Below are 57,671 nucleotides of genomic sequence, written 5' to 3'. Positions count from 1 at the left end.
GGCCGCTCCGGGAGCAATTCCCACAGGCGCGGGAGAGCCGTGCCCGTTTCGTGGCTGAAGCCAGGCGCATGTCCGCGCCGCAATTGGGGTAGGTCAGGGGCCGCGACTCAACCAGCCGAGGCCCGGTCCCATCAGCGCAGCATGAGCCGGAGACAGCGCGCCGGAGCCGCTGCCCTGGCGCAGATGGCCCTCGATGACCCGCAGCAGGCGATGCAGCACGGCGCTGACCGCCCGCGGCTCGCGCTCCAGGTACCAGACCACTTGGCCGCGGGCGATTAGGCCTAGGTCTCTGTTCGACCGCGCTCGGACTTGGTGCCCAACTGGGTGGCTTTCATCGGCGAGGCTGAGGATGACAGCGTCAACGAGCTCATGCGTGGCCGCTCCAGCACCGGTCGCCCCCTCGGTTCTGGCGACTTCGTGGCATCCCTGGAGCGGCAACCCAACCGGTCCCTGAAGGGGAAGAAGCCTAGGGCAAAGCCCCCACCACGAGACAAGCGCACCCTCGACCTGCTCGGCAACGCAAAGCACAATTAAGTAAGCTGTTACGGGAACTGGGTCAATTTAGTACACTGTCCCCGTACCTGCTGACTCCGCGACGGGCCGCAAACTCAAGCACCAGCAGGTCCTTGCAGGCCGCACTCACCCCTCTTTCCTCCTGCCCAAGTAAGTCACACCGAAGGATGTGCCGGCGCCGTGAACCTGTGCGATGGGGGCGGTGGAGCGCTTTCCCCGGATCGGCTCAGCGGGTATCCGCCCACGGGAGCGCCATCGTCAGCTACGCGCTTTGGCGTATTTGCCCAGAACTTCTTCGTCTGTAGCCTCTGCCGTCCTACAAATTTTCCCTGACGATGAGGTAAGGTGATGGCACGAATGCCGAAGTCGCTCTCCGAGATGCTGCCGCAGGCCGCAGTCTTGTCCCGCTTACAAGGTGCGGCGGTCGCTGTCTGTGCCTTGGCAGCCTTCCCAATCCAGGCCGCTTTCCAAGTCAGCAACTTGGCGAATAGCAATGCCGGGAGCTGGGCCTTCACCTCGGCCACGCCGGACTCCTACTTGGCAAACAGCTTCACGACCGATGGCAGCGACTATGTGCTCACAGGCGCAACACTTGGCCTCGGCAACTCTGGCACGTCGCAGACCACCTTCCAGGCGTCGATCTGGAGCGACGCGGGCAGCAGTCCGGACACCCTATTGCTGACATTCGACAACACCCCTACGCTGGACGGCGGCGAGACCTTTCAGGACGTGGCCTTTTTCAGTGACGATGGGTTTACTTTGGCCGCAAACTCCACCTACTACCTGGCATTACACGCCATTGCGGGCAGTCTGCTCTCCTGGGGTTACACCACCGACAGCAGCGTGCAGGCCCCGGGCGGATGGGGGATTGGCTTCTCGCAGTCCGATACGACCATGCGAAGCACCAATGGCGGGTCCAGCTGGAGCAGCATTCCAGCGTCTTCCCTGAGCGCTCACCGGTTCGGCATTTCGACTGCGGTGCCGGTGCCGAACGTGATGCTACCGGGCCTTTTCGGCCTCGGCCTCACGCTTCTGATGCGTCGCCGCAGGCGTTGCTGATCCATACTGCAGGGGCTCCCTGCTCACTGATTCGATTGCCGATGACGATTGGGTGGGGGCCAAACGCATGGCCCGCGATGCAACGATTCACTGATTCGCATACCGCGCCCAGGTGTTGTTGTAGAGCGCGACCGCCGCGACGCGGTTCTCCCGATGCAGCTTGGCCAGCAGGTTCTGCACGTGCTTGCGCACCGTGCCCTCGGATAGGCCGAGGATGCCGCCGATGGCGGCGTTGGTCTTGCCGAGGGACATCCAGCGCAGCACCTCGATCTCGCGCTCGGTGAGGGTCGCGAGCAGCCGCTGCTCGTCGGTGGGGTCTGGCTCCTCGTAGAAATGCACGGTGCAGTGCTCGGCGTTCCAGCGCATCACCGCCAGGTAGATGCCACCGTTCTGCGATGGCCAGAAGCGGTGCGGGTCGGCCGTGGGGTCGTCCAGCGCCTCGCAGCACAGCTGCTGCATCTTGGTCTTGAAGCGCAGGTTGTAGCCGCCGCCGCGGAGTAGGATGCCGTGGCGGCGCAGCATGGGCGCAAGCATGTCCGAGGCCGCTGACAGGCCGTTGCGGCAGTGGCACAGCAGGGCATTGTCGGGTTCGAGCATGCCGGACATGTTGAGTATGAATCAGGAAGCAGAAGAATTTAGCCCATGCTATGGCCGCTCCGGGCCGGCCGGGCTCAATCCCACAACGACAATTGCCGCGGGTCCGCCGCCGGCGGGCGAAAGGCGTCGGCGCAGAGCTGCCAGCCGCTGTCCTGTCGCGCCAGACCGTGCCGGCGCAGCGCCAGGCGAAAGCGTTGCTGCAGCAGCGCCGCCACCGGTCCCGTGCCCGTCATGCGCTCGCCGAAGGCGGGGGCGTTGAGCGCGCCGCCACGGCATTGGCGGATCAGCGACAGCACCTTCTCCGCACGGTCCGGATAGTGCGCGTGGAGCCAGTCGCGGAACAGGTCCTTCAGCTCCAGCGGCAGGCGAATGAGCAGGGCGCCCGCGCGCACGGCGCCGGCCTGTGCCGCCGCGGCGACGATGCGCTCCATGTCGTGGTCCGTGAGCCCCGGGATCAGCGGCGAGACCAGCACGCCCGTGGGGATGCCGGCGGCGGCGAGCGCCGCCACCGCCTGCAGCCGCCGTTGCGGTGACGCGGCGCGCGGCTCCAGGCGGCGCGCCAGCGCCGGGTCCAGGGTGGTGACGGACATCTGCACCGCCACCAGGTCCAGCGCCGCCAGTGCCCGCAGCAGCGGCAGGTCCCGCAGCACCAGCGCCGACTTGGTGGTGATGGCCACCGGGTGGCGGGCCTCCAGCAGCACGTCCAGGATGGCGCGGGTGCTGCCGAGGCGGCGCTCGATGGGCTGATACGGGTCGGTGTTGGCGCCGAGCACCAGGGTCGCCGGCCGGTAGCCGGGCGCCGCCAGCGCCCGGCGCAGCTGCGCCGCGGCGTCCGGCTTGTGGAACAGGCGGCGCTCGAAGTCGAGCCCCGGCGACAGGCCGAGCCAGGCATGCGTGGGTCTGGCGTAGCAGTAGATGCAGCCGTGCTCGCAGCCGCGGTAGGGGTTGACGCTGCGGTCGAAGGGGATGTCCGGCGAGTCGTTGCGGCTGATGATGCTGCGGCTGGTGTCGATGCCGAGCTCGGTGCGCGGGTCGCTCTCCGGGGCCTCCTGCCACCAGCCGTCGTCCACGCCCTCGCGGGTGTGCTCGCTGTATCGGCTGTCGGGATTCGCGCCGGTGCCGCGCCCGCGCGGCGGTTGCGGTGCTGGATCGCCGGGCGGTCGGGCAGGGCGGTCTGACATGGGCATGCGGCGTGCTGCGGCTCTGGTATAGTCCCCGGCGCCTGCGCGCCGGACCGCGGGTGCTCGCGGGCCTCGGCCCGCTTCCTTGACTCACCCAAACGAGTTGGAGGTGCAGACGATGGCTGCCAAGCAGATTCTGATGCTGGTGGGGGACTACGTCGAAGACTACGAGGTGATGGTGCCGTTCCAGATCCTGACCATGGTCGGGCATCGGGTACACGCCGTCTGCCCGGACAAGGCGGCCGGCGAGCAGGTGCGCACCGCCGTGCACGACTTCGAGGGCGACCAGACTTACAGCGAGAAGCCCGGTCACAACTTCACACTCAACGCGAGCTTCGCCGAGGTGGACCCGGCGCAGTACGACGCGCTGGTGATCCCCGGCGGCCGCGCGCCGGAGTACCTGCGCCTGAACGCGCGGGTCATCGAGATGGTGCGCCACTTCTCGGCGGCCGCCAAGCCCATCGCGTCCATCTGTCACGGGCAGCAGATCCTGGTGGCGGCCGGCGTGCTGGAGGGTGCCACCTGCACGGCGTACCCGGCGCTGCAGCCGGATATCGAGATGGCCGGCGGCAGCTGGCACGAGGTGGCCACAACCTTCGACAACGCCCACACCCACGGCACCCTGGTGACGGCGCCCGCCTGGCCGGCACACCCGCAATGGATGCGCCAGTTCCTGGAGGTGCTGGGCAGCCGTATCGAGCCCTGACGGCGCCGCGCAGTCAACGCCGGTGGGGTCGGGCATGGAGCACCGCGTCTTCGTCTACGGCACGCTTTTGGGTGGTGAGGTGAACCACCACCTGCTGCGAGATGCGCGCTTTCTCGGCCCGCACCGCACCGAGCCCAGGTTCACGCTGCTGGTGCTCGGTGCCTATCCGGGACTGGTGGCCGGCGGCGACACGGCGGTGCTGGGCGAGGTCTACGGCGTGGATGCAGCAGGCCTGCGCCGGCTGGATCGGCTGGAGGACTATCCGCGGCTGTATGATCGGCGCGTGATCCCCACCGCGCACGGCAGCGCCTGGGTCTACCTGTATCGCGGTCCGCGCCGGGACCGTGCGCACCTTGCCCACGGCGACTGGCGCCGACACAGCGGTGGCGGCGGTCCCAGGGCGGCCGCCGCACGCCGCCGCCGCGACCCGAAGAACCCGAGCCACCGCCGGCGCATGGCGGGCGGCGGTGACGGCTGACCCGCGCCGCCGCAGTCGCTGTGACCCATCCCTGCGCCCGCTGCGTGCTGGCGCACCACAGCCAGGTCGCCGGCAGCGCGGCTCCACTCCACAGGAGGCATTCGCAGAGACTATGTCAGAAGAAGGCCGCTTTACCATCCACCTGGAGCAGCAGGAGGGCTACCAGATCAACGTGCGCTTCGATTGGAAGCGCGCCGCGGACCTGCTCACGGACGAGCCGCCGCCGCTCGGCGAGACCGGCGGCCCCAATGCCTCTCGGCTGCTTGCGGCGGCGGCCGCCAACTGCCTGTCCGCGAGTCTGCTCTACTGCCTCAGCAGGGAGGAGCCGCCGGACCGAAGCCTGCGCGCGGAGGCCACCTGCACCCTGATCCGCAACGAGCGTAAGCGCCTGCGCATCGGTGGGCTGGAGGTCAAGCTCATCATCGACGACGCGCTCGCCGGCAATCAGCGCTTCGAGCGCTGCAAGACCCTGTTCGAGGACTTCTGCGTCGTCTCCGCCAGCATCCGCGAGGGCATCCCGATTGCGGTGTCCGTCGTGGACGAGTCCGGCCGGCTGCTGCATGCCTCGGACTGACCGGACCTCGCCGCCAGCGCGGTGATCGGTGCGGTGACGGGTGCGCTGATGGGTGCGCCGCTGGTGCTCGTAGACGGCGTGGGGCCCCTGCTGGAGCGGGCCCGCTCCGTACTCGCCGCCGACGGGGTGCGGGTGCGCCGACACCGGCCGGGCGCCGGCATCCCCCGCGGCGCCGCGGCACTTCTGGTGGATGCCCGCGATCTGGCGCAGCGCCTTGCGGCGCTGTCGGTGCAGACCCGGGGGCGCGGCCGGCCGCTGCGGGTGGTGGTGCTGGCGGAGGCTGGGGGGGCTTCTGCGCAAACCGAGGATGCCGGAGCGCCCGGCGCGGTGAGCGCCCTGCCGGGGGACGCGCTGCGGGTGGAGTGGATCGACCCGCACCGCACGGCGGCCCGTGTCCTGCTGGCACGTTGGCCTCTGCATCGCAGCATGGATCCGCCGGCGGGGCAGGTGCCGCACCTGCTGATTGCGGGCTTCGGGCCCGTCGCGCAGGCTCTGTTTGTGCACGCGCTGCGGGTGGGGCAGTACGGCGGCGCGCCGCCGGTGGTGACGGTGGCCGCCGCTGCCGCAGACGCCTGGCGGGACTGGATCGACGCGCGCCACCCCCAGGCGGCGCGCTGTGGGCAGTTGCGCTGCACGTCGCTGCCGTCCGCGGATCTGGCGGAGGCCCCATCCGTGACCATGATCGCGGTGTGCGACATGGCGGCAGACAGCGCGCTGGCGCTGGCGCGGGAGCTGCTGGCACAGGCGGCGGAACAGGGCGCGTCGCCGCCGGCCCTGCTCGCCGTCGAGGCCGATTGGCGCCGGGGCAGACTCCCGGATTGGGACGGCCAGCTGGTGCCGGTGCAGCCTTTACAGCTCGCCTTCTCCCGCCAAGTGCTGCTGGAGGGCCGCGACGATGCCCTGGCCGAGGTCATCCACGAGCACTATCGTGACACCTCCGCGGCCCAGGGCCGCGACCCCGCCGCGGCACCGTCGGGGGTGGCCTGGACGCAGCTGGCCACCTCCTACCGCGACGCCAACCGCCATCAGGCCGACCACCTCTGGGCGAAGCTCGCCGTCACCGACTGTCAGGCGGTGCCGGAGGAGCTGGTGGAGTCCTTCGCCTTCGCACCCATGGAGGTCGAGCAGCTGGCCGTCATCGAGCATCGGCGCTGGGCGGTGGAGCGCTGGCTGGACGGCTGGACCTACGGCGCCGAGCGCGACAACGCCCGTAAGCGGCATCCGCAACTGATTTCCTACGCGGAGCTCTCGGACGCAATGCAGGACCTGGACCGCTTCGCGGTGCGTCTGGTGCCGGCGCTGCTGGCGCGATCGGGGCTCGGCGTCGTGCGGCGGCTCATCGTCGGGGTGCAGGGCGGCGATCTGCGCCGCCCGGAGGCGGCGTCACAGCGGGCCGTGCGGCGCGTGCTGCGGCAGCTGCGCGCGCGCTGGCCGGACCGCGGGCTGACGCTGGCGCTGGATCCCACCGACGCGCGGGCACGGCTGGTGGCAGCCGAGGCCGTCGCGCGCCATGGCGCCCAGCTCTTCCTGCTGCTGACGGCGCCATTGCCGGCGCTGCTGGCGGCCCAACCTGCCGCGGCGCGCCCGGAAATGCTGCGCCTGCTGGCGCAGGCGCAGCGGCGGATTCAGCTCGCGGGCGAAACCGGACTCGGCAACTGGCTTGCCCGCCGCGCGGAGATCCTGTTCGCGCTCGATGAGCGTCTGCTGGCGGGGCCGCAGGCAGATCGCCCGCCGGCGAAGCGTGTGGTTCTGGACGCCGGCGGCGATGCCCGCTGGAACTTCGCCTACTGATGGCGGATATCGCATCCCCGTGCCGGGGAAAGCCCGCGCGCCGGCGGCGGGAAACTGCGGGGGCATGGTCGATCTGTTATCCTCCCACGCCATGTCAAACAGCTTCTCAGGAGTCGAGCCATGGCCGTCGTAGAATTGACGCAAGAGACTTTCGAATCCACCGTCGCCGACAACGGCTTTGTGGTGGTCGATTTCTGGGCGCCTTGGTGCGGCCCCTGCCGCACCTTCGCACCGGTGTTCGAAAAGGTGTCGGAGGACCACGACGACATCGTCTTCGCCAAGGTCAACACCGAAGACGAGCAGCAGATCGCGGCCCACTTCCAGATCCGGTCCATCCCCACCCTGATGATCTTCCGCGACCAGATCATCATCTTCTCGCAGCCGGGGGCACTGCCGGAGGGCTCGTTCCGGGAGCTGCTCACCAAGGCCGGCGAGCTGGATATGGACAAGGTCCGCGCGGATATCGCCGCGCAGCAGGAGGCGACCTGAGGCGGCCGAAGGGCGGGCGCGTGCGGCCCGGCCGCACCGGTCCGCACCGCCGGTACGCCGCGCAGCCCCGCATTCCACGACGCTGAGCCTTAGGGGCCAGCGGGCGCCGGGATGACCCGGGTCGGCTTGCGAGGGCGGAGCGGAGCCGCCCGACCCGGCTCGCCGGGCTCAAGGCCCAAGGGTCTCTCTCCGAGGCCGCCTTACTCCCAGACGAGCCATCCAGACAGAACACCCGGAAGAGGCACCCGGACGAGCCCGCCGGGATCAACGCCGCGCAACCAAGCTCGTGCATCCATTGCCGGGACGTTCGGCGACCACAGCGTAAAGACCCCTCAGCATGCAAGCCCCCAGCCCCTTCATCGCCAAGCTGGACCTGACCGGTGAGCTGCCCACGGTCGGTGCGCTGATGGCCCTTTGTGAAGAGAACTACCGCGCCCTGATGCAGCTCAGCCCCGATTTGGCCAGCCTCTCGGGCGTCGTCACCTCGGCGCGACCGGGGCCGGGTCGCATCCAGCTCCAGCTGGAGATCCTGGAGCAGGCCCGCTACACCACCACCTTTCGCCTCACACATGTGTTCCCGGCGGCGGGCGGCTGTGCGGAGTGGCTGCCGGAGCCGGATGCGACCCTGAAGGCGTACCACGACGCCGGGCAGGTGGAGGTGCTGGACCTGCGGCAAACGGCGCTTCCCATCTTCAGCCACTATCAGTCGCCGGCCCTGCGCGCCAAGTGGAAGGCCAACCTGTTCCTGTCCAAGTGGCTCGGCTGGTGTCTGCGCGACGGCCATCGCATTGGACCGCAGGCCGGTCGTTCCGGCAGCCCGAGCAGCGCCACCAGCACGTCACCGTCCGTCGTCTGATAAACAGTGCCCGCTCCGGCGCCCGTCCGGGGTCTGCCGGGTCGAGGGCAAGCCTGCCACGCCCATGGCCCTAGCCGGCTGAAGCGCTGCCGCAGGCCGACCGTATCCCCGATCCTGACCACCCACGGCGTGCTGTAACGGCGCGTGAGCGCGGCGCGCGCCCTGTGTGTGACCCCCCGTCACAACAATGCCGATTGTCGGGGAACCATCTGACGCTCGACCTGCCCAAACCGGCAATATCCAGGTTTTGTCCAAGCCGCTCGGCCGAATCTTCGGAAAATCCGGATGCCGCGGCTTGACAATGCCTATCGGAAAACCAAGTTCCGAGCTAGGATATTCCGCAGCAGCATGCGGCGCATTCGTGTATCGCCACGGCGTCGCTGGATGGTTTCCAGGCCCAGTGCCCCAACGCATTCAAGGCATCGCACCATGAGACTCTCAACCAAAGGCAGGTACGCGGTCACCGCCATGTTGGATCTGGCCCTCCATTCGGGCAAAGGGCCGGTGACCCTCTCGGATATCTCGGTCAATCAGGGCATCTCCCTGTCGTACCTGGAGCAGCTCTTCGCGTCGCTGCGCGGCAAGCAGCTGGTCCGCGGCATCCGTGGCCCGGGCGGCGGCTACTACCTCGGCAAGCCGGCCGACGAAATCTCCATCGCCGACATCATCTGCGCCGTCGACGAGTGGGTGGAGTTCACCCGCTGCGGCGGGCGGGAGAACTGTCGCGACGGCCAGCGGTGCCTCACGCACTCGCTGTGGGACCAGCTGAGTGACGAGATCTTCACCTTCCTCAGCGACATCAGTCTTGCGGATCTGGTCGAGCGGGGCCAGCGCGAGACGGCGGTGGACACCAAGGGATTGGTGGGCAACAAGCAGCGGGCGGCCTGACGGAAGCGGCGCCGGCTGGCGTCGCGGCCCTGGACGCTCACGTTCCGGGTCGCGACGGCTCAGCCGCTCACGGCTGATACTGGCAGGACGTCCGCAGATCGACTCGGAACGGTCGGCGTGCGCGGCCGCTGGCTTTCCAAGCCTGCGGCGTCGGCGGCAGGAAGACCGCTCCGCCTGCCGGTGCCCCTTCAAGCGCTCGGAGTCTGGTCGGATGTGGCATAGAGCGGCAAGGTCACCACGGCCTGCGCGCCATCATCCAACGCGTGCAGTGCCACCTCGCCGCCGTGCAGCGCCGTCAGGCGCTGTACGATGGCGAGGCCCAATCCGGTGCCGCCGGCTTTGGTACTGATGAAGGGCTCGAAGATGCGCCCAATGAGTTCGGGTGGTGGCGGCGTCCCCGCATTGCGCACGCACACCGCAACCCGATTGCCGTCGCGGGCTTCTACGGTGAGTGAGATCCGCGACTCCATCGGGGCTGCCTCACAGGCGTTCATCAGCAGGTTGACCAAAACCTGCTGCAGGCGGTCGCGGTCGCCGAGGACCTGCGCGTCGGGCGCCGTCACGGCCACATCGAGCTCGCGGTCCGCACAAGCGTGCTGTGCCCGCACCAGATCGGCGCTCGCGGCGGCGATGGTGCCTAAATCCACGGGCTCCGAGGCGAGCTTGAGCGGCTTGGCGTAAAGCAGCATGTCCGCAATCAGGCGGTCCATGCGCGCCGCCTCTGCCTTGGCCAGCGTGACCCGCCGGCGGCTGCTTTGCGGCAGATCGAGCCCCGCCACGTGGTCCAGGGCCAGGGACAGGGTCGCGAGCGGCGTGCGCAGCTCATGGGCAATGCCGGAGGCGAATTCACCGATGCCGGCGAGCCTGCGCCGCTCCGCAAAGCGCACGGTGCGGCCGAAGCTCACGCTCAGCAGCTGGGCGATATTGCCCAAAAACTGAAGATGGGCCGGGTCGTAACGGCCGGGCACCCGGGTGGCGAATGCGACCACGGCCGGCACCGGCGTCTCCGCGGCAACGGGCAGAAAAATCACGTCGGCGAGCCCCCGGCGCACAATTTCGCGCAGGAGCTCATAGCCCGGATGGGCGCTCGCGGTGGCGGCGGCATCGCGGATGTGCAGCGGGCCGCCCGCGGCGAGTGCCTGCTCCAGCAGTGTGCCCGGAAGCCGGAACAACGGCTTGCTGCCGGCCTCCGGCGTGCCGTCCAGGGCGCTCGCCTCCAACCGCACGGTGGCATTGTCCGGCGTCACCAGCACCACGCCGATCCAGTCGAAGCGCAGCAGCGTGCGGAAATCGCGGGCCAGGAAGCCCACCAGGTCGTCCAGGTCCTTGCCGCGCTGGAGCCGGTCCAGCAGCTGGAACAGGAGGTCGAGTCGGCTGGACAGGGCGTTGAAGCCCTCGGCAAGGTCGCGCAGCTCGGCGGCACCGCGCACCGGCACGGTGAGACCGAAGTCCCCGCCGGCGGTACGTCGCACGCCATCCAGGGTGCGCGCGAGGGGCTTCAGCGTCCAGCGCTGCAACAGGAGCAGGAGCAGCAGGGCGACCGTCACCGCACCGCCCAGCGTCAGCAGCACCAGCCGGCGCAGGCGGATGTGCTCCGCCGCGGCCCACTGCCGCAGCTGGCCGGCAAGCGCCGCTGCGGCGTCCTCGACGGCGGCCACCTGGGCCGCGTTGTACTCCGCCGCCCATTCCAGGCGCGGCTCCTCCGGGTCGTCGCCGAGGGCCTCGATGAGTCCGCTGCGGTGCGCCTTCCAGGCGGCTTCCAGCGCCGTTACCGCCGCGCCCAGCGTGGGCTCACGCGCCGGCTGCATCCAGCCTGCGGGGCGATCCAGGACGGCGCTGAAGTCACCGCTCATGAAGCCTGCCACCACGGCGTCGAACAGCGCCACCTGGCGCATCAGCTCACCGTGGAAGAGCTCCACGTCGCGATAGTAGGTGGGATAGTCCCGCGGCGCATTGGCATCGTAGACCATCGCATCCGTGTGCATGCGGCTCGCCGTCAGCTCCAGTCTGGCGGCGATGTCGACCACAGCGTCGGCATCCACCTGGCGCTGAAAGGCGGTGAGTGTCGCGAGCCCGGCCCCTGCAAAGAGTGCCAGCAGCACCACGAAAGCGGCGCCGACCTGAAAGCGCAGGCTGGTGAGCAGTCGCTGCAAGATGACCCCCGTCAACGCGCCCGTGACTGTCCTGGGTGCGGGCGATTTTGGTGCTATCCTTCGGTTTCCTCGGCATTACCCGGGGCCGCGCAGCAGCGGCGTGCGCGCCCGGGCACCGTCGCCACGCACCTGCAAAGAGGCCCCTGCGCGCGCCCATGCCCGCCGACACCGACGCGCTCATCACCATCGACGATCTCGTGCGCTGGGGCACGAGCCGATTCACTGCGGCCGGCCTCTGCTTTGGTCATGGTACCGATAATGCCCGTGATGAATCCCATTGGCTGGTGGCCCACGCCCTGCATCTCCCCTTCGAGCTTGCGGCGGAGTACGGCGGCTGCCGCGTGACGCCCACGGAGCGCGAGGCAGTGCTGGCATTGCTGGCCCGGCGCGTCGACGAGCGCCGGCCGGCGGCGTATCTGACCGGCGGCACGCGCTTCGCGGGCCTCGATTTCGACGTGGACGATGCGGTGATGATTCCGCGCTCGCCGCTCGCCGAGCTCATTGAGCAGGGCTTCGCACCCTGGGCGGAGCCGAGCGGCATCCGCCGTGTGCTGGATCTGTGCACCGGCAGTGGCTGTCTCGGCATTGCCGCCGCGACCTATCTGCCGGCGGCGGCAGTCGACCTGGCCGATGTGTCGCCGGCGGCCCTGGCCGTGGCGCGGCGCAACATCGCCCGTCACGGTCTTGCGGACCGGGTGCGGGCGCTGGAGTCGGACCTGTTCGCCGGCATCAGTGGAGACGATGACGACGGCTACGACGTCATCGTCTCGAATCCGCCTTACGTGGGTGCCGCGGAGATGGAGACGCTGCCCCCCGAGTACCGCCATGAGCCCGCGCTCGCGCTCGCCGCCGGCGAGACAGGGCTGGACCTGGTGCTGCGCATCCTGCGTGATGCCCCGGACTATCTCGCCGACGACGGCGTGCTGGTGGCAGAGGTGGGCAACAGCGCAGAGGCATTGGCGGCGGCACTGCCGGCGGTGCCCTTCACCTGGATCGATTTCGAGCGCGGCGGTGAGGGCGTCTTCACGCTGGACCGCGCCACACTCGCTGCCCATCACGATGCCTTTGCGCAAGCGGTGGCTGCGGGATGAGCCTGCATCGGGTGCGGTGCGCGGACGCCTGGGCGCCGCCGCGCCGGCAGCAGCGGGGCGTGAACGGCTGCGGTCACCGGCCTCGCGCGCAGGCGTCTGGTGCTGCGCGCCGCCGACGCGATACCCTCTCAGCCCCGTACTTGTCACGCCCTTTTGAAACACACCACCGAGCCTCGCCGCCGCGGCCGCGACCTGGAGGATGACCATGCTTGATCACACCCGACCCACAGCCGCTGAACAGCACGCCGAGGCGGGCGGCGGGCGCCCCGCCACGTCCGCCGGCGACGATCAGCGCACGGTCTTCGATCTCGATTTGATCAAGCGCTACGACCAGAGCGGCCCCCGCTACACTTCCTATCCCACGGCGGTGGAGTTCGACCCGGCCTTCGACGCCGGGCGCTATGCCGAGGTGTGCCGCGAGACCAACGCCAGCGCCCGCCCGCTGTCGCTCTACTTCCACATCCCGTTCTGCGACACCGTCTGCTTCTACTGCGCCTGTAACAAGATCGCCACCAAGGACCGGACTCTGGTGCAGCCCTATCTGGACCGGGTGTACCAGGAGATGGCCATGCAGTCGGCACTGTTCGACGACGACCGCGTGGTGGAGCAGCTGCACTGGGGCGGTGGCACGCCGACCTTCATCAGCCACGATCAGATGCGCGAGCTGATGGACCAGACCCGCCGGCACTTCAAGCTCTCCGACGACGAGCACGGCGAGTTCTCCATCGAGATCGACCCGCGCGAGGCCACGCGTGACACCGTCAAGCTCCTGCGCGAGATCGGCTTCAACCGCATGAGCCTCGGCGTGCAGGACTTCGACCCCAGGGTGCAGCAGGCGGTCAACCGCATCCAGTCGGAGGCCGAGACCATGGCCGTGCTGGAGGCGGCCCGTGCCGAGGGCTTCCGCTCCATCAGCATCGATCTCATCTACGGCCTGCCGCATCAGACCGCCGAGAGCTTCATGGGCACCGTGGAGCGCATCATCGCCGTGGGCCCGGACCGGCTCTCGGTGTTCAACTACGCGCATCTGCCCACGCGCTTCATGCCGCAGCGGCGCATCAACGATGACGACCTGCCGCGGCCTGAGGTCAAGCTCGAGATCCTCCAGGCCACCACCGAGCGCCTCACCGAGGCCGGCTGGCTCTACATCGGCATGGACCACTTCGCCCGTCCCGACGACGAGCTCGCCCGTGCCCAGCGTGACGGCACCCTATACCGCAACTTCCAGGGCTACTCCACCCACGCGGACTGCGACCTCATCGGCCTGGGTGTCACTTCCATCGGCAAGGTGGGCAAGACCTACGGGCAGAACCGCCGCGAGCTGGATGCCTACTACGAAGACATCGACGCCGGCCGTCTGCCGGTGTTCCGCGGCATCGAGCTGAACCGCGACGACGAGATCCGCCGCGATGTCATCACCCGGCTCATCTGCCATTTCCGGCTCGACTTCGCCGACGTGGAGCGCACCTGGGGCATCGACTTCCACGACTACTTCGGCCGCAGCCTGGCCAAGCTCGACGGCATGCAGCAGGACGGTCTGCTGAAGGTGGACCAGCACGGCATCGGCGTGCTGCCCAAGGGGCGGCTCCTGATCCGCAACATCTGCATGGCCTTCGATGCCTACCTGGAGGCCAAACAGGGCCCGGTGGGCTTCTCCAAGGTGATCTGACGGAGGCGCCGGTGAGCGAGGCGGGCAAGAGCGTCGACGCGCAGCGTTCGGGCGGCGAGGGGGATGGCGCCCGTGATCTGGTGACCCGCTTCCGCGACAGCGCCCGGCTGCGTCCGGAGCGGCCCGCCGTCTTCGCAGACGCGCCCATCTGGACCTACTCCGCCCTCGACATCGCCACCGACGGCGTCGCCGCGTCGCTGCTCGAGCGCGGCATCGCACCCGGTGACCGTGTTGCCCTGTATTGCCCGAACGGGGCGGACTTCGTGGTCGCCTACCTCGGCTGCCTCAAGGCGGGTGCGGTGCTGGTGCCCGTCAACCTGCTGCTGAATCCCCGCGAGATCGCCTTCATGCTGCAGGACGCGGGCGCGCGCGCGCTGTTCTTCCATGCGAGCCTCGCCGAACCCGCGGCGGCGGCGCTGGCGGACGCGCGGGACCTGGGGCTACTGCGCATCGGCATCGGCTTCGAGGACGATGCGCCGCTGCTGGACTGCCACCTGCACCAGCTGGTGCAGCCGAAGGCAGCCCCGTCAGCGCTCCCCGCGGCGGACGATGCAGCGGTGATCCTGTACACCTCCGGCACCACCGGCCGGCCCAAAGGCGCCGTGCTGAGCCATGGCAATCTGGTCGCGAATGCCGTGGCCGTGGCCGACACGCTCGGCATCAAGCCCGGCGTGGATCGGGTGCTCGTGGTGCTGCCCATGTTCCACGCGTTTGCCGGCACCGTGGGCATCGTGATGCCGCTGCTGGCGGGCGCCGCCATCGTCCCCGTGCCGCGCTTCGACCCGCAGGCGATCACCCAGGCCATCGAGATGCACCACGCCACGATTTTCCTGGGTGTGCCGAGCCTGTATGCGGTGCTGATGCGGCTCGGCGACGAGCAGGTGACGGCCTGGAAGTCCGTGCGGCTCGCCATCTCCGGTGGCGCGGCCATGCCGCAGGCGCTGATGGCGTCGTTCGAGCAGCGCTTCGAGATCCCCATCCTGGAAGGGGACGGGCCCACCGAATGCGGCCCGGTGACCGCCGTCAATCCGCCGGCGGGGCCGCGCAAGCCGGGGTCCATCGGCCCGCCGATTCCGGGCGTGGACATGCGCATCTGCGACGGCGAGGGCAACACCCTGCCGGATGGCGAGTATGGCGAGGTCTGCGTGCGCAGCCCTGCGGTGATGCGCGGCTACTGGCAGCTGCCGGAGGACACCGCGCGGGCCTTCTTCGGCGACTGGTTCCGCACGGGCGATCTCGGCTGGCGGGATGCGGATGGGTATTTCTACCTCGTGGATCGGATCAAGGACCTGATCATCAGCAACGGCAGCAACGTTTATCCGCGGATCATCGAGGAGGTGCTGGCGCGGCATCCGAGCGTCAGCGAGGTGGCGGTCGTCGGTGAGCCACACCGCAGCCACGGCGAGATCCCGGTGGCCTACGTCACGGCGGCGGCGGAGCAGCAGCCGGACGCGGCGGCACTCAAGGCCTGGTGTCGGGAGCACCTCGGCAGCCACGAGATCCCGCGCCGCATCGAGATTCTGGAGGCGCTGCCGAAGAATGCCGCCGGCAAGATCCTGAAGCGGGAGCTGCGCCGCAGCGGCGAAGCGGAGCGGGGCGTGTCCTGACGCTTGGCCGCCGACCTTACCTTCAATACCGCTCAGCGTGGGGCTGACAAGCTTTCGCTGCTGCACCTGCACCGAAGTGACGCCAACGGGTCTTGCGCACTGCGAAGCCCGCCTCCGTATCGGTATCGGCGTTGCGGTCGGCATCGATCCCGATCCCGATAGCGATACCGATCCCAATTGTTCGCCGTATGCCGGCGCCGCTGTCCGAAGTTTCGTTGGCCTGTCCGGCCCAGCTGCCTCAGCGCGGCGTCTGTGATTTGCGGATGCGCTCCGCCTCCTCCTCCGAGAGGGTACGCGCATCGGCTTCGATCAGGGCGGGGATGTCGTCGACGATGGGATAGGCGAGCCGGGCTGAGACGGAGATCAGCTCCTGCGCCTCGCGGTCGTAGACGAGGGGCCCCTTGGTCACGGGGCAGACGAGGATGTCCAAGAGCTTCTTGTTCAGCATCGGGTCTCTCCGGGGTGTGGGCCGAGGCGGAGGGCAACTGCGGTGGTCGATCTCAGGCGAGGCATTGTACGGCGCTCGCGCATCCGCTGTCCCGGCACCGGCGCGACGCCGCACCGACGTGCCGCACCGGAACAGATACCCAGAGGCAGGGCGTTCAATCACCCTATGTCAAAATCAGTGACGAGCGGACGCGTGTTTCGGCAACTTGTACCGTGCCACGGCGCAAAGGGTCAGAAATGTGCAATGCGGTTTGCTTTGCAAACTGCAAAAACCCCTGACTCATCCGAGGGTGGAGCGCTCTAAGCCCCTGTTTTGTGGTCTCGGCAGGTCCTTGGTCTGCATTCTGCATTGCTTAAGTCCAGCAGGCGCTGCTGCGGCAGCCTGCGGCAGGCGCGTATCGCCCGGCATCCGCCCCAGCATCCGCAAAGGGGTGGCTCGGTCGGCACGCGGGAGCATGGACCGCCCCACCAGGGCACCAGCGAGGCTGCAGCAACGAGAGAGAGGCCAAGCCGCCAATCGACGCACATAGGGGACTCGCTGGCACGCCCGAGGGTCGATCACGGAGCCAAGGTACGCGACCCACCTGCTGAAACGGACGGTTTTCGCCGCCGTCCGCCCAACACAAGAACGCCGAATCAGCACCCGGACCGGGCAGCGCCCCATCGCGCTGGATTTGACCGCCCAATAACGAACAGCACTGCCGGCCCACGCGCCGGCTTTTTTTTGCCCGCCTGTCGCGTCTCGGGCTCGGCACAACGTACGCGCCGAACGCCACGCCGGCAACAGGGGTTGGCGTCTCAGGGCGCGCGCGACGGGCACAATAGGGCCGCGCGCTCGGCTCAGCCGAGGTGCGGGCGTGCAAGGTAGGCGTCGGTCTGCATCTCCAGGAGCCGGCTCAGGGTGCGCTCGAAGGCGAAGGCCATGTCACGGCCCCGATACAGCCCCGGGGGCGCTGCATCCGCGCTGCAGACGAGCTTGCAGCAGCGGTCGTACAGGGCATCCACCAGGGTCACCAGCCGGTGTGCGCGGTCGCTCTGCTCGTCGTCCAGGGGCCGGAGGTTGGCGAGCAGCACGGTATGGCAACTGCGGGCAAGCTCGACGTAATCGTTCTTGGAGCGCGGGATGTTGCAGATGACATCGAAGTCGAGCCAGACGACGCCACCGTGCCAGGCAACGGTGGGGATCGGCCTGTCGTTGATCAGGATGGGGTCGGTGCGGGCCTCGGCCCCGGCGGTGAGGCCGCGGAAATGGCGGCCGAGGGCGCTGTCCGCGGCGGGGCCGGTGGGCGTGACATAGACGCCGGCCTGCTCCAGCTGCCGCCGGCGGTAGTCCGTGGGCCCGTCCAATGCCAGCACACGGCAGTGGCGGTGCAACAAGTCTATGGCAGGCAGGAAGCGCTCGCGCTGCAGCCCGGCGCGGTAGAGCGCTTCCGGTGGCATGTTGGACGTGGTCACCAGGGTGACGCCGTGCTGAAACAGCGTGTGCAGCAGCCCCGCCATCAGCATGGCGTCGGTGATGTCCTCCACCTGCATCTCGTCCAGGCACAACACCTGGGCCTCGGCGGCGAGTGCAGCGCCGATGTGGGCGAGGGGATCGCGGCGGCCGGTCATCCCGCGCAGCGCTGTGTGCAGTTCCTGCATGAAGCGGTGGAAATGGACGCGCCGCTTGCGGGCAATCGGGAGCGCATCGTGGAAGAGGTCCATCAGCAGCGTCTTGCCGCGGCCGACGCCGCCCCAGATGTACAGGCCCGGAACGGGCGCCGCCTGGGTCGAGCCGCCGAGGAGGCGGCGGGTCCATCCGCGCAGGCGTCCGGGCCGCGCCGCAGCGTTGGGGATAGAGGCGCCCAGCGCCGCGTGCAGCGCATCCAGCGCGCCGATGGCCTGCTGTTGGGCGGGGTCCGCGTCGAGGCGGCCCGCATCGACCGCGGCGCGGTAGGCGGCGGACGGCGTCATGCCGGCAGCGATGGGCTTGCCGGGCTCAGTCCTGTGCCGGGCGCTGATCGGGCGCCGCTGCCGGCGTGGGGTCCGGCACCTGCGGCAGGTCCGAGCAGTCGGGGCTCAGGCCCTGTGCCACGCGCTCTGCCCGCGCCACGTCCAGGAACAGGCCGATGTCGCGCTCCCGCCGCTCGGGGGTGAGGGTGCGCCCCTTGGCTGCTTCCCAGGCCTCGGCGATGCGCGGATACAGGGCCTCGGCGTCCGCGTCCTCGCCCATATCGCGCAGGATGGCGGCCTTGAGCGCCCAGCCGCGGTGGATGTTCTGCGCGTTACCGCGGGCGATGGCGTTGTCCGCCAGCTGCAGCGCCTGCGCATGGCGACACTTGCTGAGCGCAAGCAGCGCCAGACGGTTGTCCGGCCCCATGGGGTCCTCGCCGCAGCCCGTGAGCAGCAGGGCCGCCAGCAGGCCGGGCAGCAGGGCGGGCAGCACGACGGGCGAAAGCAGGTAGGACATCCCAACACCGGCGAGGGTTGGCGAGCTTGCGCGACGGCGCGGCAGAAGGGCAGCGGGCATGAAGTGCATGTGGGATTCGCTCTGCGTCAGGGGTGCGGTTGGGCCGCGGCGTCGGCCGGTGATGCGCCGGCCCCGCCGGCAGGTGCGAGCCGCGCCTCGGCCAGACGCCGCGCGGCTGCGAAGTCGGTCTTGCCGCTGCCGAGTTTGGGGACAGCCTTCACCGCGAGCACGGCGGCGGGCAGCAGCAGCGGCTCCATGCCCGCCTCCAGCAGGGTGGTGCGGACCTGGTCGGGGTCCAGGTCCGCGGCGAGCAGCAGGACGACCCGCTCGCCCTTTTTTGGGTCCGGCAGGGCCACGGCGCAGAGCTCCAGCTCCGCTCGGCCGAGCGCCCGGCGGACGCGGGCTTCGACGGCGCCCAGGCTCACCATCTCGCCGCCCAGCTTGGCGAAGCGCGAATAACGATCGACGATGGTCAGGAAGCCGTCGGCATCCAGGTGGCCCTTGTCACCGGTTTTGTACCAGCGCTGGCCGTCCAGCTCAACGACGGCAGCGGTGGTGCGCTCGGGATCATCGAGGTAGCCCTTCATGACCTGCACGCCGCCGATGAGGATCAGCCCGTCCGCGCCGGTGGGCAGGGTCTTGAGCGTGTCCGGGTCCACGATGCGGAAGCTGGTGCCGGGCAGGGGCATGCCCACGGTGCCGGGCTTGCTGCCGGTCTGCACCTTCCAGTTGCCGATCTCGATGGCGTCCGGGACGTTGACGCTCGCCACGGGCGTGGTCTCGGTGGCCCCGTAGCCTTCATAGATGCGCTTGCCGAACTTCACCGCGAAGGCATCCCGCACATCCGGACTCAGGCGCTCGGCGCCCGCCACCACGATGCGCAGGCTGTCCAGCATCAGCGGGTGCACCCGCCGGTGGCGGACGTAGAGGCGCAAGAAGGTGGAGGTGCTGCAGAGCACCGTGGCCTTGTAGCGGGCGATGGCCTTGGCGTTGCCCAGCGCGTCCGTCGGGTCCGGATGGCAGACCATGGGGATGCCCTCCAGCAGCGGCAGGGCCGTGGTGGCGGTGAGGCCGAAGGCGTGGAACAGGGGCAGGTTCGAGAGCATCAGGTCGTCCGTTTCCGTGTTCAGCACGTCGGCGATCTGCCGGACGTTGCCCAGGATGTTCCGATGCGTGAGCTCGACGCCCTTGGGCGCGCCCTCGCTGCCCGATGAGAACAGGATGGCCGCCGTGTCCTCCGGGTGGACGCGATGGCAGTACAGTGGGCGCAGCAGCCAGGCGGGCAGGGCGATGGCGGCGGCTAGCGCCGTTAGTCCCTGGACTTTGCCGACGCCGGCGCGGATGTCCTCCATGCAGTGGAGCCGCGCGCCGGCGAGCAGCGTCTCCGCCTGGATGCCGCGCTGCGCGAGCTTGCGCAGGAAGCGCTCCGCCGTGACGATGTTGCGGATGCCCGCTTTGTCGAGTGCAGCGGCGATGGCCTCCGGGCTCGCCGTGTAGTTCAGGTTCACCACCGTTTTGCCGGCGAGCCAGCCCGCGAGGTTGGCGATGACCCCGGCGCCCGAGGCCGGCAGCAGGATGCCCAGATTCCGCTCCGGACAGCGCCTGCGTATGGCCGCCGCGAAGATGAGCACGGCCGCGATGAGCCGGCGGTTGGTGAGTGCCGAGCCGCCCGCCGCGTCGAAGACCACCGGTACGCCGAGGCGGCGCTTGGCGGCGGCGAGCCAGGCCGCGGGCAGGGTCGGCAGCGTCTGCACGTGCTGGCTCCAGGAGCTGACCGAGAGCTCGAAGACGGCCTGCTTGACCCGCTGCGCATCGCTGTCCATGGGCAGGGGCGTGCCGAAGGCGACGATGACATCCCGCGCGCGGCCGTCGCGTCGGCTGGCCTTGAGCTTGTCGCTGGCGTTGGAAAAGCGGCTGCCCCAGAGCCCGCGCAGGTAGAAGGGCAGGATCACGCCGCGGGCGCCCTGTGCGGCGCGCTCGAAGCCGCGCTTGAACTCCGCGAGCTGGGCGTTCTTGCTGAGCGTACCCTCCGGAAAGACGCAGACCAGCTCGCCCGCGTTGATAAGCTCGGTGACCCGGCGCAGGGCATGGCCGCTGCTTGCGCCGGAGATCGGCACCACCCCGAAGAAGTCCAGGAACCACTTGAGCCACCAGCGCTCGTAGATCACCCGCTCCATCACGAACCGCACCGGCCTGGGGCTTGCCATCTGCAGCATGGCCCAGTCGATCCAGCTGATGTGGTTGCCGAGCATGAGCACGCCGCCCTGGGGCGGCATGTTGTGGAGGCCGATCACCTGAAGGCGATAGCGCACTGCCATGAGCCGGCCGATGAAGAAGCGCACCAACGACTGCGGCAGCTGCCAGACGGTGTAGACCGCGCCGCCGAGCCCCACCCCCGCGAGCGCCACCATGATGGCCCGGCTGCCGGTGTCCGCCAGGGCCGAGATCACGGTGACGATGAGCCCGCCCAGCATGATCCAGTTCAGGATGAAGTTCTTCGCCGCCAGCACGCGGCCCAGCTCGCGCTCGCCGGCGTTGAACTGGATCAGGGCGTTGAGCGGCACGATGAACATGCCGGCGAGCAGCCCGAGTGCCAGGAAGTTGACGCCGTGCAGCCAGGTGACGCCGATGGCCGGCAGCACGAAGAGCGTGGCCGCGATGCCGAGTGCACTGAAGGGGATCAGCCCGGTTTCCACGTGGTCCCGGGCGATGCGCCCGGCGATGGCGGCGCCGATGATGATGCCGATGCCGGCGAAGGCCATGACGCCCTGGATGACTACGGTGTTGGTCTCGCCGAGGCTGTCTTCCACGAAGGCCGGGAAGGCCGCCAGCAGCACCTGCGAGATGCCCCAGAAGACGCCGAGCCCGATGATGGAGAGCCAGATGACCTTGTTGTCCCAGGCGGCGTGCAGGTTGTGCAGCAGATAGCGCCCGCGCAGGTACTGCGCCCAGTCGAAATGCATGGCGGGCTCGCCGGCGCGCTTGTCCGGCAGGCGGTAGGCCAGCGCCACCTCCACCAGCGAGCCGAGCACCAGGAACCAGCCCACCGGCGCGATGCGGCGCATGATCTCGTCCGGCGGCAGGCCGGTGCCGCCGATCTCGCCGCTGGGTGTGGCGAGCATCAGCTCGAACAGCACCGAGAAGCTCAGGATGCCGGCCAGGATGGCGATGCTGGAGCTCGCCTGCACCCAGGCGTTGGCAGGGGTCAGCGCCTCGATGCCGCAGAGCTCCTTGATGTAGCCGAACTTGGACGGCGAGTAGATGGCGCTCTGCAGTGCCAGCACGAAGGTCATGACGAACGCCGGCCAGAACAGCCCGAGGTAGTAGCAGGCGGTGATGCCGAGCGTGATGCCCACCGCCACCCAGGCGGCGGTGCGCATGACGCGGTTCTTCGGCCAGCGGTCGGCGAGCCAGCCCGAGGGTGTGAACAGCAAAATGAATGGCAGCAGGATCAGGGCGTTGACCAAAGCCGTGAGCCAGATCTGCTCGGGGCCGTCGTAGGCCTTGAACAAGGTATTCTGGATGATGATCTTGTGGCCGAGATCGACGAAGCTGTTCAGGAACACCACCACGACGAACGGCGCGAAGCCCGGCATGCGGGTGAGTTTGGTCATCGATGGGCCTCCGCTGGGACAGGCGCCGGGTCTCGGCTGGGGCAGCGCGCATTCTAGCCGCGGATGCGCAGCATCGTGACCGATTGCGCGCTGGCGGCGGCACTCCGGCACCGCCGCTGACCTCTGCCGTTGCACTTGACCCAGCGGCGTCCGGTACGATCCGCAAGCGGTGATCGGCGGCGGCGGGCATGGCCCCGCCCGGGAGAGACAGCCTTGAGCGAAGCACTGGTCTGGCGTGATGCCTGGGCCCTCGGCGTCGAGCTGCTGGATGCGCAGCACCGCGACATGGTGCGTCTGATCAACCAGGTGCTGGACCCGGCGGCGGAAAGCGCTGTCGGTGCCCGTCTGGATGCCCTCATCGCACACCTGCGACGCCATTTCGACACCGAGCAGGTGTTCCTGCGCGCCATCGACTATCCGCTCACCGACCAGCATTGCCGCGAGCACGCCCTGCAGCTCGCCGAGCTGGTGGACCTGCGCCGGGCGGTGGCCGGCGATACTGGGGCGCTGAGTGCTGAGGACCGGGCCGGCATCCGGCAATGGTTCTTCAACCACGTCGTGGCGGAGGACCGGCGCTTCGGCGCCTACTACCGGCGCGTGGTGTGCGGCGCCACGGAGTGAGCCCACTTGCGGGACCGGGTTAACCTATGCGGCACAGGCCCCACCCACCACAGGAGATCCGATCCATGTTCAAAGCCCTATGGGGCGACGTCCAAACGGGGCGCCTGAAACGTATCCCGTTCCTCGGCTGGTACCTGGTGGTCCTGGCGCTCGCCTTGGTGCTGAGCTTCGGCCTCGGCGCCTTCATCGGTGCGGCCGAGCGCATGGCGGGCGGCGAGCCCATCGAGACGCAGGTGGCGCTGGAGCAGAGCCTCGGTCCGGTGGGCCTCATCACCGTCGCCGCCGTCTTCGCGCTGCTGCTGTTGGGGCAGATGAACATCATGGCCAAGCGGGTGCGGGACATGGGCCTGCCCATGGCCTGGCTCATCGTGCTGGCCTGGCTGCTGGTCTCGGGCCTGGTGTCGTCCGTGGGCGGCCCGGTGCTGGGCGGGCTCCTGAGCCTGCTCGTGCTGCTGGCGCTGCTTCTGGTGCCCACCGGCGCGCTCGGCAAGGGTGGCGCCGGGGCGGCCCAGCCGTGACCTCGTGCTTGCGGTTTACGCGCCAGCAGGCTCGGGCGCACTGCTGGCGTCAGCGAGGCCGGGCTCAGCGTAGGTTTGGCGTTCACTTGATCGGTGCGAACGCGTCGGCTTGCAGCACGCGCTGCGTTCCGGTGGGCGCCGCCGTCAAGGGTCCCGGGAAAGAACGATCGACAGGCGCGCCGCAACGGCACGGGCGACGTCGTTCTCCAAACAGGTGGGTACGCGCTCCGGCACGTAGCCGAGCCGGCGATAGGCGCCCAGGATCGCCTCTCCGAGGGCCTGGGCCGCGCCCGCGTCTTCGAACCGCAATCCGTCCGCCTGGAGCGCCAGCCCCTCCAGATAGAACACCCGCCGATAGCGCCGTCGGGCGCCGGCAACCAGATGACCGGTTTCCAGCGCCAGCTGCTCGAAGTAGGCGATGCTGTCCGGCAGGGCACGGTCCAGAAACAGGGGCTCCTGCGGGTCCAGTGCCTGCTCGATGCGATGCTGGCGTGCGGCGATGCCGTGCTGGATGCGCGCCTGAAGCGCGGCGTCGGCGGCGATTTCCGCGGGCGTGACGCCGAGCTCCGCGATGTGCGCCCGCGCCGTCTCCGGCACCACGCGATGCCCGCGGGCGGCGAGGGCCTCGATGAGGGTGGTCTTGCCGGCGGACGGCGGACCGGTGATGACGCACCAGGCAGTGTTGACGGGGGGCTCGCGGTGCTGCGCTGCCATCGCCATCCAGAGCGTCTGCTGCGGGCGCCAGCCGCCGCGGCCGGCGCTCAGTCGCTGTCCTTGCGCGCGCCGATGCCGCGTGTGCGGGCGAAGTCCAGCATGCGCTGGATGGGCACCACGGCGCGCCGGCGGATGTCTTCGGGGATCTGGATCTCCTGGTCGTGGGTGCGCAGCACCTGCTCCAGGTTCTGCAGCGCATTCATGGCCATCCAGGGGCAGTGCGCGCAGCTTTCGCAGGTGGCGCCCTCGCCGGCGGTTGGCGCGGCGATGAGGGTCTTGTCCGGCGCCAGCTGGTGCATCTTCCAGAAGATGCCCTCGTCGGTGGCGACGATGAACTCCTTGTTCGGCATGCCCGTGACGGCCTTGATGAGCTGCGTCGTCGAGCCGACCACGTCGGCCTGGTCCACGACCTCGTCCGGTGACTCCGGATGCACCAGCACCGCGGCGTCCGGGTGCAGGCGGCGCACCCGGTCCAGCGCGAAGGCCTTGAACTCCTCGTGCACCACGCAGGCACCGTCCCAGAGCAGTACATCGGCACCCGTCATGCGCTGGACATAGTGCCCGAGGTGCTTGTCCGGCGCCCAGAGAATCTTCTCGCCCTGCGCGTGCAGGTGCTCCACCACCGGCAGTGCGATGCTGGAGGTGACCACCCAGTCCGAGCGGGCCTTCACTTCGGCACTGGTGTTGGCGTAGACCACCACCGTGCGGTCCGGATGGGCGTCGCAGAAGGCGGCGAAGGCGTCCGGTGGGCAGCCCTCGTCCAGGGAGCAGGTGGCCTTCAGCGTCGGCATCAGCACCCGTTTCTCGGGGTTCAGGATCTTCGCCGTCTCGCCCATGAAGCGCACGCCGCAGACCACCAGGGTGTCGGCGTCCGACTCGCTGCCGAAGCGTGCCATCTCCAGTGAATCCGCCACATGGCCGCCGGTCTCCTCGGCCAGGGCCTGGAGGTCGCCGTCGACGTAATAGTGCGCCACCAGCACGGCGTTCTGCTCGGCGAGCAGGGCCTTGATACGGTCCTTGAGCGCGGCCTTGTCGGCGGCGCCGAGCGGCGGCCACTGCGGCGGCTTCGGCACCTGCATGCGGTCCCGGACCAGGGTCTTGAGGTCCGGGTTGTCGGTGGCGGTGGTCGTCATGGTCGGTCTCCTGTGGCGGTGATGCCGCGCGGGGTGCGCGCCGTGCATCACCTGGGCGGTCACCTGGGCGTCACCTGAGATAGGTCACACGCTCGCGGTCCGTGAGCCGGTAGAGGCGGGCGGGGCGGTGACTGCCCCGCCTGCGCACCTCGCCGGTGGCCTCGATCTGCGCGAGCGCCAGTGCCCACTTGCGGAAGTTGCGCTTGTCGAGCTCGGCGTCAAGCAGCGTCTCGTAGACCTGCTGCAGCTCGCCGAGGGTGAAGGTCTCCGGCAACAGCTGGAAGGCGATGGTGGAGTAGTCCAGCTTTGCCAGCAGCCGGCGGTGGGCGGTGGCGATGATGTCGGCGTGGTCGAAGGCGAGCGCCGGCAGCGCATCCAGCCGGAACCAGGCCGCGTCGGCGGCGTCGTCGCCTGCCTGCACCGCCAGGCGCTCCGCCGGGGCCAGTGCGAAATAGGCGACGCTCACCACCCGCTCGCGGGGGTCCCGGCCCACGGTGCCGAAGGTGTAGAGCTGCTCCAGGTAGACATCCTGCACGCCGGTTTCCTCGGCGAGCTCGCGGGCGGCACAGGCATCCAGGTCCTCGTCGATGTCGAGAAAGCCGCCCGGCAGCGCCCAGGTGCCGGCGAAGGGCGGGTTGCCGCGACGGATCAGCAGCAGCTGAAGGGCATCCTCGCGGAGGGTGAACACGGCGATGTCCGTGGTCACCGCGGGGTGCGGGTGGCTGTAGCAATGCGGCTTGGGTGCGGACATGGCCTTGGGGCGACGCGCCGGCGCTGCGATGGACACCTGTATTGAAACATAGTGTACCGGGTACACCAGCGCAAGGGCGCCGCCGGCTCATGCCCTGGGCGAGTGCCGGGGAGCCGCAGCGAGTGCGGCGCCTATAATGGCCGCCGTTGCCAACCAACGGCGCCGTCGCGGGCGCCCGGAGCTGCCGCCATGCCTGCAAGCCACCTCGCCGGAGGGCTGTTCATTCTGGGCTTCGACGGCCTTGCCGTGGACGCGGCCCTGGCGGAGACCGTCCGGCGCTGGCGGCCCGCGGGCTTCATCCTGTTCCGGCGCAACATCGCCGCACCGGAGCAGGTGGCGCGACTGTGCCGGGACCTGCGCCGCCTGTATCCCGCGGACGACCCGCCGCTCATCAGCGTGGACCAGGAGGGCGGTCGCGTGGCGCGCCTGCGCGCGCCCTTCACGGAGCTGCCCGCGGCGCGGGTGCTGGGCCGGCTCTATGCGCGCAGCGGCTCGCTGGCGCTGGTGCAGCAGGCCGCGGCGGTGACGGCGGCGGAGCTCACCGCCGTCGGCATCAATTTCAACTTCGCGCCGGTGCTGGACGTGGACAGCAATCCGGACAATCCCATCATCGGCGACCGCGCCTACGGCGGCACGCCGGAACTCGTCTCGGCGGTCGCCCGCGCCGTGGTCGCAGCCTATCAGGCCCAGGGGCTCATGGCCTGCGGCAAGCACTTCCCGGGCCATGGCGACACCGATGTGGACTCCCACGTCGGGCTGCCGGTGGTGAACCGGGACCGCGAGTCACTGGAGGATATCGAGCTGCCGCCGTTCCGGGATGCGGCGGGCGCCGGCGTCGCCGCCATGATGACGGCCCATGTCCTGTATCCCGCCCTGGACCCGGACTGGCCCGCGACCCTGTCCCGGTCCATTCTCACCGGCCTGCTGCGGGAGGAGATGGGCTTCGACGGACTCATCGTCACCGACAACATGGAAATGCGCGGCGTCTGGGGCCGTTGGCCGCCGGCGGAGCTGGCCCGGCGCGCCGTGGGCGCCGGCTGCGACTTGTTCATCGGCGGCGGCGGCGGGTTGGACGGCCGCCATCCGCAGACCGACATCCAGTTCGCGCTGATGGAGGCGCTGGCGGCGCAGATCGCGGCCGGGGAGGTGCCGCGTGTGCGGGTCGAGGCATCGCTGGCGCGCATCCGCCGGATCAAGGCGTCGGTGCTGAGGGCGCAGCCGGACATCGACCCGAATCAGGTCGCCGGGCGCATCGGCACGCCCGAGCATCAAGCCGTGGCGGCGGCGCTCCGCGCGGCGGCGACCGCGGCCTAGGGCTCGCCGGCGAGCGAGGGGACGGCGTTTGCGGTGCAACGTTGTGCGCAGCCCGGCGCTTGCTGGCCAGGGGAGCGAAGCGACGCTTGGCCAGCAAGCGGTTGGGATGATGCAGTTAGCCCATGAGCTTGTCGTATTCGGCGTGAGTGCCAAGCCGGAACCACTGTATCCCGTCAGCAACGGAAACGCCTAGAGCGCGATACTTCGCTCCAACCCGGACGCTCCGAGACTGCCCTTGCCTGATGAGCGAATATTGACATTGGGCCATTCGGTACGGTTCCTGCTGATTGGCCGCATCAGAGTCGCAGTTCTCTTTGCAGGTTTCTACCAAGTCGTAACAGCTTTGAGTGCCGCCTGCAGTCGCCGGCGTCTGTACGACGCAGACGAGAAGCACGGAAGCGAAGAGTCTTGGCGCACGATTTGGACTCCGCGGAAAGGGACCCGGCGTAGGGACTCCGGTTACCCGGAGCCCCCGCCACAGACCCGGACGAGCGGTTTTCCCGCATCCGGTTCCTCGATTGCACCAGCTTATCAAGCGGACCGTCACAGTTGCCCGTTTCATGGTCCAGTTGCTTAGTCCCCGCAGTGAGGTTGGCTCGTGTTGATCCGATCCTGCATGTCCGGCACGAGTTTCCTTTCCGAGCTGGGTGCTGCCGTCGGGTCCTTCGCGATGTGGCCGGCTTTCCCGATCTCCGACTACTATGCCCGATAAGATACCCGGTCGGCATGCGGCGATCTCCCGCCTGCCCGCGCGCTCCCTGTTCGACGACTCCACGCGAGCGCACGCCGCCAGCCTGTGAACAAGTGGGCTTTCCACCCGTTCGTGTCCCAGCCCGGTCGGTTTCATCGTTTCACCTCGTACAGGAGCCTTCGGGGCTTCCCGAGCTCTCTGACGCCTCTCTTCCTGCATACATCAGCCTGAGGACTCCGGCGGACATCCACACGCTCGCCCTTAGCGCGTGCTTCATGTTGGCTTCCAGGACGTTAACACTGTCGCCATCCGCGGGTTAGCTTTCTCGAAGCTGCCCTGATCCGCACGAGGCGCACTTCAGGGTGCGCGACCACCCCTACGGCCTACAGGATTCTCTGTGTACGCTTGCCCGGCTTTCTGTTCGCACGGCACAAAGCTCCGCAACCGGACCAACACTCGATACGGGTGGGTGGCTGGCCGTTACCCGTCCGGGACTTTCTCCCGGCAAGAGACGCCGAGCTTTGCTCGGCGCTATAACGTTATGCACAGCCCGAGCGCATGCTGCCGAGCCGCCCGCGTCAGCGGCGGCTCGGCAGCATGCGCTCGGGCTGGTGCAATCGTTGGGCGTCTTCTCATTGGTTCGGTGGGGTGCTTATTGAGCTCGGCCCCCTTCCGCCTCGGTTCGCTCGAAGCGGCATGCGGAAGTCATTACCGTGTTCCATATAGCCCTTACCGGAGTCTGAAGCCCTTTGATTTCATGCATTCTTGGTAAGCGATCTGTCGTTCGCTTGCTGGCAATCGGTACTTCATAATCTCGTATTTGCAAGCGGACTGCTCCGAGACACGATCTCTCGGGCTGACCCCCTCCTTATGCCAAGATGGGGCGCTAGCGCAGCCTACTAGTGCGATTGCGAGAGATGGAATAGTGACAATACTACGCATGAGCCGCAAGATCATTCTCCGCTTCATGATGCTAGTAGACGAGTTTTTGGGATGACGGCGGGACTTGTTCCAAGCCCGACATCTATTCGGCGACTCAACGATCCGCATAAGCCCCCGGCTGCACACATCGAACCAGAAGTGTCCGTCCATGTCCAGCACCTTAGGGACGAACGGTGCTTGCATTCTTGGGGGCTTATGTGGCGTGTTGGCCGCATATACGCCTCAGGACGGTCGATCAGCCGCATAAGCCCGGCTGTGGCGAGGGTGTGGTGTGCCAGTAAACATTGATAGAACACAGTGTTTAGCGTCTCAGTGGAAGCGTCGTCGCAGGTTGCTTATGCGGGCTGCGCGGGTGTGCACGGTGTGACTCCGAGGACTGCGGGAGCGGTGCGCGTTGCACACGGGCTTGCAGTCAGTTCGAGAACTGTTTTTAAAGACAGTATTGGAGAGCCTGGAGGATTTGTCATGCAGCCGCTAACCAGGCAGCGGGCCGAACAGTCGCGCCGCAACGCATCACATGCCCGCCGGCACCGGCATCCGGTCACACCCTGCCGGAGCCCGGCCGGCGCGCGCCGCGGCTGCTGGAACAGGTGCGGGAGCGGATCAGAGCGCGCCACGACAGCTATCGCACCGAGTGGGATCAACCGGGCCAAGCAGCGCGAGTATGTGACTGTGGTGCTCAATCGGGAGGAGATGGCGGCGGTGCTGGGGCGGCTGTCGGGGCGCGAGTGGTATGTCTTCCCGGCGTCGCACCGCTCGCGGGACCCGATCACCGGCCGCATCAAGCGAGACCACATCGATGCGTCCGTGATGCATGTGCTTCAGCGCGGCGGGGGCGCCGTGCGCCGTCCGGCGGATGCGCTGCTGGGCGGCATGGGCGCTGCCCCCCTACGTGTCAACCTCCAGGCCGGCGGCGCTGGTGAGAGGCAGTCCACTGGTTTTGGTGTTGTGGGGCCCCCGGCGCGAGGGTGGAGGCGGGCAGTGCAGGGGCGTTGCCGGGGTGAGGCGGACGGGTCCGACGGAGGTCCTTGCCGCAGGGCGGCCGTCAGCGGCCATGCATGTGAGGGCCTTGATCATGACTCCGACCACCACGTAACCAGCGCGACGGGACGCAGAGCGTCCGCCCCAGCTCCCACGCTGGAGCGTGGGAGCCAGAGCGCCAGAGTCCGGCCCGTGAGAGGGCCGCCGGTCCGGCACAAGGTCAGGGCTGGCCGAAGCGACCCCCGCGCCCCCGCCCCGATCGTGGCGCGGTGGGTCAGTGTCGGCGCTCGACGGGGCTGATGCGGCTGGGTCATCGTCGGCGGGGGCGGACGCATCCTGGTCCGTCCTGCTCTCCGGTCCGAGCATGATGGCGAGCGGGCGCTCAAGCTGCGCTGCTGGAGCCGGGCGATCACCCATGCCGCGCGGGGTACGACCTTGAAATGAAGTCGCAAGCTGTTTCGACGCGGCGAGAAGAGGCTTGCGCAGCGGGACTAATAGAAGAAGCTCGCGCAGAGACGCAAAGACGCAAAGACGCAAAGACGCAAAGACGCAGAGACGCAGAGACGCAAAGCTTAAGAAAGCTGGTTGGTCGCTGTCACCAATACGCTTTTCTCTTCTTCTTTGCGTCTTCGCGTCTCTGCGCGAGATATTTCTTTCTTGTGTTGTCTGCGTGACATGGCGCTTCCCAATGCACATTATGTGGAGGCCGTTTCCGGCGGGCGACCGCTGCAGGTGCCTTTTTATCGCTCAGACGCCGCCGACGCTGGATTGAGCCGCGACTCCGGCGGGCCGGCTGGCCAGCCGGTGATCCCGGTCAGCCGGGCGCCGGCGAGACGGCTGGTATCCGAGTCCGGTTTCCCGTCGGAAGGGTGCACCAGGCCACTGCCTTTCCAGTCCTGAACCTGGGGATACCTCAGCCTTGGAGCCCAATGTCCGGCCATAACATCGCCGCCCCGCGCACGCCGCTGCTGTCGCCGAAGCGCGGCGGCAGGATGCGCGTGGCGAGGCCGTCGGAGAAGACGTGCTCGGCCACCAGAGCGGGTAGATGCCGGTACAGGCGCTCAAGCTTCGACAGCCCGCCGCCGAGCACGATCACGTCCGGGTCCAGCAGGTTGATCACCGCCGCCAGGGCCCGGGCGAGGCGCTGTTCGTAGGTCTGAAGCGTCGCCTCGGCGCCCGCATCCCCCGCTGCCGCGGCGGCGGCGATGGCCGCGGCGTCCAGGCGCCGCCCCGTGGCCCGCTCGAAGGCGGCGCTGAGCCCGGGGCCGGAGCAGAAGGTCTCGATGCAGCCGTGCCGGCCGCAGTAGCAGGGCGGTCCCGGCAGCTCGTCGGGCTGCGGCCAGGGCAGGGGATTGTGGCCCCATTCGCCGGCGATGGCGTTGGGGCCTTGCAGCAGGCGCCCATGCACCACGATGCCGCCGCCGGTGCCGGTGCCGATGATCACACCGAAGACGCTCGCTGCACCGGCGGCGGCGCCGTCCGTGGCCTCCGACAGTGCGAAGCAGTCGGCATCATTGGCAATGCGCACCGGACGCCCGAGCCGGCGCGCGAGATCGGCCTCCAGCGTGCGGCCGTTGAGCCAGATAGAGTTGGCGTTGCGCAGTCGGCCGTCGAAGGGCGAGATGGCGCCCGGAGTGCCGACGCCGATGCCGGCGGCACAGGGGCCTTCCGTGCTGAGCGCTGTGGCCAGCTCGGCGATGGCGGTGAGGGTGGCGTCGTAGTCGTGTCGCGGGGTGGGGATGCGGCGGCGCTGGCGCAGCTCTCCCGCCGCCGTCAACACCGCGCCCTCGATCTTGGTGCCGCCGAGGTCGATGCCGATGCGCCCGGGCACCGACAGCGCGCCGGCGCTCTGCCCCTGCTCGCTCATGCGACGAACCGGCGGTACTCAGTCCGGGAGACCCTTTGGGTTGGTGAAGCGCTCGTTCAGGCTCTGCACATAGCTTTCGCAGTCGTGCAGCACCTTCGCGATGCGACCCTCCGACCAACTGCCGAGGCCGAACGGGCGGCCCGCGAATTCACGCCCCCAGCGCTTGGTGTTGGCGGTGAACGCCGCGAGGATGTCGCCGGGCAGATCCTTGCCCTTCACCTGCCGCCGCAGCCAGCGGCGCACCGTCGCTGCGGCGATCCTGCGCACACTGACGTGGAGCAGCACCAGCAGCAGCAGCGCCAGGCCCTCGGCGTACTGCAGCGCGTGGTCGATGCCTTGGGTCTCCATCCAGGCGAGCCAATCGGGCTGATAGGTTAGGCCCTGCCAGTGACCGGCGGAGATGCTCCAGGCGAGAAAGAGTGCCGCGGCAGCGCCCACGGCGACGAGGTCGAGCAGCAGGGTCCGGGAGCGCCATTTGCGGATCGCCTGGGTCAGTATCGGGATGGTCTCGTCGGCGAGCTCGTTGGCGACGGCACGCAGGGAGGCGACGATGCGATAGGCGCGCTCAACCTCCACCTGGTCCATGCGCTGGTAGATTTCCTCGAGATCGGCATCGCGCTTGGCCTCGAAGCGCTGGCGCCGGGTGGCATCGGCGATGGGCGGCGCCGACTGGCTGAAGGTGGTGAAGAAGCGCCCGGTGGTCATGCCCACTTCGCCCAGGGCACGCAGCCAGGCCGCCACCACGTCCTCCGGGTTGTCCTCTTTCGCCGTGGCGTCCAGCTGGTTCAGCACGAACAGGAACTTGCTGGAGTCCGCGCGGTTCTTCGTCTCCACCACCAGGTGCTGCAAGGTATCGCGCATGGCCCCGGGCTCGGGGTGGCGTGCGTCGAACATCACGATCACCAGGTCGGAGAGCCCGATCATGTGATCCGTGATGCTCAGGATGGCGTCGCGCTGGGCATCGGCGTCGAAGCCCGGGGAGTCGATGAGAATCTTGCCCTTCAGACGGTCGCTGCGGCAGGTCTTGAGCTGAAGATAGGCGTCGATGCGCTTCCCCTCGCCGCCGGCCACGCGCTCGATCTGCTGCGACATCTGATAGAACGGAAAGCGCGGGTCCGAATCCAGCGAGATGCCGGGCAGGGCATGACTGCGGCTCTCCGGGCTGTAGACGATGACCGTGAAGCGGTCGTCCACCGCCTGGTTGCCGGTGCGCTGGATGGTCTGACCCAGGAAGTCGTTGATGAAGGTGGATTTGCCCGCGGAGAAGGTACCCAGCACGGAGATCAGCGGCCACCAGGGCACCTTGCTTGCGAAGGATCGGTTCTCCGGCAGCAGGCGCATGTCATAGGCGACGCGGTCGAGGGTGCGGAAGCTCTGCACCGCATTGAGCAGAATCGGGTTCTCCTGCTCCAGGTGGGCCTCGAGGTCGCTCAGGCGTTGCTGCACGGTTTCCGGTCCGAGCGCGGATGGCATCGGCGGTCTCCTCATCGCTGCTTGGGTGGGGCGGCGTCTGTCCGGCTGGGCGTGCAGGTGACGGGTCCGGCGCGGGTTCGACGCAGAACGGTAGCTGGGCGCGACCGCTCGGCGGCTGCCTGGCGCCGTATGCGGGTCGGTGCAGTCCGGTACTATACGCCAACTGCCTGCGGCCTGGGCGCATGCGCCGCGGTCCGACGCTGTCCTGCACAACGCCCACAACTGCTTGGCGGCCCGCGCGAAAACCTTGATCCCGCATGGTGGGACGCCCCTTCCGGCGCAGCCAACGGCTTGATTTGGATCGGGTTAGTCGCCCATTTGCTTGAAGTTGCCCGGTGATTCCGAGATACTAGGGGACTGCGTCGTGGGCTTTGCGCCGCGGCGGCCTGACAACAACAGAGATCGCGCCGGGAGCAAGCGCTGACAGCAGACACGACTGCCGCAGCCGCCGCGGCCTTCGGCTGGCAGCCGGCCGGCCTGCAGGCTCGGGCCGGCGCGGACGCATGTCGGGCTTGCGTCCGGCCTGATCAGACACCGACACTGCGCGGCGGGCGGACAACGCCCGCAGCCGCCGGCGTCGCGACCCGCATCACCACATCCCGCTGTCTTCAGGAACCCGTACACATGGGCAAAACCTTCTCCGCCGCAGCCCGAGTGCTCGCCGCCTGTCTGTTGCCGATCGTCGCCGCCGGCGCCGCCGCGCAGAGTGCCGACGGCGTCTATGTCGTCAAGCAGGCGGAAGGGCTGCCGACGGTCTCGGTCGGTGGCACCGTCATTCCGTACAAGGAGGTCACCCTCGCGGCCCAGCTGCCGGGGCGGGTGAAATACATTGCCGGCATCGAAGGCGATTCGTTCGAGAAGGACGAGACCCTCGTCGCCATCGACGACAGCGAGCTGCGCGCCAAGCGTCAGGCGCTGATCGCGCAGATGGCCACCGCCGACGCCCAGCTGCGCAACGCCGGCGTGCAGTACACCCGTGAGCTGTACTCGCCGCGCTCGCGCGCGTCGCCGGGTGGCATGGGGGTGCCCAATCTCTTCGACCAGTTCTTCACCCGGCCCATGGAAGACTTCATCGGCGACCGCGACCAGGACGCCGAGCTCTCCGCGGACCTGTACGCCTCCGGCACCCAGATCCAGGAGGCGCGCAACGCCATGATGCAGCTTCAGGCGGAGCTGCGGGCGCTGGACTCGAAGCTGCGCGATGCGCGCTCGGTGGCGCCCTTCGACGGTGTCATCGTCACCAAGTTCGTGGAAGTGGGCGACACCGTGCAGCCGGGCCAGCCGCTGCTGAACTATGCCGATGTCGAATATCTGCAGGTGGAGGTGGACGTGCCCGCCCGGCTGCGCCCGGGCCTGCGCGAGGGCATGATGCTGCGCGCGGAGCTTGACGTGCCCACCCGCGGCGGCACGGCAACCGACGGCCCGGGCGTGCCGGTGCGCGTGGCGCAGATCTTTCCGATGGCCGACCCGCAGCGGCACACGGTCAAGGTGAAGTTCGACCTGCCGCAGGGTGTCTCGGAGCCGGGCATGTATGCCAAGGTGCTGGTGCCGGACTTCAACGCCCCGGCCCGGGTGAACCCGGTGGTGCCGCGCTCGGCGATTCGCTTCAACGGCAGCTTGCCGGGCGTTTACGTCCTCGATGAGCAGGGGGACCCCGAGCTGCGCCTGATCCGCGTCGGCGAGCCCCGCCCCGATGGCAAGGTCACGGTGCTGAGCGGTCTGCGCCCCGGTGAGCGCATCCTCGAAAATCCAGGTGCCGGCGTCACCAGCAACTGGTCCCGCGGTGGGGCCGGCGGGCACTGAGCCGCGCCCGCGATCATTCGCAACCCATAACGGCATGCAGAAGCCCGCCCGCCCAGGCTGCGCCGCAGGCGTCGCGTCGCGCGCAGCCCGCAGCACCCCCGGCGCGGCAGGCTCCGGGCTCCCCCGCGCCGATTCGCTCTCACACCAGGTCTGATACGCGATCATGAGCCAGGACGACAGCACCCGCGCCGACACCGGGGCGACTCCAAAGGGCGAGCCGCCGTACGACGAGGAGAACCTGGGCCTCGCCGGCCGTACTGCGCGCTTTTTCATCCGCTCTCCGTTGTCGCCGCTGTTCTACGTGGCGATGCTGATGATGGGCCTGCTCGGGCTCATCGCCACGCCGCGCCAGGAAGACCCGCAGATCTCTGTGCCCATGATCGACATCATGGTGCAGTACCCCGGCGCTTCCGCGCAGCAGGTGAGCAATCTCGCCATGCAGCCGCTGGAGCGCATGATCAGCGAGATCCCGGGGGTGGATCACGTCTACTCCGCGGCTGAGCGCGGGCAGGGCATCGTCACCGTCCAGTTCGAGGTGGGCGAGGAGATGGGCCCCTCGCTGGTGAAGGTGAACGACAAGCTCGCCTCGAACATGGACAAGATCCCGCCCGGGGTCATGCCGCCGCTGGTGAAGAGCAAGGGCATCGACGACGTGCCCATCGTAACGCTCACGTTATGGTCCAAGGATGTGGACGGCGACGGCCGCCCCGACGTGGACGACGGCCAGCTGCGGCTGCTGGCGCAGGACGTGCTTCAGGCCCTGAAGGAGGTCCCGGACACCGGCAACGCGTTCATCGTCGGCGGGCGCAGTGAGCAGATCACCGTGGACGCGTTCCCGGAGCGGCTGTCCGGCTATCGCATCAGCCTGGGCGACGTGGCCAACACCATCAAGACCGCGAACGCGGAGGCCACCGCCGGCGGGGTCGAGTCCAGCGGCGCGCACTTCTCCGTCACCACCGGCTCCTTCCTCAAGAGCGCCGACGAGATCGCGCGGCTCGTGGTCGGCACCTACAACGAGATACCCGTCTACGTCTACGACGTCGCCCAGGTGCGGCGCCAGCCGGAGGACGCCAAGCATCTGGTGGCCTATTACGCGGGTCCGGCGGCGACCGAGGGGGTCGAGGCCGACGGCGTACCGGCGGTGACCGTCGCCATCGCCAAGAAGGAGCTGACCAACGGCGTCACCGTCGCCGACGCCATCATCGACAAGGTCGAGGAGCTCAAGGGCGGACGCATCCCGAACAACGTCGAGGTCAGTATCACGCGCAATTATGGAGAGACCGCCAACGAGAAGGTCTCCGACCTGATCAAGAAACTCTTCATTGCGACATTCTTCGTCTTTCTGCTGGTGCTCATCGCGTTTCGGGCGCTGAAGCCCGCCATCGTGGTGCTGCTGGTCATCCCGGTGGTGCTGTTGATGACCATCTTCACCGCCTGGGTCACGAACTACACCATCGACCGCGTCAGCCTGTTCGCGCTGATCTTCTCCATCGGCATCCTCGTGGACGATGCCATCGTCGTGGTCGAGAACATCTACCGCCGCTGGCTGGAGGAGGGCCGCACCGACGACCACACTGCCGTGGATGCGGTGCGGGAGGTGGGCAACCCCACCATCCTGGCGACCTTCACCGTCATCGCCGCCTTGCTGCCCATGGGCTTCGTGAGCGGCATGATGGGGCCGTACATGGAGCCCATACCCGCACTCGGCTCCGTGGCCATGCTGATCTCGCTGTTCGCGGCCTTCGTGTTCACGCCGTACCTGGCCATCTCCAAGTGGCTTCGGCCGTCCATGCGCTACCTGGAGGTGGCGGAGAAGCGCGAGCACCGCGAGGCGGAGGGGCTGGAGAAGCTCTATGTGGCCATTCTGACACCCCTCATCGAGAACAAGGCCACCCGGCTCACCTTCAAGCTGATCCTCTGGGGCACCTTCCTCTTCACCCTGTCCTTCTTCTATTTCAAGTGGGTGCCGGTGAAGATGCTGCCGCTGGACAACAAGCCGGAGTTCTCGGTGGTGCTCGACATGCCCGAGGGGACGGCGCTGCCGGTGACGGCCAACCTGGCCCATCGCATGGCCGAGAAGCTGCGCACCATGCCCGAGGTGACGGCCATGCAGCTTTATGCCGGCACGGCGCGGCCGTTCGATTTCAACGGCATGGTGCGCCACTACTATCTGCGCGACGCACCCTGGCAGGGCGAGATCCAGGTTCAGCTCAAGAACAAGAAAAAGCGCGAGCGCTCCAGCCACGAAATCGCCGTGGAGGCGCGAGAGATGCTGAAGCCCATGGCGGACGAAAGCGGGGCGCGCATCGCCGTGGTCGAAATGCCGCCGGGACCGCCGGTGCTCCAGTCCGTGGTGGCCGAGGTGCATGGTCCCTCACCGCAGGTGCGGCGCGACTTCGCGCGGGACCTCACGGACATCTTCGAGCAGGCCGAGAGCACGCGGGATGTCGACAACTATATCCGCGAGTCCTTCGACTACTGGCGCTTCGACGTGGACACCGAGAAGGCCGTGCGCCGGGGCATCTCGGTGGACACCATCAACCAGAACCTCGCCATGGCGCTCGGCGGTGCCCAGCTCGGCGACGTCAAGATGAAGGCGGGCCATGAGCCCGTGCATATCGTGCTCCAGGTGCCGTTGGCGGAGCGCTCCCAGATCGACCGCCTGGGGGACCTGCCGATCCGCTCCAACGCGGGCTTCACGGTGCCGCTGCGGGAGCTTGGACGCTTCGAGCGTGTCCCCGAGGAGCACATCATCTACCGCAAGGATCTGCGTGCGGTGGAGTACGTGGTTGCCGATGTGGGCGGCGAGCTCGCGGCGCCCGTCTACGCCATGCTCCAGGTGCAGAATCGCCTCGATGACATGGGTTACGTGGCGCCGGACGGCACCGAGCCGAAGGGGTATTGGCTCGGGCCGCCGCCCACGGACCGGATCTCCGGCTTCGAGTGGACCGGCGAGTGGACGGTGACCTATGAGACCTTCCGCGACATGGGTGCGGCGTTCGGCGTCGCCCTGGTGCTCATCTACATCCTGGTGGTCTGGGAGTTCGGCAACTTCCGCATCCCACTGGTGATCATGGCGCCCATTCCGCTGACCCTGCTCGGCATCATCCCGGCGCATTGGCTCATGTTCCAACTCGGAATGGGCGGCGAGTTCACCGCCACGTCCATGATCGGCTGGATCGCGCTTGCCGGCATCATCGTGCGCAACTCCATCCTGCTGGTGGATTTCTCCATCCACGAGGTGCAGAAGGGCGTGCCGGTGGCCGAGGCGGTGATTCGCGCCTGCAAGACCCGAACCCGGCCCATTGTCATTACGGCGCTGGCGTTGGTGGCGGGCTCCAGCGTCATCTTCACGGACCCGATCTTCCAGGGCATGGCCATCTCGCTGTCGTCCGGGGTGCTGGTCTCGACGATCCTGACGCTCATCGTGATCCCGCTCGGCTGTGTTGCGGCGAGCCGCGATCTGTGTGAAGTGGCGGTCGCCAGCGCCCCCGCCGGCACCAGCGTACCCTGCGCAGAAGAGCTCGTGGACGAGGGTCGCGACAGCGGTCAGCAGCCTGCGTCCGCCAGGCGCTCCGAGCCCTCGCCCGTGCTCGCGAAGCTCGGCGGCGCCCTGATGATGCTCTTCTACCTCGTGCGCGGCATCTTTTTGCTGTTGTACGACGCTTTGAAGTCCCTGCTGCGGGGCAAGCGCCGGCGGGGGGCCGGCGGCGGCTCCGGCGGTGGGCCCGGCGGCGCCACCTCAGGCGGCGCCACGGGCAGCACCTCGCAGGGCGACGGCGTGACCTACGACGAGCGCAGCGCCACGGGCGAGGTCCCCAACGCGCTCCGCACCAGTGAGGCGGGAACAGCGGCGCCGACAGCGGCCGGAGAGGCCCCGGGCGCGCAGGCCCGTGGCGCGTCGGCGCCCCCAGCGCCCGCCGTCGCGGCCAAAGGCAAGGAGCCCGTGTCACGCCCCGCCGACGCGCCGGCCGGGCGCAAGAAGACGCAGGCACGTGCCACGAAGAAGAAAGCGGCGCCCAAGTCTGCCGCGGGCGCCAAGCCCAAGGTGGCAAAGGTGCAGAAGAAGGCCGCCCGCCGGGGCATCCGACTCAAGAGCGACGACGAAACCGGACAGGGTTTCGACTAGACCGGGTGCTCCGGCCGGTCATTCGACGCCGCTGCGGCTAGACTGAAGACGACGGCTGCCCGTGGCGGCCGACATGACTGGACTGCGCCGCTGGTGGTAATGCTCATGCTGAGAATCCTGGTCCTGGCCCTGTGGCTCGCCCCGGCGGCGTTTCTCGCGAGCCCGTTGACAGCTGACGACCTCTACGGCGCACCGGACCCGGGGTGGTACAACGCGGGCAGCGGCTACCGCCCGGACACCGGGCGCGCCGACGCCGGCGACTGGTACGGCGCAGACGCCGGCGGCGGGTATCACTACGACGCCTTCCGCCGCGATGACCGCGACCGTCGCTTCGGGGGTGCCCGCCCGCAGGCAGGTGGCTACGCCGGGTGGGAGCGGCGCGTCGATGACGGCTATGGCGCGGCAGACGGCTATGGCTACTCGCCGGCGGACCCGACCGAGAGCCGCCGACCTGATGCCGAGCCGGCTGACCGGGTGTCCCCCAACGGCTACGGCGCCCCGGACTGGGCGCAGGAGCCGCTGCCCGAATACGGCGACCGTCCGGACAGCTTCCGGGCGCCGGACTATTCCGCAGATATTTATGCAGCCCCCAGGCGGCAGCAGGCGGGGGACGGCTACTCCGGCTGGCGCGCACCGCCGGCGCGCCCGCGCTATCGTTTCCGGGATGATCCTGACCTGGAGCAGCAGGCGGGCGGCGGCGTCTTCGGCTACCAGTTTCGGCCGCTCACACGTCGGGAGCAGGAGCGCCACCGGGAGGCGTCCCGCGACGGTCGCTTCGCCGATCCCTGGCGGGATGAGAGCCGCTACCGTCCGCGTGATCGAGATGAGCGCGGCACGGCCTTCGGCTACGCACCTGCACCGGGCGCGGCACCGCAGGACGACTTCTACCGGCGCTACTACCGCAGCGGCCCTTAAGCGCCTGCCGCCGGCGGCGCGGCCTCGGCGATTGCGGACGAGCACGCGGCGTCATACCCGGCATCCTTGCACGACCATGGCCTGTGCGGCGGTCCGCTGCACGCTCAGGAGGCCCACGGGACGGCGCCACCCGTCGGTGATCGCCGCAGATTCCAGGGGTTCGGTGCGGTATGCTTGCGCGCTGTTGTTGAGCGCCAGCGCAGGGGAGTTTGTCCGGCATGATCACCGTGATTGGGAGTCTCAAGGGAGGCTCCGGTAAGAGCACGCTCACCTTCAATCTGGGCGTCTGGCTCGCCATGGCGGACGTCGATGTGCAGCTGCTGGATGCGGACCCGCAGGCCACACTTACGGACGTCACCGAGGTGCGGGCCGAAGAGGGGTTCGAGCCGACGCTCCTGGTGCGCGACCGCAGCGCGCTGACCCCGGACGGGCTCGCCGAGCACGACGAGACCATCATCGACATCGGCACCGCGGACATGGATGCGGTGCGCACCTCGCTCGCTTTGTGTGACCGCGTGATCGTGCCGGTGCCGCCGTCGCAGGCGGACATCTGGTCGACCCAGCGCTTCGCCCGACTGGTGCGCTCGGTGGAGCGCGCTGCGCCTGCGGAGATCATCGGCTTCATCAACCGCGGTGACACCCACCATGCCGTGCGCGAGACCAACGAGGCCGCCGCCGCGCTGGTGTCGCTGCCCGACGTGCGCTTCATCAAGCCGCGACTGTCGCAGCGAACGGTGTTTCGCCGCTCCTTCAGCGAAGGGCTCGCCGTGTTCGAGCTGGAGCCCAGGGGCAAGGGTGCAAAGGAGTTCTACGCGCTGGCGGCGGCAGTCTTTCCGCACCTGCTGAGCTGAGCAGCGCGCGCGCCCGTCGTGCGGTGGGAATTCCGAGTCTTTGTGTTAGGCTCTAGGGTCATACGTCCGCAACGCGCCGCGGGCTCCGGTCCGCTGCCCGAAGCGGGGTGGAGGCACCATGAGCCGCGCCGCAGAATAAGACCCGTTCACTGAGGCAATCAAGTCGATGGCGCATCCAAAAACCGATCCCGACACAGGCGCGCCGCATCAGGCCGGGAATGGCCCGGAGGCACTGCAAGATGACGCCACGGACTCCCAGGCAAACGCCTTCGCCATGGACCGGCTGTCCCAGGCCTTCGAGAACAGCGCCCGCCGCTGGGAGCTGATCGTCTATCCATCGCTGTTCGCGTTCATCATCCTCGCGGCCTACGGCTTCTACCTGGTGTTCAGCCTCGCCAAGGATGTGCACTACCTTGCCATCAGTGTGGATTCGAACATGACGGTGCTGGCAAGCAACATGCAGTCCATCTCCGACAATATGGGCCAGATCAGCTCCAACGTGCGCACCATGGCCGTGGGCGTGGACTCCATGGCGCGGGACGTGAGCGTGCTGGAGCCCATGCTGACCACCATCCAGGGCATGGACCAATCGATGCAGTCCATGACCTACTCCACGGCGACCATGCGTGACGAAGTGGGCATCATGAACCGCAACATCGGCCGGCCCATGCACTTCATCAACAGCTTCATGCCCTGGTAGATGCAGGCGCCCCGATAAATGCAGGCCGGCGGCGGTCAAGCGCCCGCGCAGCTGCGTCGGCCAGCGCCGGGGCCGGCGGGCACGACACCGCAGCCGCCGGCTGCAACGGTGGACGACAGCCGGCGCACTGCGCCCATTCGCCTCGTGGTGGCGATCTCGTCACGGGCGCTCTTCGACCTCGACGAGTCCCATCGCATCTTCAAAGCCGAGGGCGTGGACGCCTACCATGCCTACCAGGTGGCCCGGGAGAACGAGGTGCTCGCTCCGGGCGTCGCTTTCGCCCTGGTGCAGAAGCTGCTGGCGCTGAACGAGCGCATCGGCGAGGCCGGGCGGGTGGAGGTGATCCTCCTGTCCCGCAACAGCTCCGACACCGGTCTCAGGGTCTTCAATTCCATTCGCCACCACGGGCTCGACATCACCCGGGCGGCCTTCACCGGCGGGGCCAGCCCCTACCGGTATGTCAGCGCCTTCGATGCGCACCTGTTCCTGTCCGCGGACCCGGATGACGTGCGCCAGGCGCTGGCGGCGGGCTGTGCCGCGGCCACCCTGATGCCGGCACCCGCGCAGACCGCATGCGCCGACGGCTCACCGGTACGCATCGCATTCGACGGCGACGCCGTGCTCTTCTCCGACGAGGCCGAGCGCGTCTATCGCAGCGAAGGCCTCGCGGCCTTCAACGCGCGCGAGGTGGCCGCGGCCTCGGTTCCGCTGTCCGCCGGTCCCTTTAAGCCCTTCCTGCTCGCCCTGCACCGGCTCCAGGCGCTCTTCCCGCCGCAGGATGCGCCGCTGCGCACGGCGCTCATCACCGCGCGCGGTGCACCCTCGCATGAGCGCGTCATCCGCACCCTGCGCGACTGGGGCATCCGCATCGATGAGGCCCTGTTCCTCGGTGGACTGCCGAAGGGGCCATTCCTGGAGGCCTTCGACGCGGACATCTACTTCGACGATCAGGAGGGTCATTGTGCCGATGCGCGCGGCCGCGTCGCCACCGGCCATGTGCCGCACGGCATCGCCAACGCCGGTTGAGTACCGGCCGCGGCGGAGCTCATTACAAGCGCAGCGACAGACGCTCAGAATCCGGACCCGACGCCGCGGTGGTGCTGTCGCCGTCCTGCGGCAGGTCCAGACTCGTGGTGGGTGGCTGCAGATAGTCGCCCTGCACGTATTCGATGCCGGCGTCCCAGAGCAGATTCAGCGCACGACTGTCCTCGACACCCGTGATGATGCTGCGGATGTCCCGAGCGCGGGCGAGGCGAATGAGCTCCAGCAGGTGCTGCTGCTTGTCCTTGTCCGCCGAGAGGCCGGCGGCGAGTGCGGGGGCGAGCTTGACGAAATCCGGCCTGCCGACGGCGCTGCTGTCCAGCGCGTCCACGAGGCCGTGCTGGTTGACGCAGATGCGGCAGCGGATTTCGCGCAGCCCGGCCACGAGGTCCGCCCAACGCTCGGGCTGTGCCTGGGCATCCTGCTCGCGCATCTGGAACGTGAGCCAGCTGCCGCGGATGTCGAACTCCCGCAGCGCATCGCAGATCCAGATCAGCAGATGCTCGTCCGCGACGAGATCGGCCGACAGGCTGATGAAGAAGGCGGCGTGCTCGCCGATGCGGCGACGCTGGCTCAGGAGCCGCAGCGCGGAGCGAATCATCCAACGGTCGATGTCCGCCATGCGGCCGCTGGCCGCTGCGGAGCGGATGATCTCCCCGGCGCTGGCGAGGGTCCCGTCCGGGCGGCGCAGGCGCAGCAGAACGCTGTAGTGCTCGCGGCTGTCGCCCAGCAGGCTGATGATGGGCTGCAGCGCGAGCGTGAAGCCTTCCGTCGCGAGTGCCCGCTGGATGCGCTCGGCGAGATCGTCCACCACCACGGTCTCGCCCGCATCTTCGTGCGCTGACAGGCTGAGCCGCGGCGGCTCCGCCCCCGAGGCGGGCGTCTCGGGGACCGGCGTGCCCGCAGGATGCAACGGCGCCGAGTGCTGAAGGTCCGTGCTGTCGCCCGGGGCGAGCAGGTCGAGCCCCTCTGTGGTCTCTGTGCCCACGGTGTCCGTGGCGGCGATGGGCCAGGCGTCCGCCACGGCACGATCCAGCACGTCCGCGGGGGCCCCGACACCAGGTGCGACCCGGGTCAGCCCTAAGCGCAGCCGCAGTTGCCGCAACGCCGGCTGATCACTCTCCGCGGGCGCCGCCCTGAGTCGCCGCCGCAGCTGATCCAGCTCCGCCGTGCTCAGATCTTCCACAAGCAGGGCGCAACTATCCTCGGCGACGATGAAGCAGCCGCTGTCAGCCGGTGCCGCGGCACGCAGACAGTCGGCCAGCGTCTGGACCAGCTCAGCCGCGCCGTCGAAACCGAGGGCACTGCGATGATCTGCGTAATCCGCCACCACGGCCAGCGCCAAGGCGGAGCTGCGCTCGACGGGGCTGGCGTCGTCCGTTAGGACGCCAAGGCGCTGCAGGAGCCGGAGGCGGTCGTTCCCGCGGGGCGCAACCAACCCATCGGTGTCGCCCCTGTTGCTGGGGCTCAGGGCCACGGCGAGCCCCTGACCACCGTCGATGGCCAGGGGTGTGGCCGTCACCTCCGCGGTGAAGGCGGGCCCCGCCTGCGGCACGAAGCGCAGGGTCTCGCGGGTCTTGTCATCCAGGTCCAGCAGCAGTGCCCGCGCCAGCAGTGCAGCCAGGGGCTTGACCGACTCGGGCGCGGCAAAATCCGCCAGTGGACGCTGCACGAAGGCGTTCCCCTGCGTCAGCCCCAGCAGGCCCTGCAGGGTGGGGTTCAGGTGCACCACCCGGGCATCGCGCACCAGTGCCAGGGGCTGCTCGACCCGATCAGCCAGGGCACAGAGCGATCGGCCCGCATCTGCGGAGGCTGCACCCGTTGCCGCGGGCGCTGCTGGCAGGGCGAAGGCGCGGCGTACGGCTGCCGCGAGTGCGGTTCCGTCGTCCGCACGGGCGAGCCCCGTCGCGCCGGCGCCCATGACCTCCAGAAGGGTCGTGGCGGATACATCCGCTGCTGCCGCGAGGGTCAGCGGCACCTGCGGGTACGCGGTTACCAGCCGAGCCAGCGGTGCCGGGGCGCTCCCGGCGCCCATGTGGGCCAGGATGGCGGCGGGGCCGTGCATCGGCAGCAGGGCAGGCAGTTGCGCCGGGTCGGTGCAGGTGCGCGTTACCGCGCCGGGCACCGCCTGGCCCAGCGCCGCGGCGGCTTGGGCGGCCCAGGCCGCGGGGCCGAGGAGCACCAACGTCGGGGGGGTGCCGGAAGAATCGGAGGGCATGCGGGCTGGGGTGGGCGGGTTGGGCGAACGGGCGGGGCGGACGGACTGGGCGGACGGACTGGGCGACGACAAAGCTCGCCTCCGCCCGATTATCCACATGCGCCCTGCCGTCGGAAACCGGCGCCGGTGTGTCGGCGATCACGACAGCGGCAGCTTGTAGGCTGCGCCCGGCGTTTCGCGCACCAGCAACGGGGTCAGATACCCCGGCAGGCGCGCCCGCAGATTCGTCGCGATGCGGCGCGCCCGCTCGTCGTCCACCGCGAAGTGCCCGGCGCCGGCCACCGGGTCCAGTTGATGCAGGTAGTAGGGCAGCACACCGGCCTCGAACAGGCGCTCACTGAGGGCGACCAGGCAAGCTGCATCGTCGTTGACGCCGTGTAAGAGCACACTTTGGTTCAGCAGCACCACGCCGGCGCGGCGCAGGGCAGCAAGGGCCTCGGCCGCCGCCGTGCCGAGCTCGGCGGGGTGGTTGGCGTGAATCACCACAACGCAGGGCTTGGGCAGTCCGCCGAGGCATCCGCACAGTGCCGGCGTCACCCGGCTCGGCAGCACCACCGGCAGGCGGCTGTGGACGCGGATGCGGCGTATGTGCGGGAGCGCGGCGATGCGCGCCAGCAGATCCCCAAGCGCGGCATCGTCGAGCAGGAGCGGGTCCCCACCGCTCAGGATGACCTCCTGCACGTCCTCTGCCGCCGCGAGCTCGGCGAGGGAGCCGTCCAGAGCGCTGCGCCCCGGCAGTGCCGCGTACGGGAAGTGTCGCCGAAAGCAGTAGCGGCAATGCACCGCGCAGCCACCGGCGGCGAGCAGCAGTGCCCGGCCCTGGTACTTGCGCAGCAGGCCCGCCTGCGTGCGCGCTGAAGCCTCGTCCAGGGGATCAGGCCCGAAGCCCTCCCGTGCCTGGAGCTCAGCGGTGAGCGGCAGCACCTGGCGCAGCAGCGGATCATCGGGATCGCCCCGGCGCATCAGGGCCGCGAAGCCCCTGGGCACCAGGAGCCGAAAGTCCTTCGGCTGCCGCAGCACCCGCCCGCGGGCTGCGGTGGGGATGGCGAGGAAGTCCAGCAGCGCGTCCGCCTGGGTGAACGCGCTGGCCAGCTCCTGCTGCCAACGGGGTGGCTGCGCCGCGGCATCGGGCATGGTCGGCTCAGTCTCCGTGGTCCACGGAGACCTCACGCAGCCCGAGCGCATAGACCGCCACGGCCAGCGCGCCCAGGCCAAGGATGCCGATGACCGTGGCAGTGTCGTAGAGGTCGGCGAGCAAGCCGATGACGCCGCCGAGCAGCATGGCGATGCCGATGATGGTATTGCTCACCGCCACCATCGCGGCGCGATTGTCGCTGTTGGCCAGATCCACCAGGTAGACCTTACGGCCAAGGCGCACGCCGGCGTGGGCGATGTTGACGGACAGGAAGAGCCCCGCCAGGAGCCAGGCGAGGGCCGCCCCCTGGACGCCGTCCTGGGCCACGACCCAGGTGGCGATGCCGGTGACGCCGCCGACTGCCGCGGCCAGCGCGATGACCAGGCGTGCGGAGCGGTCGCTGAGCCGGCCCCAGATGGGCGCGCTCAAGGCGCTGGCGAGGCCGCTTGCGATGATCAGCAGCCCGAGCCCGGACAGGGCCGTGTCGCTGCTGCGCTGCAGCAGCAGCACGTAGAAGGGGGGTGCCAGCGCCAGGCTCAGGAGCCCGATGCGGGTGAGCAGATAGCGGCGGAAGTCCCGGTCGGTGCGCAGCAGGTCCAGGCTCGCCAGGGCCTCGGTGAGGGCGTTGCCGCCGCCGGCGGTGGCCCCCGGCTGCTCGCGGATGCCGGCGAACACCAGGGCGCCGAGCACGAACAGCACACCGCCGGCGGCCAGCAGCAGGGCGTACACCAGCCGTTCCGACGCGACGTCGCCGAGCACGCCCAGCGCGAGCCCGAGCCCCAGGGTGGCGGCGCCCGCAATGCCGGCGGACCATCCCATGAGGCGCCCCCGGCGGGACTTGGAGACGGTCTTGCCGAGCACGTCCTTGGCCGACACCGAGCACAGGCCCCGCGCGAGGCTGAACACCACCAGCAACCCCACCACGGCCCAGCCGGCGGCGGCGCCGGCCAGGGTCAGTGCGGCCAGCGCCATGGCGCCGAGGGCGAGGGCGGAGAGCAGGGCGCCGATGATCCAGACCGGCTTGCGCAGGCGCATGCGCCGGATGTAGGCCGCCACCGCCAGCTGCGGCAGCAGCACGCCGGACTCGCGGATGGGCACCAGGAGACCCACGAACACCGCGGGCGCCCCCAGGGCGCCCAGCAGCCAGGGCAGCACCAGCTTGGCGCTGGAGAGCTCGTCCGCCACTTTGCTCAGCAGATTGGCGCCGAGGTAGGCGAAGAAGTTGCGCGGCTGATCGTCACAGGACTCGGGTGGGATGTCGCGGCAGACGCGGGCGTCCTCGTCACCGGTGACGAAGTCGTAGAGCTGGCCCAGGGCTCGCTCCGGCGCGCTGGGGTAGGTTGCCGCCGGCATGGCATCGGTGGGCTCGTTCCGGGGTCGTGTGTCGTTCATAATGCTGACGGAACCGCAGGGGGCAATCCGGGTCGCAACAAACACGTGCGCGCGGGCGCTGTGCATCGCGCAGCTGCCGGCTTGGAAGATCGTTCTCGGGGGACTGTCGTGGTCAAAGCGCAAGCGAGCATCGAGATCGAGCGGCCGCCGGACGCGGTGTATGCCTTTATCGCCGAGGATTTCGAGCAGAACTATCCGCGCTGGTCGCCGGAGGTGAAGGAGCTGCGGCTCATCTCCAAGGGGCCGATGCGTGTGGGCACGCTCGCGCGGCAGGTGCGGGTGGACCAGGGCCGGCGTACCGAGTCTACGTTCAAGATCACGCAGATGCAGCCGGCCGAGCGGCTTACCTTCCAGGGTACGAGCTTTCCGTTCCTGGTGGACTATCGGTTCGACGCCGCCGTGCAGCATACCAGGCTCACCTTCACCTTCGAGCTGCGGCGCATCGACCTGATGATGCGCCCGTTCGAGAAGCTCATCCGCGCGGCGGTCCAGGATGGCGCCGAGCGCACGGTGCGCAACCTCAAGCGGCTCATCGAGGCGGAATGCGCGCCGCCCGAGCGGCAGTCGGCATGACCCCGCGGCCTGAGGGCGGCGCACGCCCGCATGCCGCGCACACAACCGCCGGCGCGGTGCGGCAGTGGCCGACCGACGCATGCCGGCAAAGCAATCGGCAGAGGCCGTCATGAACTTCGTCGTCGAAAAAGACCCCGGCATGATCCCCACGGTGCTGGCGCAGATCCTGGACAGCTGCGTCAATGGCGTCACCTTGTCCGATCCGGATCTGCCGGACAATCCTATCGTGTTCGCCAACGCCGTGTTCGAGCGCATGACCGGCTACAGCCAGGACGAGATCCTCGGCCGCAACTGCCGCTTCCTGCAGGGCGACGACCGCGAGCAGCCCGGCATCACGGAGATTCGCGCGGCCCTCGCCGAGGAGCGCCCGGTGGAAGTGACGCTGCGCAACTACCGCAAGGACGGCACCCGCTTCTACAACCGCCTCAGCATCCGCCCCCTGCTCGACCCGGACGGTCGGGTCATCTACTACCTCGGCGTGCAGTACGACGTCACCGAGCAGGTGGAGGCGCAGCAGGAGATCGCGCGCCTCACGGAGCTGCTCGGGCAGGGCTGACGGCACCGCCCGTCCACTGTCGCCCTTACGCCGGCGCCACGCGCTCTGAGCCGGTTACCTGCGGCTGCAGCGCGGCGAGCCGCTCCGCCACCGGGCGCTCAGCCCAGGCATCATCGCCCGGCCCGTAGAACGCCTTGTCCAGGAGCTTCAGATCGTCGCTCAGCGGCGGTTCCAGGCGCAGCGCCAATTGCGACAGGTTCCCGGGCGGCCCTGCGGGCCACACCGCCGCCGCCCAGGCGAGGAGCGCATCGCGGGCCTGGATGGCAGCCGTCCGGCCGTAAGCATCGGCGACGGCAGCGATGAGCAGGTCCAGGTCTGCGGCCGTCGCTTTGGCCGGTGTCGCCTCCGGCTGTGACGGTGGTGCGGCCCCCGACCGCGAGCGGCGGCGCCTGCGCCGGGCGAGCAGGGCGCCGAGCGCCACCAGCAGGCTCAGACCCGCCGCGCCCGCCATCCAGGCCCAGGCGCCGGGCAGCCCGATGCCGTTGGTCTGCTGCTCCGGCATGCCGCGGGAGCCGGCTGCTGCAGGCTCGCCGTCCGTTGCGGCGTCCGGCGCATCGCCGGCGGCGCGGGCCGCCCGCTGGTCGCGCTCCCAGCGGGCCGCAGGGCGCCGGTCTGCGGATGCGAACGGCGCCACCGTGAGTGTCCAGTCCGGCAGGGACGCCCTGCGCATCTGCTGGGCCTGCGTGTCCCACCAGGCGATGGACGGCCCTGGCAGCACATAGCTGCCGGCCTCCTCAGCGCTGATCAGCACGCGCTCGGCGCGGTAGCCGACGATGCCGTTGGGGGTTTGCTCGTTCCACAACCGCGGCGGGTCGTCGCGAATGCGCAGCTGGAACGGAATCTCGAGCGGGATGGCGGGCAGGCGCTCGGCCGGCAGCCCCTCTGCCCGCAGCGTGAGCAGCCGCTCCAGGCCCTGCCCCGGTGCCAGGCGCACCTCTGTGGGTCCGGCCTCGCTCAGGCCGAGCGCCCGGGCCGGCAGCCAGGGGGCGCCCGCAGCGGCGGGCCGTGGGCGCACATCGATGGCGATGGGCTCGGCACGGTGGCGCACCGGGGCGCCGCCCGCGGGCTGCCAGGCGTCGAAGCCGATGCCGGTGATCCTGAGCCGCCCGGCCCGCTCGGGGAACACCGAAAACCGCTGCTCCAGCACCTGCTCGCCGTCCGGGGCCGTGCTGCGCGTCGTGCCGAGGGCCAGCAGGCGCGCGTCGTCGGCCTTTGGTGTCGGCAGATGTCCCTGGGGCGGGCCGTCCGGGGAGCGCACCCGGACGGTGACGACGCGCTCCGCCCCGACGACGCCGCGCAGGGGGCTCACCGCCGCGCTCACCGTGATGCGCTGGGGGGGCGTATCGGCGGCCGGCGGGGGTGCCGCCTGCGCGGGTGCGGGCAGCAGCCGGGCGTCCGGACTGGTGGTGGCGGCGACGGTGAGCGGCAGCGCCGCCGTGCGGGCGCCGCCCAGGTCGAGGGGGGGCACCGTGAGCGTGCCGGAGCGCCGCGGCAGCAGCGTCAGGATCAGCTCGTGGCGCTCCCGGCTGCGGCCGTTCACGGTGGTGACGGTCTCCGCCCGGCGCTGCCCCAGCACCTGGAAGTCCGCCGCGAGCGGCGACAGGTCGGGGTCCGCCGGCAGCGGCGCGGTGTCGCTCAGGGTGAGCGTCACCGGCTGGCTCGCGGCGACGTTGTCCGCCGACAGCTGCGCCTCAAGGGCCGCCGCGCTCGCCGGCAACAGGAGGCAGAGCCGGACCAACAGCGCGATGATGCCGCATCGGCGCCTGCCGCCGTCGCGCCGGGCGCTCATTGCTGCCGGCGCTGCGGTGTCGGCGGCTCCGGCCGCACGCCGCGGCCGAGGGCCTCGCGATGGGCCGCGTCGTAGGGTGCCAGGGCGCGGTAGACATAGTCCGGCACGATGCGCGGCTCGAACCGGCTGAAGCGGCTGCGCACGTAGTGCAGGTTGCGCAGCATCTTCATCTCGATGATGGCGCGGGCGAACTCCAGCCCGCGGGGGCCGCGGTGGCGCTGCAGCCAGGCGATGAGCCGGCGCACGGGCTTGGGCGGCTTACCGGGGGGCTTGGCGAGCATCTGGATGTAGCGGGGTACCCCGCGGCGGCGGTCGCCGGCGCTGTCAAGGTCGGTGGTCTCCAGGTCATCGCGCAGCAGCTCCAGCAGCTCGGCGCCGCGCCCGGTGCGCACCAGCACCCATTGCCAGCCCAGGCGCGCGCCCATGTAGCCGATGGTGATGTCGGCCAGGGTGTTGGCATAGTCGAAACAGGACAGGCATGCGGACGGGAAGATGCCCTCCAGCTTGTCCATGGGAAAGTCGATGTAGTTCATCCGCTCCGTGCTGCCGTCCTCGTGGTGCATGTGCAGGCTGTAGTCCTGCATGAACTCGTAGTGGACGATGGTGCCGGGCGAGCGCGAGACCTGCTCCAGAAAGTACGTGAGATCCGGATAGGTGACGTTGTCGGAACAGGGGATGCCGATGACGTCGAGGCGCGCGAGCCCGAGCTTGTCCTGCGCCGCGCGCAGCATGTGCACCTGACAGCCGGTGCCGACCACGGCGAGCCGCCGCACACCGGCGTCACGTACGGCGTCGAGCAGCCCGAGGCCGGGTGCCAGGCAGGGCTTGTTGCCGGCGGTGGCCAGCACCTCCTGCGGTGTACGTGCCAGCACGGGCCGGGGCGCAAAACGGGTGCCGGGCATCGCACCCGTGGTCAGCACCGCGTCCACCGCGTCGCGCTCCAGCAGCCGGGCACCGAGGCTGGTGACCATGCCCGTCCATTGCGCGCCGGTGACCGGTCGGCGCATGCGCGCGGCGAGCATCTGCTGGTGGATGCCGAAGCGCAGCTCGTCCCCATCCCGGCGGTTGCGCCCGAAGAGCCGGCGCTCGAGGTCCTCTGCGCGGTTGCGCACGAAGACGCAGGCCTGCGCCATGTCCGGCTTGAGCCGGGTATCGCACAGCCCGCAGTCGCTGCACAGGTTGGGCCGCCCTGCCAGGCGCTCGTCGCGGGACAGGAGCGTGGTTTGCCGGAGCCCTTTCGACGGGCCGGGGATGTCTTGATCTTTCAATAGTCGAGGCCGCGCCGCGCGGTACCACGCGGTGATTCGTCAGGTGGTTGGAAGGGGACAGTCTACGCCGCGACCGCCGCGGGCTGAACCCCGGTGTCAGATCGCTGTCCACACAGCCGCCGGAGGGGGCGCCCACCGAGACGCAGGTGCGGGTCTATACCTCGCCCATCTGGGGCGGAGATCGCCAGTGGTCCAGGTCTCCACCGGCTCCAGGCCCGGCACCTGATCCAGCAGCGCAGCCGGACCCGGCTCATCCTCACCGAGTAGCCGGGCTTCCCAAAGGCCAGCGCATCGCGGCCAGAGCCGCAGCCGGCGTCCAAAATCCGCGATCTGTCCGCCGGCAGTCCCCGGGCCGCCCTGAGGCAGGTCTCCAGCGCGTGGTGGTGTACGCGGCACTTCAGGCGCTATCATCCACGCATGGAAAGCGAGTCCAGCAAGACCCAGCGCCGGCTCATCGCCGCCGGCGACCGCACCCTCTACGCGCTGGAGGTTCTGGGGCTGCTGCTCATCACCATCGCCACCATCGTCGCCGCCACACAGGAGGTGACGAAGATGGTCGAGGCCCGGGAGGTGACACTCGCGGACCTGCTGCTGCTCTTCATCTACCTCGAGGTGCTCACCATGGTGGGCATCTATCTGCGCTCGGGTGCATTGCCGGTGCGGATGCCCCTGTACATCGCCATCGTCGCGCTGGCGCGCCACTTGATTCTGGACATGAAGTCCATGGGCGAGTGGGCGCTCATCGCCACCGCCGGCGCGGTGCTGATCCTGTCGCTGGCGGTCCTGGTGCTGCGGTTTGGGCACGTGCGCTTCCCCTACGGCCCGAGCGAGGACGGGAAGAACCTGGGCGACGGGTGAGCGTCTGCGAGCCGATCAAAGGGGATCGCCGTGCGAGCAACCTGTGATGTGGTTCCGGACACTGCTGCCCGGACCCTGAACAGACACAAGCTGCCCGCCCCGCACCAGGGGCCCGCGGCCCGGCTCTTCCGGATGCTTCGGCTTTCAGTGGCAATCCATGGTAGGCTCCCGACCAGTTTGTCAGGGAAGCACCGATTCGGGTGACCGCACGCCGCCCGCGGCGATGAGTACCGGGCGCAACGATTCGCTGGCGTGCCTGCCCGGTGCCCCAACCGGGTCCGGAGCGCCTCACACGCGTCCACTTCGTCCCGCGGCGCAGGCCAGCCGCCCAGCGACAGCCGCTGCCTGCACGCGCAATCCGCCCCCACCGTGTGCCTTGCCGGCGCCGGTGTCATCGTCATGCATCTACGCGCAAAGCTGGCTCTTGCCCTGACCCCGCTGGTCGTGGTGCCCGTCATCGCCCTGGGCTGGCTCACCTGGGAGTCGCTCCGGGACAAGCTGCATGCCGAGGCTGAGCAGGGGATGCAGGCGGCGCTGCTGCTGGCGGACCAGGGGTTGACGGACCTGGTCACCAATGCTGATGCCGATGCGGACCTGCTGGCCTCCGCCCCGGAGACCGAGGGCTATGCCGAGCTGCGCGCCCGCGGTGGTGCTGCACCGGAAGCCAGCGCTAAGCTGCTGCGCCTGTTCGAGCAGTATCGCGCCGCGTACCCGGACTATCTGGCCATCCGTCTGCTGGATGGCGCGGGTCGGGTGCTCGTGGGCACGGCAGCCGTCGGCTTCGCGGACGATGTCGCCCCCACCCTGTACGCTGCCACGGGTTCAGATGTGGCTGGACCGGAGCGCACGCGGCGTATGGACCCCGACGCCGACCTGCTGCATGTGCGCCACCGGGTCGAGGTGCCGGCGGGCACCGGCGGCTTCCGCGGCCGGCTCGTGCTGAGTGTGTCGCTGAAGCCGCTCTACGCACGTCTGGTGGACCCCTATCTGCGCTTTCGCGGTCAGCTCCTGTTGGTGTTGCCCGGGGGCGGCTTGCTGCACGCGAGCGGCAACGCCCCCCGGCAGCTGCCGGCGGCGCTGCGGGACCAGCTCGAGGCGCTCGGCAGCGCCCGGGGGCTTAGGCGGCTGCGCTGGGGTGGCGAGCCGAGCCTGGTGATGTCGCGATCGCTTGTGGACGGCGTCACGGCGGTGGCGGTGCAGCCGGTGCGGGGGCTCTCGCACCCGCTGAATCAGCTGGCGCTGCAGACGGTGGCCATCAGCTTCTTCGGTGGGCTGTTGCTGGTGGCCGTGCTCTTCGTGTGGCTGCGCCGGCTGGTGCTGCGGCCACTGGCCGCGCTGCGCCGGGCAGCGCGGGCCGTGGGTACCGGCCGGCCGGTGCCGCCGCTGCCGGTGCGCGGCGACGATGAGCTCGGCATGCTCGCTGCGGACCTCAACGAAATGGCCGAGCGACTCGGCCAGTACAACGAGCAGATCGAGCAGCTCGCCTTCTACGATCAGCTGACCGGCCTGCCGAATCGCAACCTGATCCGCGATCTGCTGGCGCAGCGCATCGAGACCTCGCGCGGGCCGGGGCAGGTCCTGGCGCTGCTGTTCGTCGATCTCGACAACTTCAAGCAGATCAACGATAACCTGGGCCACGCGGTGGGCGACAGCCTGCTGGAGACCTTCGCCGATCGCCTGCAGGGGCTGCTCGCCGGAGAAGGCATCGGTCACAGCGCCTTCCTGGCGCGCTTCGGCGGCGATGAGCTGCTGCTGGCCGCGGACGCACTCCCAGGGCCGGCTGCGGCGGACGCGCTGGCGGCGCGAATCCTCAACGTGGCCGCGGAGCCTTTCGAGCTGGGCGGCGGGCGGTACGTGGTCACCGCCAGCATCGGTGTCGCCCTGTATCCCCAGGATGCGCAGGACCCGGACGGACTCGTGCGCTGTGCGGACCTCGCGATGTACCGAGCCAAGTCCGAGGGCCGCAACACCTACCGGTTCTTCACCCAGGAGCTCAACGCGCGCTCCTCGGAGCGGCTGTCCATCGAGCACCGGCTGCGTCACGGGCTCACGGCGGAGCAGCTGACGCTTCAGTATCAGCCCATCGTCGCCTTGGGCAGCGGCGACGTGGTGGCCTGCGAGGCCCTGTTGCGCTGGCGCGACCCGGAGCTGGGGCCGGTGTCGCCGGCGCGGTTCATTCCGGTGGCCGAGGAAAGCGGTCTGATCCAGGATATCGGCCGCTTCGTGCTGCGCACCGTGTGCGCCCAGATCGCGGCCTGGCGGGATGCCGGGCTCATGATCCGCCCCGTCGCCGTGAACCTCTCAGCGGCCCATCTGCAGCGCGAGCCGCTGGCGGGTCCGGTGGCGGACCTGCTCGGTCGCTTCACGCTGTCACCGGACGCCCTGCAGATCGAGATCACCGAGTCCGTGCTCATGGATCTCACCCACGCCAACAGCGCCCGGGTGCAGGCCCTGAGTGACCTCGGTCTCGCCATCCACATCGATGACTTCGGCACCGGCTACTCCTCCATCAACTACCTGCGCCGCTTCGCCATCGACTGCATCAAGATCGACCGCTCCTTCATCGCCAACCTCTGCACCCGCGACGAAGACCGCGCACTCGCCACCGCCATGATCGCCATGGCCAAGGCGCTCGGGCTGCGCATCATCGCCGAGGGCATCGAGAACGAGGCCCAGCTCGCCGCCCTGCGCGAGCTCGGCTGCGACTTCGGTCAGGGATATTTCTTTGCCCGGCCCATGGACGCCGAAGACCTGGCCCTCTGCCTCCGGCATCCGCACCTGCCCGCGGCGCCGCCGTTGGCGGCCGCCGGCACATAGTACGCAGCGCATCTGGATCAGCCGCCGAATCGCTTCGGCTGTCCTATTCTTTCATGCCGTATCCGTTGTCAGCGCGGGCCGTGCGATGCGTGATCGTCGGGCTGAGCCGACGGCTTCGCGTCACCTTTCCAATCCAACTTGTCAATCAGGAACGCGCGGTACACTGCTGGAGCCATGTAGCTGTAGAATTCCTCAGAGCGCGCCTTGAAGAGCAAGGCCGCAAAAAGCAGCGCGATAACCCCTAATAGTGTCGCCCACGAGCGCTGCAGCAAGAGTACCAAAGGGATTGTGGACGCCAACGCAATAAATGCGCAGTTGCGATAGAAGCCATAGCGCGAAAGGAACACCATGAAGGTCGTGCTGAGCTGTTTTGTTTCAACATACTCCTTGCATAGGTGATAGGGGTCATCAATCCTGCCATTGAGTGAGCCAAGGTACTTCATGCGAATTTCTTCTGCGAGAAGTTCTGTCTCAGCGGAGCATCGTCGTATTTTGAATCCGAGGCTCTGACCGAGGATCCGGTAGATCTTGTCTACAGCTTCTCTATCCACATAGTTGGCAATGGGCTCAATGAGCATGCCCATCAATGTGAAGGCGAGGGGCGCCGCAACCAGCGTGATCGCGACAGGGGAGTGCTTTAGGTCCCCCAAGAACTGCTCAAGCGGGTAAACACCAAAGCTGATGAAAAAGACCAGCGCCACCGTCGTTGCCAGGAAACCCGTCAGAAAAAACGAGAAGATATCCCAGAGACTCAGGCGGATTTTCTCAACCATAAATAACGTCTCCTGTAATGCGGTAGGGTAAGCGCGGCGGATTCCTTGAATCAGTCAGCGCGAAGAATACTGCTCCAAGGATATCAGGATAAATGCTCGTGAGCTATTTCGCGGCGTTACCCGCAGCTGTACGACTATGAACGGCAGTTGCCGTTCTGCGCGATCAAGCCCTAAGGAACGCGACGCTGCTCTGCGGCGTCAGGGTCGACACCCAGGGGGCTTGCGCGGTGCCGCCAGCTGCCCGGCGCTCGCGCGTATCTGCGCCACACCGAATACAGAGGCTTCCACATAACGATTCGTAGGCAGTTGTTTGGAAAGGGCAAGTTGCGTGACAAAATGGCGACGAAGGTCGCCGGCAGTGGCGACAGGTTGCTCAGAGTCGAGACCACGAGCCACGGTGGGATGCTCGCGCGGCGCCACGGAGCCGCGGAGAACGAGTTGAAGCAATGGCGCGCCCCCAGCCGGGAGAAAGATATCTCGCACAGAGACGCAAAGGCGCAAAGAAAGAGAGAAGAGGAGAAAATTCAGGCCAGTGATACCGCTCCGGCGGTATCGCGCATCTCAGGGCGCTCTGCGCTGCCTGCGGTCGGTTCGGGACGGCTTGCGCATTGCAGCCGGGGCCATTGCCGGCCAACGCTCGGCTGGGGCGCGGAGCGCCGGGAGACAGGTGACACCGCGGAGCGGTGTCACCAGTGGATCACGGCTGCCCACGCCGAGTCCTGGCTGGCGGGCTGCCGCCCTGATCCAGTTCCAGAGCATAGATCCTGATCCATGCCGGCGCCCGGACCGTGCGATCCCTTGTTGGCCCCACGACACGCATGAAGCAAAGCTGAATCTAGGACGGCGTCGATGCCGCTCCGATCCTCCCGCTCCGACCAAGCCGCTGCGGGCGCGGCCCTGGATTCGGCAACGGCTCATCCTGGCTGCGACGGGCCGATGCCTTGATGCTCTCGACACAGCGGTTGGATCGGCCATCTTGCGCGGCGTCTTGACTGACCCGCGCTCAGGTTTCCTCCCGCGGCGCAGTTGACTCTGCGGTCCAGGCGAGTTTGAGGCCGAATTGGTTGGCGAGACGTTCGTAGCGTTGGCGGATTTCGTCCTTCGGTAAGGAGACCTCCATTGCCGCCCAGTCTACAACTGTTTCGTCGATGGGGTCCTCGGGATCGATCGCATCGACCACCGTAAAAGTATTATCAGGCATGAAGCCAACCGCCCAAGAAGGCTGGCCAAAATTTTCTGACAACAAGATCTGGTCATACCAATCGTTGCACTCTCTTCGAGCCAAGGCGGCCAAGCAGACCCTACGTACCGCCGGGTACTCGTGTTTCAACCACTCTCGGATGGCTCGCAACCCAACGGGCTCGCCAATGGCCGCGAGCACTTTGATGATCGCGACGCGTTCGTTGGGTGGTGCACATGTGAGTGTGCTCAGCAAGCGTTCATTCAACCATCCGCGCCAGCGAGAGTTGGCGAGTGCCATGGCGGCGGCGTCGAGTGTCGAGTTCACATGTCCCGTACCGTCACGCTGGTCGACGCAGCCAACCAGGGCCTCTAAGACTTGCACCGCGGTGTCGTCCTCGACATTGGGCTCATCCGCCAAACAGAGCGCGTAAGCGTCCCGCGAAATACATCTATCCCGGGCCGTGCCGGAGCTGGAACATGGTGCCATGTTCCAACCAGCGAGGA

44 protein-coding genes are annotated in these 57,671 nt (G+C 68.8%); 25 read left to right on the top strand and 19 right to left on the bottom strand.

Annotated features, from left to right (window positions below):
* Positions 1 to 141: 141 nt before the first annotated feature.
* Both QZ607_RS15245 and QZ607_RS15240 read left to right on the top strand, forming a co-directional pair.
* Positions 142 to 279 (top strand): hypothetical protein, encoded by a 138-nt coding sequence (locus tag QZ607_RS15245; RefSeq protein ID WP_295884288.1) that lies wholly within the window; start codon positions 142 to 144, stop codon positions 277 to 279.
* A 591-nt stretch (positions 280 to 870) separates the two neighbouring features.
* Positions 871 to 1,572 (top strand): choice-of-anchor R domain-containing protein, encoded by a 702-nt coding sequence (locus tag QZ607_RS15240; protein ID WP_295884287.1) that lies wholly within the window; start codon positions 871 to 873, stop codon positions 1,570 to 1,572.
* Between the two features lie 87 nt (positions 1,573 to 1,659).
* Here QZ607_RS15240 and QZ607_RS15235 read toward each other — a convergent pair whose 3' ends face one another.
* Both QZ607_RS15235 and QZ607_RS15230 read right to left on the bottom strand, forming a co-directional pair.
* Positions 1,660 to 2,178, bottom strand: a complete 519-nt coding sequence (locus QZ607_RS15235) for a response regulator transcription factor (RefSeq protein WP_295884284.1) — start codon at positions 2,176 to 2,178, stop codon at positions 1,660 to 1,662.
* 65 nt (positions 2,179 to 2,243) lie between these two features.
* Positions 2,244 to 3,350, bottom strand: a complete 1,107-nt coding sequence (locus QZ607_RS15230) for a PA0069 family radical SAM protein (protein ID WP_295884281.1) — start codon at positions 3,348 to 3,350, stop codon at positions 2,244 to 2,246.
* Between the two features lie 118 nt (positions 3,351 to 3,468).
* Between QZ607_RS15230 and QZ607_RS15225 the strand changes: the two genes are divergently transcribed.
* The 7 genes from QZ607_RS15225 (at position 3,469) to QZ607_RS15195 (ending at position 9,132) form a co-directional block, all read left to right on the top strand.
* Positions 3,469 to 4,056, top strand: a complete 588-nt coding sequence (locus QZ607_RS15225; protein WP_295884279.1) for a DJ-1/PfpI family protein — start codon at positions 3,469 to 3,471, stop codon at positions 4,054 to 4,056.
* Between the two features lie 34 nt (positions 4,057 to 4,090).
* Positions 4,091 to 4,534, top strand: coding sequence for a gamma-glutamylcyclotransferase (locus QZ607_RS15220; protein ID WP_295884276.1), 444 nt, complete (start codon positions 4,091 to 4,093; stop codon positions 4,532 to 4,534).
* A 112-nt stretch (positions 4,535 to 4,646) separates the two neighbouring features.
* Positions 4,647 to 5,108, top strand: coding sequence for an OsmC family protein (locus QZ607_RS15215; protein WP_295884274.1), 462 nt, complete (start codon positions 4,647 to 4,649; stop codon positions 5,106 to 5,108).
* A 33-nt stretch (positions 5,109 to 5,141) separates the two neighbouring features.
* Complete coding sequence (locus QZ607_RS15210; protein ID WP_295884273.1) at positions 5,142 to 6,899, top strand: RyR domain-containing protein; 1,758 nt, start codon at positions 5,142 to 5,144, stop codon at positions 6,897 to 6,899.
* A 120-nt stretch (positions 6,900 to 7,019) separates the two neighbouring features.
* Positions 7,020 to 7,388 carry a thioredoxin gene (trxA, locus tag QZ607_RS15205; RefSeq protein WP_295884271.1) on the top strand — a complete coding sequence of 123 codons (369 nt, stop codon included), beginning with the start codon at positions 7,020 to 7,022 and terminating at the stop codon, positions 7,386 to 7,388.
* A 337-nt stretch (positions 7,389 to 7,725) separates the two neighbouring features.
* Positions 7,726 to 8,244: a DUF1249 domain-containing protein gene (locus QZ607_RS15200; protein WP_295884266.1), complete on the top strand. Its 519-nt coding sequence runs from the start codon at positions 7,726 to 7,728 to the stop codon at positions 8,242 to 8,244.
* 429 nt (positions 8,245 to 8,673) lie between these two features.
* Complete coding sequence (locus tag QZ607_RS15195) at positions 8,674 to 9,132, top strand: Rrf2 family transcriptional regulator (protein WP_295884263.1); 459 nt, start codon at positions 8,674 to 8,676, stop codon at positions 9,130 to 9,132.
* A 188-nt stretch (positions 9,133 to 9,320) separates the two neighbouring features.
* On the opposite strand, the gene QZ607_RS15190 is transcribed toward QZ607_RS15195, so the two are convergent.
* Complete coding sequence (locus QZ607_RS15190; protein ID WP_295884260.1) at positions 9,321 to 11,285, bottom strand: ATP-binding protein; 1,965 nt, start codon at positions 11,283 to 11,285, stop codon at positions 9,321 to 9,323.
* Between the two features lie 155 nt (positions 11,286 to 11,440).
* Between QZ607_RS15190 and prmB the strand changes: the two genes are divergently transcribed.
* The 3 genes from prmB (at position 11,441) to QZ607_RS15175 (ending at position 15,652) form a co-directional block, all read left to right on the top strand.
* Positions 11,441 to 12,376 carry a 50S ribosomal protein L3 N(5)-glutamine methyltransferase gene (prmB, locus tag QZ607_RS15185; protein WP_295884257.1) on the top strand — a complete coding sequence of 312 codons (936 nt, stop codon included), beginning with the start codon at positions 11,441 to 11,443 and terminating at the stop codon, positions 12,374 to 12,376.
* Positions 12,377 to 12,581: 205 nt separating this feature from the next.
* Complete coding sequence (gene hemN, locus QZ607_RS15180; protein WP_295884254.1) at positions 12,582 to 14,045, top strand: oxygen-independent coproporphyrinogen III oxidase; 1,464 nt, start codon at positions 12,582 to 12,584, stop codon at positions 14,043 to 14,045.
* Between the two features lie 11 nt (positions 14,046 to 14,056).
* On the top strand, positions 14,057 to 15,652 hold the full coding sequence (locus tag QZ607_RS15175; RefSeq protein ID WP_295884252.1) for a long-chain fatty acid--CoA ligase: 1,596 nt from the start codon (positions 14,057 to 14,059) through the stop codon (positions 15,650 to 15,652).
* A 238-nt stretch (positions 15,653 to 15,890) separates the two neighbouring features.
* Here the strand turns inward: QZ607_RS15175 and QZ607_RS15170 are convergent, their stop codons facing one another.
* The 4 genes from QZ607_RS15170 to QZ607_RS15155 form a co-directional block, all read right to left on the bottom strand.
* Complete coding sequence (locus QZ607_RS15170) at positions 15,891 to 16,097, bottom strand: Trm112 family protein (protein WP_295884339.1); 207 nt, start codon at positions 16,095 to 16,097, stop codon at positions 15,891 to 15,893.
* A gap of 842 nt (positions 16,098 to 16,939) precedes the next feature.
* A complete protein-coding gene (zapE, locus tag QZ607_RS15165; RefSeq protein ID WP_295884249.1) occupies positions 16,940 to 18,052 on the bottom strand; it encodes a cell division protein ZapE in 1,113 nt (370 codons plus the stop codon).
* A 25-nt stretch (positions 18,053 to 18,077) separates the two neighbouring features.
* Positions 18,078 to 18,548 (bottom strand): hypothetical protein, encoded by a 471-nt coding sequence (locus QZ607_RS15160; RefSeq protein WP_295884247.1) that lies wholly within the window; start codon positions 18,546 to 18,548, stop codon positions 18,078 to 18,080.
* An 86-nt stretch (positions 18,549 to 18,634) separates the two neighbouring features.
* Complete coding sequence (locus QZ607_RS15155; protein ID WP_295884245.1) at positions 18,635 to 22,162, bottom strand: acyl-[ACP]--phospholipid O-acyltransferase; 3,528 nt, start codon at positions 22,160 to 22,162, stop codon at positions 18,635 to 18,637.
* A 213-nt stretch (positions 22,163 to 22,375) separates the two neighbouring features.
* On the opposite strand from QZ607_RS15155, the gene QZ607_RS15150 reads away from it, so the two are divergent.
* Both QZ607_RS15150 and QZ607_RS15145 read left to right on the top strand, forming a co-directional pair.
* Positions 22,376 to 22,783 (top strand): hemerythrin domain-containing protein, encoded by a 408-nt coding sequence (locus QZ607_RS15150; RefSeq protein ID WP_295884242.1) that lies wholly within the window; start codon positions 22,376 to 22,378, stop codon positions 22,781 to 22,783.
* 65 nt (positions 22,784 to 22,848) lie between these two features.
* On the top strand, positions 22,849 to 23,301 hold the full coding sequence (locus QZ607_RS15145) for a DUF805 domain-containing protein (RefSeq protein WP_295884240.1): 453 nt from the start codon (positions 22,849 to 22,851) through the stop codon (positions 23,299 to 23,301).
* A gap of 144 nt (positions 23,302 to 23,445) precedes the next feature.
* Here the strand turns inward: QZ607_RS15145 and QZ607_RS15140 are convergent, their stop codons facing one another.
* The 3 genes from QZ607_RS15140 to QZ607_RS15130 form a co-directional block, all read right to left on the bottom strand.
* Positions 23,446 to 24,021, bottom strand: coding sequence for an ATP-binding protein (locus tag QZ607_RS15140; protein ID WP_295884237.1), 576 nt, complete (start codon positions 24,019 to 24,021; stop codon positions 23,446 to 23,448).
* 41 nt (positions 24,022 to 24,062) lie between these two features.
* A complete protein-coding gene (nadA, locus tag QZ607_RS15135; protein ID WP_295884235.1) occupies positions 24,063 to 25,148 on the bottom strand; it encodes a quinolinate synthase NadA in 1,086 nt (361 codons plus the stop codon).
* A 70-nt stretch (positions 25,149 to 25,218) separates the two neighbouring features.
* Complete coding sequence (locus tag QZ607_RS15130) at positions 25,219 to 25,899, bottom strand: NUDIX domain-containing protein (RefSeq protein ID WP_295884232.1); 681 nt, start codon at positions 25,897 to 25,899, stop codon at positions 25,219 to 25,221.
* A gap of 189 nt (positions 25,900 to 26,088) precedes the next feature.
* On the opposite strand from QZ607_RS15130, the gene nagZ reads away from it, so the two are divergent.
* On the top strand, positions 26,089 to 27,213 hold the full coding sequence (gene nagZ, locus QZ607_RS15125; protein WP_295884229.1) for a beta-N-acetylhexosaminidase: 1,125 nt from the start codon (positions 26,089 to 26,091) through the stop codon (positions 27,211 to 27,213).
* Positions 27,214 to 30,740: 3,527 nt separating this feature from the next.
* Here the strand turns inward: nagZ and QZ607_RS15120 are convergent.
* The gene (locus QZ607_RS15120) at positions 30,741 to 31,694 is read right to left on the bottom strand and encodes an ROK family protein (RefSeq protein WP_295884226.1); all 954 of its coding nucleotides are present in this window, start codon (positions 31,692 to 31,694) and stop codon (positions 30,741 to 30,743) included.
* 18 nt (positions 31,695 to 31,712) lie between these two features.
* Positions 31,713 to 33,167: a dynamin family protein gene (locus tag QZ607_RS15115; RefSeq protein WP_295884223.1), complete on the bottom strand. Its 1,455-nt coding sequence runs from the start codon at positions 33,165 to 33,167 to the stop codon at positions 31,713 to 31,715.
* A gap of 624 nt (positions 33,168 to 33,791) precedes the next feature.
* Between QZ607_RS15115 and QZ607_RS15110 the strand changes: the two genes are divergently transcribed.
* The 6 genes from QZ607_RS15110 to QZ607_RS15085 all read left to right on the top strand — a co-directional run bounded on the left by QZ607_RS15110 (position 33,792) and on the right by QZ607_RS15085 (position 42,591).
* A complete protein-coding gene (locus tag QZ607_RS15110) occupies positions 33,792 to 34,970 on the top strand; it encodes an efflux RND transporter periplasmic adaptor subunit (protein WP_295884220.1) in 1,179 nt (392 codons plus the stop codon).
* A gap of 163 nt (positions 34,971 to 35,133) precedes the next feature.
* Positions 35,134 to 39,099: an efflux RND transporter permease subunit gene (locus QZ607_RS15105; RefSeq protein ID WP_295884217.1), complete on the top strand. Its 3,966-nt coding sequence runs from the start codon at positions 35,134 to 35,136 to the stop codon at positions 39,097 to 39,099.
* Between the two features lie 105 nt (positions 39,100 to 39,204).
* Positions 39,205 to 40,014 (top strand): hypothetical protein, encoded by an 810-nt coding sequence (locus tag QZ607_RS15100; RefSeq protein ID WP_295884215.1) that lies wholly within the window; start codon positions 39,205 to 39,207, stop codon positions 40,012 to 40,014.
* A 218-nt stretch (positions 40,015 to 40,232) separates the two neighbouring features.
* On the top strand, positions 40,233 to 40,865 hold the full coding sequence (locus QZ607_RS15095) for a ParA family protein (protein WP_295884213.1): 633 nt from the start codon (positions 40,233 to 40,235) through the stop codon (positions 40,863 to 40,865).
* A gap of 274 nt (positions 40,866 to 41,139) precedes the next feature.
* Complete coding sequence (locus QZ607_RS15090; protein ID WP_367268202.1) at positions 41,140 to 41,565, top strand: hypothetical protein; 426 nt, start codon at positions 41,140 to 41,142, stop codon at positions 41,563 to 41,565.
* A gap of 108 nt (positions 41,566 to 41,673) precedes the next feature.
* Positions 41,674 to 42,591 (top strand): 5'-nucleotidase, encoded by a 918-nt coding sequence (locus QZ607_RS15085; protein ID WP_295884208.1) that lies wholly within the window; start codon positions 41,674 to 41,676, stop codon positions 42,589 to 42,591.
* A 22-nt stretch (positions 42,592 to 42,613) separates the two neighbouring features.
* On the opposite strand, the gene QZ607_RS15080 is transcribed toward QZ607_RS15085, so the two are convergent.
* The 3 genes from QZ607_RS15080 to QZ607_RS15070 all read right to left on the bottom strand — a co-directional run bounded on the left by QZ607_RS15080 (position 42,614) and on the right by QZ607_RS15070 (position 47,312).
* Positions 42,614 to 44,824 carry an EAL domain-containing protein gene (locus tag QZ607_RS15080; protein ID WP_295884203.1) on the bottom strand — a complete coding sequence of 737 codons (2,211 nt, stop codon included), beginning with the start codon at positions 44,822 to 44,824 and terminating at the stop codon, positions 42,614 to 42,616.
* Positions 44,825 to 44,962: 138 nt separating this feature from the next.
* Positions 44,963 to 45,958 (bottom strand): EF-P beta-lysylation protein EpmB, encoded by a 996-nt coding sequence (epmB, locus tag QZ607_RS15075; protein WP_295884201.1) that lies wholly within the window; start codon positions 45,956 to 45,958, stop codon positions 44,963 to 44,965.
* Between the two features lie 7 nt (positions 45,959 to 45,965).
* Complete coding sequence (locus tag QZ607_RS15070; RefSeq protein WP_295884338.1) at positions 45,966 to 47,312, bottom strand: MFS transporter; 1,347 nt, start codon at positions 47,310 to 47,312, stop codon at positions 45,966 to 45,968.
* A 147-nt stretch (positions 47,313 to 47,459) separates the two neighbouring features.
* Between QZ607_RS15070 and QZ607_RS15065 the strand changes: the two genes are divergently transcribed.
* Together QZ607_RS15065 and QZ607_RS15060 are read left to right on the top strand one after the other, a co-directional pair.
* Positions 47,460 to 47,924 (top strand): SRPBCC family protein, encoded by a 465-nt coding sequence (locus QZ607_RS15065; RefSeq protein WP_295884199.1) that lies wholly within the window; start codon positions 47,460 to 47,462, stop codon positions 47,922 to 47,924.
* Positions 47,925 to 48,033: 109 nt separating this feature from the next.
* Positions 48,034 to 48,480 carry a PAS domain-containing protein gene (locus QZ607_RS15060; protein WP_295884197.1) on the top strand — a complete coding sequence of 149 codons (447 nt, stop codon included), beginning with the start codon at positions 48,034 to 48,036 and terminating at the stop codon, positions 48,478 to 48,480.
* Positions 48,481 to 48,505: 25 nt separating this feature from the next.
* On the opposite strand, the gene QZ607_RS15055 is transcribed toward QZ607_RS15060, so the two are convergent.
* Both QZ607_RS15055 and QZ607_RS15050 read right to left on the bottom strand, forming a co-directional pair.
* A complete protein-coding gene (locus QZ607_RS15055) occupies positions 48,506 to 50,269 on the bottom strand; it encodes a BatD family protein (RefSeq protein ID WP_295884195.1) in 1,764 nt (587 codons plus the stop codon).
* Positions 50,266 to 51,537: a Coenzyme F420 hydrogenase/dehydrogenase, beta subunit C-terminal domain gene (locus QZ607_RS15050; protein ID WP_295884192.1), complete on the bottom strand. Its 1,272-nt coding sequence runs from the start codon at positions 51,535 to 51,537 to the stop codon at positions 50,266 to 50,268. Before QZ607_RS15050 ends, QZ607_RS15055 begins: the two co-directional genes overlap by 4 nt.
* Before the next feature lie 417 nt (positions 51,538 to 51,954).
* Here QZ607_RS15050 and QZ607_RS15045 point away from each other — a divergent pair, with 417 nt between their 5' ends.
* Both QZ607_RS15045 and QZ607_RS15040 read left to right on the top strand, forming a co-directional pair.
* Positions 51,955 to 52,395, top strand: a complete 441-nt coding sequence (locus QZ607_RS15045; RefSeq protein WP_295884188.1) for a phosphate-starvation-inducible PsiE family protein — start codon at positions 51,955 to 51,957, stop codon at positions 52,393 to 52,395.
* 399 nt (positions 52,396 to 52,794) lie between these two features.
* Entirely contained in the window at positions 52,795 to 55,212 is a 2,418-nt protein-coding gene (locus QZ607_RS15040) for an EAL domain-containing protein (RefSeq protein WP_295884187.1), read from the top strand.
* A 68-nt stretch (positions 55,213 to 55,280) separates the two neighbouring features.
* On the opposite strand, the gene QZ607_RS15035 is transcribed toward QZ607_RS15040, so the two are convergent.
* Both QZ607_RS15035 and QZ607_RS15030 read right to left on the bottom strand, forming a co-directional pair.
* Entirely contained in the window at positions 55,281 to 55,985 is a 705-nt protein-coding gene (locus QZ607_RS15035; RefSeq protein WP_295884186.1) for a hypothetical protein, read from the bottom strand.
* A gap of 1,003 nt (positions 55,986 to 56,988) precedes the next feature.
* Positions 56,989 to 57,671 (bottom strand): hypothetical protein (locus QZ607_RS15030; RefSeq protein WP_295884183.1); only part of this gene is annotated, 683 nt, incomplete at its 5' end.

The organism is uncultured Thiohalocapsa sp., assembly GCF_913063425.1.
In the GTDB taxonomy this organism is placed as follows: domain Bacteria; phylum Pseudomonadota; class Gammaproteobacteria; order Chromatiales; family Chromatiaceae; genus Thiohalocapsa.
This window is presented reverse-complemented; position numbering and strand designations above follow the sequence as displayed.

What these genes read in the sequence shown, in the direction of transcription:
- QZ607_RS15145 (WP_295884240.1), top strand. Translation starts at nt 22,849, where the DNA reads ATGTTCAAAGCCCTATGGGGCGACGTCCAAACGGGGCGCCTGAAACGT.
- zapE (WP_295884249.1), bottom strand. Translation starts at nt 18,052, where the DNA reads ATGACGCCGTCCGCCGCCTACCGCGCCGCGGTCGATGCGGGCCGCCTC.
- QZ607_RS15130 (WP_295884232.1), bottom strand. Translation starts at nt 25,899, where the DNA reads ATGTCCGCACCCAAGCCGCATTGCTACAGCCACCCGCACCCCGCGGTG.
- QZ607_RS15215 (WP_295884274.1), top strand. Translation starts at nt 4,647, where the DNA reads ATGTCAGAAGAAGGCCGCTTTACCATCCACCTGGAGCAGCAGGAGGGC.
- nagZ (WP_295884229.1), top strand. Translation starts at nt 26,089, where the DNA reads ATGCCTGCAAGCCACCTCGCCGGAGGGCTGTTCATTCTGGGCTTCGAC.
- QZ607_RS15105 (WP_295884217.1), top strand. Translation starts at nt 35,134, where the DNA reads ATGAGCCAGGACGACAGCACCCGCGCCGACACCGGGGCGACTCCAAAG.
- QZ607_RS15055 (WP_295884195.1), bottom strand. Translation starts at nt 50,269, where the DNA reads ATGAGCGCCCGGCGCGACGGCGGCAGGCGCCGATGCGGCATCATCGCG.
- QZ607_RS15230 (WP_295884281.1), bottom strand. Translation starts at nt 3,350, where the DNA reads ATGTCAGACCGCCCTGCCCGACCGCCCGGCGATCCAGCACCGCAACCG.
- QZ607_RS15225 (WP_295884279.1), top strand. Translation starts at nt 3,469, where the DNA reads ATGGCTGCCAAGCAGATTCTGATGCTGGTGGGGGACTACGTCGAAGAC.
- trxA (WP_295884271.1), top strand. Translation starts at nt 7,020, where the DNA reads ATGGCCGTCGTAGAATTGACGCAAGAGACTTTCGAATCCACCGTCGCC.
- QZ607_RS15080 (WP_295884203.1), bottom strand. Translation starts at nt 44,824, where the DNA reads ATGCCCTCCGATTCTTCCGGCACCCCCCCGACGTTGGTGCTCCTCGGC.
- QZ607_RS15100 (WP_295884215.1), top strand. Translation starts at nt 39,205, where the DNA reads ATGCTGAGAATCCTGGTCCTGGCCCTGTGGCTCGCCCCGGCGGCGTTT.
- QZ607_RS15115 (WP_295884223.1), bottom strand. Translation starts at nt 33,167, where the DNA reads ATGCCATCCGCGCTCGGACCGGAAACCGTGCAGCAACGCCTGAGCGAC.
- QZ607_RS15195 (WP_295884263.1), top strand. Translation starts at nt 8,674, where the DNA reads ATGAGACTCTCAACCAAAGGCAGGTACGCGGTCACCGCCATGTTGGAT.
- QZ607_RS15070 (WP_295884338.1), bottom strand. Translation starts at nt 47,312, where the DNA reads ATGCCGGCGGCAACCTACCCCAGCGCGCCGGAGCGAGCCCTGGGCCAG.
- QZ607_RS15155 (WP_295884245.1), bottom strand. Translation starts at nt 22,162, where the DNA reads ATGACCAAACTCACCCGCATGCCGGGCTTCGCGCCGTTCGTCGTGGTG.
- QZ607_RS15245 (WP_295884288.1), top strand. Translation starts at nt 142, where the DNA reads ATGAGCCGGAGACAGCGCGCCGGAGCCGCTGCCCTGGCGCAGATGGCC.
- QZ607_RS15235 (WP_295884284.1), bottom strand. Translation starts at nt 2,178, where the DNA reads ATGTCCGGCATGCTCGAACCCGACAATGCCCTGCTGTGCCACTGCCGC.
- QZ607_RS15040 (WP_295884187.1), top strand. Translation starts at nt 52,795, where the DNA reads ATGCATCTACGCGCAAAGCTGGCTCTTGCCCTGACCCCGCTGGTCGTG.
- QZ607_RS15090 (WP_367268202.1), top strand. Translation starts at nt 41,140, where the DNA reads ATGGACCGGCTGTCCCAGGCCTTCGAGAACAGCGCCCGCCGCTGGGAG.
- QZ607_RS15045 (WP_295884188.1), top strand. Translation starts at nt 51,955, where the DNA reads ATGGAAAGCGAGTCCAGCAAGACCCAGCGCCGGCTCATCGCCGCCGGC.
- prmB (WP_295884257.1), top strand. Translation starts at nt 11,441, where the DNA reads ATGCCCGCCGACACCGACGCGCTCATCACCATCGACGATCTCGTGCGC.
- QZ607_RS15095 (WP_295884213.1), top strand. Translation starts at nt 40,233, where the DNA reads ATGATCACCGTGATTGGGAGTCTCAAGGGAGGCTCCGGTAAGAGCACG.
- QZ607_RS15140 (WP_295884237.1), bottom strand. Translation starts at nt 24,021, where the DNA reads ATGGCGATGGCAGCGCAGCACCGCGAGCCCCCCGTCAACACTGCCTGG.
- hemN (WP_295884254.1), top strand. Translation starts at nt 12,582, where the DNA reads ATGCTTGATCACACCCGACCCACAGCCGCTGAACAGCACGCCGAGGCG.
- QZ607_RS15200 (WP_295884266.1), top strand. Translation starts at nt 7,726, where the DNA reads ATGCAAGCCCCCAGCCCCTTCATCGCCAAGCTGGACCTGACCGGTGAG.
- QZ607_RS15110 (WP_295884220.1), top strand. Translation starts at nt 33,792, where the DNA reads ATGGGCAAAACCTTCTCCGCCGCAGCCCGAGTGCTCGCCGCCTGTCTG.
- QZ607_RS15160 (WP_295884247.1), bottom strand. Translation starts at nt 18,548, where the DNA reads ATGTCCTACCTGCTTTCGCCCGTCGTGCTGCCCGCCCTGCTGCCCGGC.
- QZ607_RS15035 (WP_295884186.1), bottom strand. Translation starts at nt 55,985, where the DNA reads ATGGTTGAGAAAATCCGCCTGAGTCTCTGGGATATCTTCTCGTTTTTT.
- QZ607_RS15240 (WP_295884287.1), top strand. Translation starts at nt 871, where the DNA reads ATGCCGAAGTCGCTCTCCGAGATGCTGCCGCAGGCCGCAGTCTTGTCC.
- QZ607_RS15120 (WP_295884226.1), bottom strand. Translation starts at nt 31,694, where the DNA reads ATGAGCGAGCAGGGGCAGAGCGCCGGCGCGCTGTCGGTGCCCGGGCGC.
- epmB (WP_295884201.1), bottom strand. Translation starts at nt 45,958, where the DNA reads ATGCCCGATGCCGCGGCGCAGCCACCCCGTTGGCAGCAGGAGCTGGCC.
- QZ607_RS15060 (WP_295884197.1), top strand. Translation starts at nt 48,034, where the DNA reads ATGAACTTCGTCGTCGAAAAAGACCCCGGCATGATCCCCACGGTGCTG.
- QZ607_RS15220 (WP_295884276.1), top strand. Translation starts at nt 4,091, where the DNA reads ATGGAGCACCGCGTCTTCGTCTACGGCACGCTTTTGGGTGGTGAGGTG.
- nadA (WP_295884235.1), bottom strand. Translation starts at nt 25,148, where the DNA reads ATGACGACCACCGCCACCGACAACCCGGACCTCAAGACCCTGGTCCGG.